The sequence below is a fragment of the Mycobacterium sp. E2462 genome, from assembly GCF_001672685.1.
In the GTDB taxonomy this organism is placed as follows: Bacteria; Actinomycetota; Actinomycetes; order Mycobacteriales; family Mycobacteriaceae; genus Mycobacterium.
In genome coordinates, this window is the sequence record NZ_LZKC01000282.1 from 1 (window position 1) to 42,042 (window position 42,042).

A 42,042-nucleotide genomic window follows, 5' to 3' on the forward strand; every position below is an offset into this window, starting at 1 on the left:
CGGTCTGAGCAAATAGGTGTCCATGATCCAGCCGCGCCGCGCCCGCGCCTGCGCTCGGAGCGCGATGATGCGCGGCCCCTCGTCGCCGACCGTGCCCGCCATCAGCAGCTCCTCCGGGGTGCCCAGGTAGGCGCCCCACCAGATGCGGGTGTCCGAGGGGCACGCCTGAAACGAACACTCGGCGTCGAGCATCACCACGGCGGAGCCGGACAACCCGTCCTTGCGCAGTTGCCGACCGGTGGTGATCAGGACGGGCTCACCGACGTCGTTGAGCGGGATGCGGTGCCGCGCCGTCAGCGCCTGGACCGCCGTGATGCCGGGGATCACGTCGAAGGTGAAGTCGACCTGCGCGGCGACCGCCTCGAGGATGCGCAGCGTGCTGTCGTACAGCGACGGATCACCCCACGCCAGAAAGGCGCCCACGCCGTCGGGACCCAGCTCGGTGGCGATGGCGCGCGCCCACAGGCGCGCTCGCGCGGCGTGCCAATCCCCCACCGCCGCACGGTAATCCGTGTCCGTGGCGCGTTCGGGGTCGGGCAATTCGACGAAGCGGTACCGGGGCTCGCGGATGAACCGGGCGCAGATCTGCCGGCGCAAGGCCGTGAGGTCGCGCTTGTCCTGCCCCTTGTCCATGGCGAAGAACACCTGCGTGTTGTTGAGCGCCTCGATCGCCTGCACCGTCACATGCTCGGGATCCCCGGCGCCGATGCCGATGACGTGAATATGCCGGCCCACCGCTGCCTCCCTTCACCGACAGATTGCCGAATCGCTACCGAAAGGACCTATGCGGGACCTGAAGTACCCGATACCATGGGTACCGTCTGTAGCACCCAATGGAGGGACGCCGGCGCCATGACCACTGCGATGCGGCCAGGTGGGCCGAGTCGGGAAGAGTTCTCCGACCGATTGCTGAAGGGCTCGGTCAAGAAGTCCTACGAACCGGTCGTCGACATCGACTGGGACGCCCCGCTGGACCCGGACAAGTTCTACCTGCCCCCGCGGCTGGTCTCCCTGTACGGCACGCCGATGTGGGACGAGATGAGCCGCGCGCAGCAGATCGAGCTGTCGCGCCAGGAGCTCGTCAACACGCTCTCGGCGGGGATCTGGTTCGAGAACATGCTCAACCAGGCGTTGCTGCGCACGATCCTGCACGAGGACCCGACCAGCAGGTCGACCCACTACAAGCTGACCGAACTGGGCGACGAGACCCGGCACATGGTCATGTTCGGCAAGGCCATCGAACGCATCGGTGCCAAACCGGTACGCCCGCGACGCCTGCACCGGATGATCATCAACGCGCTGCCGCTGGCGTTCCAGCGCGGCTCCATGCTGTGGGTGGCCGCCCTGATCGGCGAAGAGATCTTCGACTCGCTGCAGCGGCAGATGATGGATGACCCGGAGTTGCAACCGATCATCCAGCGGCTCATGCGGATTCACGTTACCGAGGAGGCGCGGCACATCCAGTTCGCGCGCGATGGCGCACGCAAGCGCGTCGCCGAGATGCCGCGGCGCAACCGCTGGTTCATGGCCAACATCAACGGGCTGGGCGGATATTTCTTCAACTATCTGTTCAGCAATCCGGTTCCGTACGCGCGCACGGGCCTGGACCCGCGGCGCGCCCGCAAGGTCGCACGCACCAGCGCGCACCGCCGCGAGGTCCAACAAATCGGCTTCGCGCCGCTGGCCGCGTTCCTGACCGAGGTGGGGCTGCTGGGGCCGATCGCGCGCCGCGCCTGGCGGCGCAGCAGGTTTCTGTGACACGGCGCGACCCCGCGCCGGCTCCCGGCCGCGCCGCGATCTTCGGCACGGACACCGAGCGTGCCCGGGCGGCCTTGGTGGCGGCCGGGGTGTTCGACGTCGCGGGTGACGCGGTCACGCGTGCGGCGTTCGACGACGACACCGCCACCTGGGCGTGGACGGCCGCGGGGGGCCAGACGCACCGCAGCGCCGTGCTGATCGTCGCACCCCGGTCGATCGAGTCGCCGTGGACGCCCGAAATTTCCGGTGGCGCAACGTTTCTCGGTGATTCCTGGCACGCGGCGGAGATTCCGTCGAGCGTCGACTTCTCCGACAAGCGCGTCGCGGTGATCGGCGGCGACTCCGCGGCCGCCCACCTGATCGGCCGCCTCATCGGTGCCGGCGCCTCGGTCACGGTGTTCGCCCATTCCCCGCGCCGGGTGGTCGCCGAGATTCCGCTGTGGTCGGACCGGGCCCGAGCCTGGGTGCGCGGCCGCGCCCGACCCGGCACCGCTCGTCGCGCTCCCGTGGTGGCGTCGTCGGCCATCGACGCGGTGACGGTGACGGGCATCCGCACCACCGACGGGCGAGAGCGGCCCTTCGACACCCTCGTCTACGGCACCGGATTCGCGGTCGCCGAGCGGGTGCCCGACGACGCTCTGGTCGGCTCGGGGGGCGTCACCCTGCGGCAGGCCTGGCCCGCGGGCCTGGAACCCCTCTGCGGTGTGGCCGTGCGCGGCTTCCCCAACTGTTTCTTCCTCACCGGGCCGGACCTCGCCGCGCAGGCACGCTATATCGCGTCTTGCCTGCGCGTGATGCGGCGCACCCGCAGCGGGCGCATCGAGGTGCGGGGCAGCAGCCAGCAGGTGTTCAACGAGCGCGCCCAGCTCAAGCCGCCCCCGCCCCCGCCGCCGGCGTCGGCGTTCGACCTCTCGGGCAACGCGCCCAAGAGCGACGACACCTTCGAGGGCCCGGCCACACTGCGGGTCGCCGACGCCGAGCATCCGGTGCGGGTGCGGTTGACCGGCCATCTGGACCCGATCGACGGCCGCTACCACTGGCAGGGCACGGTGTTCGCTTCGCCGGAGCGGCCGTTGTCGCCCGCGGCGCTGCGGCAGGCGCGTACGGCCACGCTGACGGTGGGTGAGCGCAGCGCCCCGGCCCGCATCGTCGAGCAAACCCCGTGGGGCACCCACTCGGTGGCCGGGGTGGGCGCGCCGCCGTACGCGGTGGCCGGATCGTGAACGTGGACCGGCGTCGACGCCCCGCCCACTGACCGACGTATCCGCTGGTCAAGCCGCATCTCCGGCCGTCGCGGGCACGTTTGACCCCGCCCCCGACGTGGTAACCACCGTGCGTGCGCGTGCTGCGCAGGGGGTCATCAGGTCAGGTCCGGGGCGGTGCCGCCAGGCACCCCGGCCGATCCAGCCGGCATGCACCGGCGACCCCGCGCCGCGACCGGTGCGCGCCCTCCTCACTGTGCGGCCCGGTCGCCGGTGGCCGCGAGCCGCCCGCCGCTGCGGTGGACAATCAGCGGCGATGGCGGATACTCAAGCAGTTGGCTCGGCAAACATTCGAGGAGCAGCGTATGGAACCGGACGACAGGACCCGGCTGCGCAGCCGGGGTGCAACGTCTGCTCCGCTTCCGCCGTCCGCCGACGGTTTCGCGCCGAAGGGAAAGGCGTCGCACCGGTGAGCCCGGTAGCCGAATCCAGCTCACTGGCCGTGGCGACGCGCACCGACGATTCGGTGGCGGTGTTGTCGGTGGATGGGGTGCTGGACGCGTCCAACTCCGCCGCGCTTCGTGACGGCATCGTCGCGGCCACGGCCGACGAGCCGGCCGCGGTCGTCGTCGACATCTCCGGTCTCCAGGTTCACGCCGACGCGGCGTCGCGGGCCTTCATCGGCGCGCACTGGCAGCTCCCCGCCAAGCCCCATGTGCCAATCCTGTTGGCGTGCAATAGCCGAGCGACCCGCGAGACGATCACCCGCAGCGGGGTTGCGCACTTCCTGCCGGTGCACTCCAGCGACAAGGCGGCGATCAAGGCGCAGGCCCAGCGCAGCCGGCGCGCCGTGCGGCGCGCCGACGTCCGGTTGCCGGCGGACCTGACCAGCCTGCGCGAGTCCCGGCGACTGGTTCGCGAATGGCTCACCGCGTGGTCGCAGCCCACGCTCATTCCGGTCGCGCTGGTCGTGGTCAACGTGTTCGTCGAGAACGTCCTGGAGCACACAGCCAGCGTGCCGGTGATCCGGATCGAGGCGCACGGCGACACCGCGGCCGTCGCAGTCTCCGACGCCAACACCGCGCCCGCCGCCCAACTCCCCGCGCCGGCGACCGGCATCGACGTGTCCGGCCTGGCGATCGTCGACGCGCTGTCGCGCGCGTGGGGCAGCACGCCCACCGCCACGGGCAAGACGGTGTGGTCGGTCATCGGACCCGAGAACCAGCTCTAGGCGCCTTATTGTGCTGGGCCCGGGCCACGGGTAGAACTAGAACACGTTCTAATCTCGTGTGAGCACCCCGGGCAGGAAGGCGGAGGACGTGCGGTTTACCTATGCAGAGGCGATGACCGACTACAGGTATTACATCCCGCTGGCCAAGGCGGCCGAGGCCGCCGGCTACGACGCGATGACGATCGCCGACAGCATCGCCTATCCCTTCGAGTCCGACTCGAAGTACCCCTACACACCGGACGGCAACCGAGAGTTCCTCGACGGCAAGCCCTTCATCGAAACCTTCGTTCTCACATCAGCTTTGGGCGCGGTGACCTCAAAGTTGCGATTCAACTTCTTCGTCCTCAAGCTGCCCATCCGGCCACCGGCCTTGGTGGCCAAGCAGATTGGGTCGCTGGCCGCGATGACCGACAACCGGATCGGTTTCGGCGTCGGCACCAGCCCGTGGCCCGAGGATTACGAGTTGCTGGGTGTCCCGTTCGCCAGGCGCGGCAAGCGAATGGACGAATGCATCGAGATCATCCAGGGCCTCACCACCGGCGAGTACTTCGAATTCCACGGTGAGTTCTACGACATCCCGAAGACCAAGATGACGCCCGCGCCCACGAAGCCCGTCCCCATCTTGATCGGCGGCCACGCGGACGCGGCGTTGCGCCGGGCGGCGCGGCTGGACGGGTGGATGCACGGCGGTGGCGACCCGGAGGAACTCGACGGGCTGATCGCCAAGCTCAAGCGTTTCCGCGAGGAGGCGGGCAAGACGGGTCCGTTCGAAATTCACGTCATCTCGGTGGACGCCTACACGGTCGACGGCATCAAGCGGCTCGAGGACAAGGGCGTCACCGACGTCATCGTCGGATTCCGGATCCCCTACATCAAGGGCGACGACACCGAGCCGCTGGACACCAAGATCAAGAACCTGGAGATGTTCGCGGAGAACGTGATCGCCAAGCTTTAGCGGCGGTCGCAAGCGCGGCACAGCCGGGCGCAGCGGGCCGCCGCCATCAGACCCAGCGGCGGTCGCAAGCGCGGCACAGCCGGGCGCCAGGAAAGTCAGCTTTACAGCGGGTCCCAGTTCGCGGCGCGCTTCTCCCGGTGGGCCTTGGCGGCCTCGACGGGATTGTTGGTGAACCCGCTGAGGATCTGCGTGCGGTTCTCCAGTTCGATGGCGTGCCGCAGGCTCGGCGCGTCCAGCGCCGCGTTGAGGCCGATCTTGGTCTGCCACACGCCGTAGGCGTTGTTCGCGGCGATGGAACGGGCCAAGTCCAGCGCGGCCGGCAACAGGTCGTCGGGCGCCACCACCTGGTGCACCAGTTTGATGCGATACGCTTCGGCCGCGTCGATGATGCGGCCGGTCAGCATGAGCTCGCGCGCCACCCCGGCCCCGACGATCTTGGGCAGCAGGTAACTGGTCCCCATGTCCATCGACGAGAAGCCTGCCTTGATGAACGCCGACCCGAACCGGGCCTGCTCGGCGGCGATCCGGACGTCGCTGACCAACGCGAAGGCCAGCCCGCCGCCGACCGCAACCCCGTTGACCGCGGCGACCACCGGGACGTCGAGCTCGTAGATGCGGGTGAACAGCGTCGCCAGGCGGACCTGCGCGTCGTAGTTGACCTTGAACGCCGGCGTCGTCGGCTTCGGTCGGGTCCAGGGCTCGCCGGTACCGCTCAGGTCCGCTCCGGCGCAGAACCCACGCCCGGCGCCGGTCAGGATCGCGACCCTGACGTCACGCGCCGCGACCTCGTCCAGGGCGGCGTCGACGCCGTCGATCAGCGCGCCGTCGATGGCGTTGAGCCGGTCGGGCCGGTTGAGGGTGATCAAGGCGATGCCGTCGTCGAGCGTCGTCAATTCCACTGCGGGCATAGCAGTGACGTTAGGCGACGTGGGTACTCAGCCTCGAGGCCTACCGTGTTGCAGACGGGGACGGACACGACAAGAGGGAGACAGCATGGCACGAACCGAAGGTGACACCTGGGACCTGGCCAACAGCGTCGGCGCCACCGCCACCATGGTCGCGGCAGCGCGGGCCGCCGCCACCCGGCGCCCGCAGCCGGTCATCACCGACGACTTCGCCGAGCCGCTGGTGCGCGCCGTCGGCCTGGACGTGTTCACCAGGCTGGCCAGCGGCGAGCTGGACACCAACGACCTCGAGAACGGTGTCGGATTCGCCCGGATGGTCGACACGTTCGCGGCCCGCGGCCGCTTCTTCGACGATTACTTCGCGGCGGCCGGCAAGGCCGGACTGCAGCAAGTCGTGATCGTGGCGTCCGGCCTGGACGCGCGCCCCTACCGGCTGCGCTGGCCGGCGGGGACCACGGTGTACGAGATCGACCAGCCGGAGGTCATCGCGTTCAAGACGGCGACGCTGGCCGAGCTGGGCGCGGCCCCGACCGCCGAGCTGCGCACCGTGGGGATCGACCTGCGCGACGACTGGCCGGCCGCCTTGCAGGAGGCGGGTTTCGACCCGGCGCAGCCGACGGCGTGGCTGGCCGAGGGCGTGCTCATCGGCTGGCTGCCACCGGAGGCGGAGGTGCGCATCCTGGACTCCATCATCCCGCTGTCCGCGGAGGGCAGTCGATTCGCGGCCGACTACGGAACCGTCACCGGCACGTCGGAAACGGCGCAGCAGCAAGCTCAGCTGATGGCCGACGGCTGGCGGCGGCACGGCCTCGACCTGGATCTGCGCAACCTGGTGTATCCCGGCGAGCACACCGATGTGGCCGCGCACCTGCGCGACAACGGCTGGGAAGACACGGTGTTTCGGCTGGACGATCTGTTCACCGCGGCGGGGTTGCCCGGGCTCGGCGACGCCGCGCAGCAGGTGCCGTCCACCACGATCCGCTTCGTGCGCGCGCTGCGCATCTAGGGCGCAGCCCGGTCATTCCCGGATGACGTCGCCGGGTTCCTTATCGGGCCGCAAGCCCCGCCAACTCGATTGCCGCAACCGGTTTTCCGGTGTCCACTCGCTGTAGCGCACCTCCCCGACCAGCACCGGCTCGACGTACGTGACGCCGCGGGCTTCGGCGCGGGGCAGCGGCGGGTTGAACGGTGAGGACTCCGTGCGCAGCGGCGCGAGGGTCTTTTTCAGGTTGGCCAGCTCGTGTTCAGTGAAGCCGGTGCCGACCCGGCCGGCGAACTGCAGACCGCCGCCACCGGGGATGCCCAGCACCAGCGAGCCGATCCCGCTGCTGCGGCCGCCCTCACCGGCCCGCCATCCGCCGATCACCACTTCCTGTGTGTTCCAATGCTTGTCCTTGATCCACGACGACGAACGCCGGCCCGGCTGGTAGGTCGAGTCACGCCGCTTGGCGATGACGCCCTCCCAGCCGCGCTCGGCCGAGTACTCGAGCGCCTGACCGCCGTCGCCGGGCAGCAGCTCGGGAACGATGAGGCTGCTGTCGGTGGCCAACATTTCCAACACTTTCCGCCGGTCGGAGTAGCGGGCGCGTAGCAGGGACCGGCCGTCCAGGTACAGCACGTCGTAGGCCCAGAACTGCACACGGGTACCGCGGCCCCGGTTCTGCATGGCGTGGAAGCTGGGCACGCCGTTGGCGTCGAGGACGACGGCCTCCCCGTCGAGCACCACCTGGTGATCGGCGAGATCGGCTGCCAGCGAGCGCAATTGGGCGTATTCGCCGGTGACCTCGCGGCCTCGTCGGGAGCGTACCCGCAAGTCGCCGTGGTCGGCTTCGATCAGCAGCCGGTAGCCGTCCCACTTCCCTTCGAAGGCCCACTGCCCCGCCTTCAGCTTGGCGACCGAGCCATGGGTGGCGAGCATCGGCGCGATGGAGTCGAACTCGAAGGTGTTCTGGTCCTTCATGCGGTGCGCCAGCCACTGGTCCCCGTTGGTCTGGATCAGCGCGTAGCGACCCGAGACCTTGCTGCCGTGCAGGTTGACGATGACCTCGCCCTTCTCGGCGGGGTCGTTGAACTTCTCGGCCTCGTAGGTGCCCGAGTCCCAGATCACCACCTTGCCGGCGCCGTACTCGCCCTTGGGGATGTTGCCTTCGAAGCCGCCGTATTCCAGGGGATGATCCTCGGTGTGCACCGCGAGATGGTTCACCGCGGTGGTCTCGGGCAGGTTCTTCGGAATGGCCCACGAGACCAGCACGCCGTCGCGCTCGAGCCGGAAGTCGTAGTGCAGGCGCCGCGCGTGGTGCTCCTGAATGACGAAGGTATTGCCCTGCCCGATGGTGGGTTTCTTCGCCGGCACCGGCTCCGGGGTCTTCGCTGCATCGCGCATGCTGCGGTACTTGCTCAGCCGGTCCGGGACGGGTGCGTCCTCATCCAACGGTGACAGCAGGTCGCCGTCACGCGAAACACGTTGCAGGACTTCGTCGTAACGCAATTGACGCAGCGTGGGCTCGTCGAGTTCGGCCCACGTGCGCGGGGCGGCGACGGTGGGCTGGTCGCGGCCGCGCAACGAGTACGGCGCGATGGTGGTCTTCGATCCGTTGTTCTGGCTCCAGTCGAGGAACACCTTGCCGGCCCGCAGGCTCTTCGTCATCGTCGACGTGACGAGCGTGGGCATGGTCTTTTCCAGTTGCTGTGCCACCCGTTTGGCCAGGACGGTCGCGCCGGTGCTGCTCACCGGCTCGGCCAGCGGCGCGTAGAGGTGCAGGCCTTTGCTGCCGCTGGTCAGCGGGTAGGTGGTCAGGCCGATGTCGGCGATCAGCTCCCGGACGACGTGGGCGACCTCGGCCAATTGGGCCATGGTGACGCCCTCGCCCGGGTCGAGATCGAACACCAGTCGGGTCGCCGGGCCGGGCACAAGTTCCTCAGCCTTGCTGCGCGTCCACTGCGCGACGAATCGCCACTGCGGAACGTGCACCTCCAGCGCGGCCTGCTGGGCGATCCAGGCCAGTCCCTCGGCGCTGTCGATGATCGGGTAGGTGGTGGTCCCGGAGCGGTGCGTGACGCTGGCGCGGGGCAACCAGTCAGGTGCCGATGCGGCCAGCTGCTTTTCGAAGAACGAGTCCTGTTCGACGCCGTTGGGCCAGCGTTTGCGCGTCGCGGCCCGCCCGGCGATGTGCGGGATCATCACCTCCGCAATGCGCGTGTAGTAGTCGAAGATGTCCTGCTTGGTGGTTCCGGTGGCGGGGTACAACACCTTGTCGGCGTTGGTCAGCTTCACCCTCGGTGCCATAGTGCCAACCTACTTGTTTCGAGGCTGTTAACCGCTGTGACCACCGCTTATTGCGAAGTCCGTCAACCTATTCTGTGACATGACCCACGGGCGCGTATACAGGCGATCAATGAGGGGCACAGAAAAATATGTTTGACGTGATCCCCTCCCCCTGGCGCCCAAGCAACAGTGTCCCGCTAAGCGATGCGACGCTGCGGCTGCACTCGCAGCGCGTCGACGTCCCGACGTACGACCGCTCGGCCCTCGGCCGCGGCGTCGTGCACATCGGCGCCGGCAACTTCCACCGTGCCCACCAGGCCGTTTACTTCGACGACCTGGCACGCAAGGGTATCTCGGACGACTGGGGTCTGACCGGCGTCAGCCTGCACTCCCCCGACGTCAAGAATCTGCTGACGGCTCAGGACGGCCTGTACACCGTGGTGCAGCGCGGCCATGACCGCCAGAACGCCCGCGTGGTGGGATCCATCGGGTCCGTGCACTACGCGCCCAGCGACGGTGCCGCGGTGCGCGCCGCGCTGGCCGACCCCCAAACTCGCATCGTGAGCCTGACCATCACCAACAACGGCTACTTCCTGAACCCGGTCACCGACGAGTTCGACGCCGACCACCCCGACGTGCGCGCCGACGTCGTCGCCAGCGATGGTTACGCCACCGCGTGGGGATACCTCGCCGAAGCGCTCGACCGGCGTCGCCGCGCGGGCATCGCGCCGTTCACGGTGCTGTGCTGCGACAACATCCCCGGCGACACCCATCCGGCGCGGACCGCCCTGGTGTCGTTCGCCGCGTTGAAGGACCCCGCGCTGGCGCGCTGGATCGACACCTACGTCGCGTTCCCGTCGACCATGGTCGACCGCATCACGCCGCAGACGTCGACGTCAGAGCGCAAATTCGTCGAGCAGACCTTCGGCGTGGCCGACAAGTGGCCGGTGGTGACCGAACCGTTCTGCCAGTGGGTGATCGAGGACTCCTTCAGCAACGGGCGGCCCCCGCTTGACGAGGTGGGCGCCGAGTTCGTCGCCGACGTCAGCGACCACAAGCTGATCAAGACCCGGCTTCTCAACGGGACCCACATCGCGCTCGCCTGCCTGGCCATTCTGGCCGGATATCAGCGCACCGACGAGGCCATGCGCGACCGTGTCATCTTCGACTACGTGGAGCGGCTGTTGCGCGACGAGATCCAGCCGCTGCTGCCCGCCGTCCCCGGCATGAACACCCCGGAATACCGGCGCATCCTGCTGGATCGGCTCAGCAATCCGCGGATGAGCGACCAGCTGCCCCGGCTGGCTCGTCGCGGCACCAGCAAGATCGCGCAGTTCGTGATGCCGTCGCTGGAGCAGGCGATCACCCAGGGCAGGCCGCACACGCTGCTGATGCTGGCGGTGGCCGGCTGGGCCCGCTACATGCGCGGCCACGACCTGAAGGGGCGCAAGTTCAGCCTCGAGGATTCGCAAGCCATTCCGGTCGTGAAGTTGGCCACCGTGGCCGGCAGCGACCCGGACCCGTTGCTGGGCCATGAGATGTTCGCCGGGGTGCGGGCGGTTCCAGGCTTCGCGGAGCGCCTGCGCGCCATGATCTCCGACATCGACGAGCGCGGTGTCGTGCCCACGCTGTGCGCAGCGATGCGCAACGACGAGCGGGAGTTGATTGCCCGATGACCGAGGGGCTGACCTTTGTGCGGGCGTTTGCCCCGGCGCCGATCACGACTCTGCTGTGCGACGCCGACGACAACCTATTTCCTTCGGAGAGACCGGCTTTCGACGCCTCGACGGAGGTGACGAACCGTTTCCTGGCGCGCTTCGGCGTGACCGCTCCGCTGAGCGCGGAGGAGTTGCGCAAGCGGGCGGTGGGGAAGAATTTCCGCAACACCGCGCTCGACCTGGCCGTGCAATGCGAGGTGCCGCTGCAGGAAACCCTGGCGCAGGGCCGCCCGGCGGCCACCATCGCCTCGGCCGAGGACCTGGCGAACGGTACGGCGCTGTCCGCCGACGAACTCGAGCGCTGGGTGCTCGAGGAACGCGAACGGGTCACCGCCCACCTGGCCGTTACCTTGAAACCGGATCCCGAGGTGCTCGAGCCGCTGCGCGCCCTCGCGGCGCGCTACGCCCTGGCGGCCGTCAGCTCCAGCGCCACCAAGCGCCTGCGTGCCTGTTTCGCCGCCACCGGCATCGACTCGTTGATCTCCGGCGAGGTCACGTTCAGCGCCGAGGACTCGCTGGCGGTGCCGACCAGCAAGCCCAACCCCGCCGTGTACCTGCACGCCGGCCAGGTGCTCGGCGTCGCGGCCGAACAAGGCCTGGCCATCGAGGATTCCGTGGCCGGCGTGTCGTCCGCGGTTGCCGCCGGCTACGCCACGGTCGGTAACGTGATGTTCGTGCTGCCCGAGGAACGGGATTCGCGCCGTTCGGAATTGATCGATGCGGGTGCCGTCGCGATCACCGATTCGTGGCGTGCCCTGGCCGATGTCCTGTTGTCGTCGGGCGTACCGGCGGGCGGTTCCTCGCTGGCGTAGGGCACCCGCTCGTCCACGCCGGTGGGCACTGCCCCGCCGTCGTACCGTCGAGGTGCTGGCGGCCCGCCACGAGCCGGGCCGCGGCGCCGGGAGGAGTTGGCCAATGGAGCCTGATGGAATCACCTTGAACAACGCCGCGCTGGCGCACCTGCCGATCGACGCGCCGACCTACGATCGCGACGGCGTGACCGTCGGCATCGCGCACATCGGTGCCGGCCACTTTCACCGCGCGCACCAGGCCGCGTACCTGAATCTGCTGTTGCAGCAGGGCCTGGCCCGCGAGTGGGGCATCTGTGGCGTGGGAGTGATGCCCGCCGACTGGACGATGCGCGACGTGCTCGACGGCCAGGACGGGCTCTACACGCTGATCCTGGAGAACCCCGACGGCACCCGCGACGCCCATGTGATCGGGTCGATCGTCGATTACCGGTATGCGCCCGACGACGAAGAAGCCGCGCTGGACGTGCTTGCCGCGCCGAGCACCCGGATCATCTCGCTGACCATCACCGAGGGCGGCTACCGCGACCCCGCCGGGCCGGCCTTCGCGTTGATCGTCGAGGCGCTGGCGCGACGCCGCAGCCGCGGCATCGCCGCACCGACGATCGTGTCGTGCGACAACATCGAGAACAACGGCGAGATCGCCCGGCGCGCCGTCCTCGCCAACGCCGAGAACCGCGATCCGCAGCTGGCCGAGTGGATCGCCGCGCGGGTGCGGTTCCCCAGCTCGATGGTCGACCGGATCACCCCGGCCACCACCTTGCAGATGGCCGCCGAGGTACGGCGCGACTTCGGCATCGACGATCGCTGGCCGGTGGTGGCCGAACCGTTCACCGCCTGGGTGCTCGAGGACGACTTCGCCGACGGCAGGCCACCATTGGAGAAGGCGGGCGTGTTGCTGGTCGACGATGTCGCCCCGTACGAGTTGATGAAGCTGCGGTTGCTCAACGCCGGTCATCAGTGCCTGGCGTACTTCGGACGGCTGTGCGGTTACAAGTACGTGCACGACGCGGCGCGCGACCCGTTGTTCGCCGAATTGCTGCTCGCCTACTTCGACACCGAGGCGATCCCGACGCTGCCGCCGGTGCCAGGCATCGACCTGCACGACTACACCCGCACCCTGATCGAGCGGTTCTCCAATCCGGGAGTGCGCGACACCATCGAGCGGTTGTGCGCGTACTCCTCGGACCGCATCCCGAAATGGTTGCTCCCGGTGATCTGCGACAACCTCGCCAGCGACGGCTCGGTCCGGGTGGCGGCCGCCGTGGTGGCCAGTTGGGCCCGCTACGCGGAGGGCACCGACGAGTGGGGGCAACCCTACGAAGTGGTCGATCAGCTCGCCGATTCCCTGATCCCGATCGCACGGTCACAGTACGAGAATCCGACCGCGTTCATCGAGCTCGCCGCGGTCTTCGGCGACCTGGCTCATCAGCCGCGTTTCGTCCAGGCGTACTGCTGGGGGCTGGAGTCGTTGCACCACAAGGGCGCTCGAGCGACGCTGGAGGCGTTGGTGCGATGACCCGCGGACTGGTGATCGGCGAGTCGCTGATCGACATCGTCGGCGGCGACGAGCACGTGGGCGGCAGCCCGCTGAACGTTGCCGTCGGCCTGGGCCGGCTGGGCCGCGAGGTCGACTTCTTGACCTCGATCGGCGACGACGCGTATGGCCGACGCATCGTCGACTATGTCGAAGGCGCAGGGGTGCAACTCATTTCGGAAGGCCGAGGCGACGAGCGCACAGCGACCGCGCGGTCGACGCTCGCCGCCGATGGGTCCGCCGACTACGCCTTCGACCTGGACTGGCGGCTGTCGGGCACCCCGCCGGTCGAGCCGCCGCTGTTCGTGCACACCGGATCGATTGCCGCCGTACAGGATCCGGGCTGTCTGGCGGTCGCAGCCCTCATCGACACCTACCGGGTCTCGGCCACCGTCAGCTTCGACCCCAACGTCCGGCCGTCGCTGACGGAAGACCGCGAACTGGCCGTCGCGCGCATCGAGCACCTCGTCGAGCGCAGCGACATCGTGAAGGTCAGCGAGGAGGACCTGCGCTGGATCGACCCCGACCACGAGCCGGAACGCACGGCCCGCACCTGGTTGGCGCTCGGGCCGGCCGTCGTCGCCGTGACCCTGGGCGAGCGGGGTTCGCTGGCCTTTTGCGCGGCCGGCGAGGCACGCGCCGATGCGGTGCCGACCAGGGTGGTCGACACCATCGGGGCCGGGGACGCGTTCATGGCCGGCCTGCTCGACGCGCTGTGGGAATCGGACCTGTTGGGCGGTGACCGGCGCGCCGCGCTCGCCCGCATTCAGCCCGACCAGTTGACCGCCGCGTTACGGGCGGCGGGGTTGGTGTCGGCGCTGACCGTCGGCCGCGCCGGCGCTGATTTGCCCGACCGGGCCACCGTCCGCGCTCAATCGACCTCGGCCCCGCAACATTTCGCCTAGGACACGCGCCGCTGGTCCGACCGGCCACGGCGCCGTTCGCGGTGGCACCGCTAGATTGACTGCCCAGGCGGTGACGGGGTTTGTCGGGAGGTAGGGGCCGGTGGTCAAGCAGGCAGACCAGTTCGACTGGATCAGCGCCTACCTGGATACGCACGGACTGCTGACCCCGTGGCGCAGGATCTCCGCGGTGTTCATCGCCGCGTTCGCGGCCGACCCGCTCATCATGTTGTGGAGCCCGGTGGGGCCGCAGCACCCGGTGACCCGGGCGGTGACCATGGTGGCGTCCGGGTTGGGAATCCTGGGCGCCGCCCTGCGATTCAAGCGCTGGCCGACCCGGCGCCAGTCGAACGCCTGGCTGCTGATCGCGATCGGGGCCATCGCGGCGGCCCTGCTGTCGCTCTCGGACCCCTACGTCGGGCTGATGGGCTGCACCACCTTCGCGATCCTGGGCGGGTACATCGCCTATTTCCACCCCGCCGGGTACGTGCGCGCCAACCTGGCCGTGGCCGCGGCCTGCGTGGCGGTGCTGTCCTACCGGCTCGTCGCGGCCACCGGTGACGTCGCCCTGACCGCCGGCTCCCTCATCGTCGTGGTGGGCCTCAACATCGGGGTGCCGTTCGGCATGCAGTCGCTGGTGCAGACGCTGCGCACGGATCTGCAGACATCCGACCGCGATCCCCTGACCGGCCTGCACAACCGCCGCTCCTTCAACAACTCGGCCTACGAACTGGTCCGGGTGCACCGCGGCACGCCGGGGGCGCACCTGGTGGTTCTGGTCATCGACCTCGACGAGTTCAAGCGGCTCAACGACACGCAGGGCCACGCCGCCGGAGACCAGGCGTTGGTGGCCGTCGCCGCGGCGCTGCGGCACAGTTGCCGCGCCACCGCCGTGATCGGCCGGGCCGGCGGGGAGGAATTCGTCGTCGCCGACGTCGACACCGCGCCCGAGCCCACCGCCATGGCCGACCGGATCTGCCACGCGATCGCCGAGATACCCCTGGCCATCACCGCGAGCATCGGCGCCTCGAGCGCCCCGCTGAGCGACGCGGCCGCCCCATCCACGGACGTCATCGACGATCTGATCAGGACGTCGGATGCCGCCATGTACGAGGCCAAACGCGCCGGGGGCAACCAGGTTCGCCACTATCGCGAATAGCGTCGGAAAGCCGCACTGTGTGACGCTTGTAGCCCCGTCGTGCTGTTTTGCCACCGGCGCTGCGGGCATACTGACAACCATGCGCTCCATCTGGAAGGGTTCCATCGCCTTCGGGCTGGTCAACGTCCCGGTCAAGGTGTACAGCGCCACCCAAGACCACGACATCAAGTTCCACCAGGTGCACGCCAAGGACAACGGCCGCATTCGCTACCAGCGCATCTGCGAGGTGGACGGTGAAGTCGTCGAATACCGGGACATCGCCAGGGCTTACGAATCCGACGACGGCCAGATGGTCATCATCACCGACGACGACATCGCCACCTTGCCCGAGGAACGCAGCCGGGAGATCGAGGTGCTGGAATTCGTTCCCGCCGAACAGGTCGACCCGATGCTGTTCGACCGCAGCTATTTCCTGGAGCCGGACTCCAAGTCGTCGAAATCCTATGTCTTGCTTGCCAAGACGCTGGCCGAGACCGATCGCATGGCGATCGTGCACTTCACATTGCGCAACAAGACCCGGCTGGCGGCGTTGCGGGTCAAGGACTTCGGCAAGCGCGACGTGATGATGGTGCACACGCTGCTGTGGCCCGACGAGATCCGTGATCCCGACTTCCCGGTCCTGGACAAGGAAGTCGACATCAAGCCCGCTGAACTGAAGATGGCGGGGCAGGTGGTCGAGTCGATGGCCGAGGAGTTCAACCCCGACCGCTACCACGACACGTATCAGGAGCAGCTCCAAGAGCTGGTCGACGCCAAACTCGAAGGCGGAGAGGCGTTCACCACCGAGGAGCAGCCGAAGGAGCTCGACGAGACCGAGGACGTCTCGGACCTGTTGGCCAAGTTGGAGGCCAGCGTGCGGGCCCGGTCCGGAGGCGGTTCGACGGACGGCTCGGGTGGGACGTCGGCGAAGAAGGCTCCCGCCAAGAAAGCCGCCGCGAAGAAGGCGCCGGCGAAGAAGTCGGCCGCCGCCAAGAAGGCACCGGCCAAGAAGGCGCCCGCGAAGAAGGCCGCGGCGAAGTCCTAGACCGGTTCGCTCAGCGCCGGCGGGTCGCGAGGAAGCGCGTCGCCCCCGCGACGACGTTGATCACGCCGACGATGATGATCAGGCTCAGCGCGGCACCCCAGATTCGCAGGAATCCCGCGTGTTCGGGATTGGTGAGCTCGGTGTAGATCAGCAGGGGCAGCGACGCCATGTTGCCGTGGAAGATGTCGGGGTTGATCGATCGGCTGTAGCCGACCAGGACCAGCACCGGCGCGGTCTCGCCGATCACCCGCGCGACGGCGAGCAGGACACCCGAGACGATGCCGGGCATCGCGATCGGGAAGACGATGCGCAGCACGGTCTTCCACTTCGGCACGCCGAGCGCGTAGCTGGCCTCGCGCAGGTCGTCGGGCACCAGGCGCAGCATCTCCTCGGCGCTGCGCACCACCACCGGCAGCATCAGCAGGACCAGCGCCAGCGATACCGCGAACGCGCTCTGCTGGAATCCCAGGGTGGCGATCCACAGGCTGAACACGAACAGCGCGGCCACGATCGAGGGCACCCCGGCCAGCACGTCGACCATGAACGTCGTCACGCGCACCAGGCGCCCGGTCCCGTACTCCACCAGGAACACCGCCGTCATCAGGCCCAGCGGAACCGCCAGGGCGGCGGCCACCCCGGCCTGCACCACCGTGCCGTACAGCGCGTGGTACACCCCACCGGCGAACTGCTCGGGCAACACCCCGTGCAGCGAGTGGGTCCACCAACCCGACCGGGTGACGGCGTACCAGCCGCGGCCCACGACGATGGACAGCACCCAGACCAGCGGGACCAGCGCGACGATGAAAGACCCGAAGAAAAACACGGTCGCGACGGCGTTGGTGAGCCGTCGCCGCAGGCCGAGGGGCCGGAACACCGGCACCTTGACCGGCCGGTCGAACGCGTCGACGGTCACGGCCGCCGCTCCTGACGGGTCATGCGTTGACCTTGCCGCCGGCGATCGCCCGCGCCAGCGCGTTGACGACGAAGGTGAGCACGAACAGCGCGAACCCCGCGGAGATGTAGGCGCCGGTGGGCAGCGGCGCGCTGAACTCGGCGGCGGCTGAGGCGATCTTGGAGGCGAAGGTGTAGCCGCCGTCGAACAGTGACCAGTTCCCCGGGCGGGCCGACGACCTCAAGATGATCAGCACCGCCACGGTTTCGCCCAGTGCGCGCCCCAGCCCCAGCATCGACGCCGCGATCACCCCGCTGCGGCCGAAGGGCAGCACGGTCATCCGCACCACCTCCCACTTGGTGGCGCCCAGCGCCTGCGCGGCCTCCATCTGGATGCGTGGGGTCTGGCGGAACACCTCGCGCGACACCGAGGTGACGATCGGCAGGATCATGACCGACAGCACCACACTGGCGGTGAAGATGGTGCCGCCGCCCGCCAGCGAGACGTTGCCCTCCTTGAACAGGAACAGCCAGCCCAGGTGGCGGTTGAGGAAGGCCGCGATCGGCTCGATCTTGGGCGCCAGGACGAAGATCCCCCACAGGCCGAAGATGATCGACGGCACCGCGGCCAGCAGGTCCACGATCGCGCCGAACGGGCGGGCCAGGCGCGGCGGCGCGTACTGCGTGAGGAACACCGCGATCCCGACGGCGACCGGCACGGCCAGGATCAGCGCGGTCAACGAGCTGAGCACCGTCACCATGGCCAGGTCGCGGATGCCGAACGCCAGCCTGCCCGGGTCCGTGGTGTCGAACTGCGCGCTGGTGAAGAAGTTGGCGTGGTTGACGCGCAGCGACGGCACCGCGCGGACCAGCAGGAACACCGCGATCAGCCCGATCGCGGTCACGATGGTCATCCCGGCGGCCGAGGCGACCAGCTTGAACACCCGGTCACCCCGACGCGCCGCGCCGGCGTTGAGCGCCGGCAGTTGGGGCCGCTGCGCGGTCGACGGGCTGGTTACCGTTCCGTGTGCCACGACCACCTCAGATCATGTGATGGCGTTGATCGAAGCCGCCAGTCTCGACTTGAACGAGTCCGGGATAGGAATATATCCGTTGTCGGCCAGCCCGTTTTGCCCAGCGCCGACGGTGCTCTGCAGGAACGCCTTGACCGCCGTCCCCACCTGCGGGTCCGGGTATTTCGAGCAGACGATCTCGTAGGTCGCCAGCACGATCGGATACGAGCCGGGCTGGGTGGGCTTGTAGAAGGAAAGCGTGTCGAGCACCAGGTCGTTGCCCTGCCCGGCGATGGTCGCGCCGGCAATCGTCTTGCCGACCGAGTCGGCGCTGATCGACACCGCGTCCGGGCCGGCCGAGGTCACGATCTTCGCCATGTTGAGCTTCTGCGCCTGGGCGAAGGACCATTCGTTGTAGGTGATCGAGCCCTCGGTGGCCTTGATCGCCGCGGAGGTGCCGTCGTTGCCCTTGGCGCCCTCGCCGACGCCGCCCTTGAACGCCTTGCCGGCGCCCTTGCCCCACGCGCCGTTGGAGGCGGCGTCGAGGTACTTCTGGAAGTTGTCGGTGGTGCCGGACTCGTCGTTGCGGAACACGACGTGGATCGGCTCGGCGGGCAGGGTGACCCCCGGGTTCAGCGCCTGGATCGCCGGGTCGTTCCAGGCGGTGATCGCGCCGTTGAAGATCTTGGCCGCGGTGGCACCGTCGAGGCTCAACGAGTTCACGCCGGCCACGTTGTAGGTGACGGCGATCGGCCCGAACACCACGGGCAGGTTCCATGCCGGTGCGCCGCAGCGCTGTTGGGCCGCCGCGTATTCCTTTGCCGCCAGGGGCGAGTCGGAACCGCCGAAATCCGTTTGATTGCCGGTGAATTCGTTGATTCCGGCGCCTGAGCCGTTGGCCGTGTAGTTCAAAGTCTGTCCGGGGCAGGCCTGCTCGAAGGCGTTGACGAAGCGGGTCATCGCGTTGGCCTGGGCGGTGGAGCCGCTGGCCTTCAGGCTCTTCTTGCCGCCGCAGCTGACCTTGGCCGCCGGCGCGCCGCTGCTCGCACTACCGCCGCCGGCGTTGTTGTCGCTGCCACACCCCGACAAGATCAGCGCGCCGGCGGTCAACGCACTCAGCGCAGCGCCAGATCGGTTTATTCTCAAGTCATTTCCTTACGGTAGGGATGAACGGGACCGCCGCCGTTTCGTCTCACCGCCACGCGCCGATCCGCCGTCTCGCAGAGACGAAGCTAACCGTAACAAGGTGAACATGGGGCAAATTTGCGCCGTCCACTGTGCCGCACCTGTTGCCCCGATCGGGGTGTCAGGAGATGGCGTTGATCGCCGTGGACAGCCGGGGCTTGAAGGGCGCCGGCACGGGGATATAGCCGTTGTCGGTCAAGCCGCTCTGCCCGGCACCGATGGTGCTTTGCAGGAATGCTTTCACCGCGGCTCCGACCTGCGCGTCGGGGTAGTGCGAGCACACGATCTCGTAGGTGGCCAGAACGATGGGGTACGAGCCGGGGCGGGTCGGCTTGTAGAAGGAGTAGGTGTCCACCACCAGGTCGTTGCCCTGGCCCGAGATCGTGGCTCCCGCAATGGCTTCGCCAACCGATTCCACGCTCAGCGCCACCGGATCCGGGCCAGCCGACGTGACGATCTTGGCGATGCCCAATTTCTGCGCCTGGGCGAACGACCACTCGGTGTAGGTGATCGAGCCGTCGGTGGTCTTCACGGCGGCCGCCGCGCCGGCGTTGCCGTCGGCCCCCTCGCCCACGCCGCCGTTGAAGGTCTTGCCGATGCCCTTGTCCCACACACCGTCGGACGCGGAGTCGAGATACTTCTGGAAGTTGTCGGTGGTGCCGGATTGTTCGCTGCGGAAGATGACCCGGATCGGCTCGGCGGGCAGCGCGATCCCGGGGTTGAGGCCCTTGATCGCCGCGTCGTCCCACGTCGTGATCGCGCCCTTGAAGATTCGCGCGGCGGTGCGACCGTCCAGGGCCAGCGAGGCGACGCCCCGCACGTTGTAGCTGATGGCGATCGGGCCGAACACCACCGGCAGATTCCAGGCCGGCGAGCCGCATCGCTGCCGCGCCGCGAAATACTCGATCGGCGCCAGCGGTGAATCGGAGCCGGCGAAATCGGTTTGGCCGCCGGTGAATTCGCCGATACCGGCGCCGGATCCGTTGGGGGTGTAGTTCAGCGTCTGCCCCCCGCAGGCCTTCTCGAACGCGTTGACGAAGCGGGTCATCGCGTTCGCCTGCGCCGTCGAGCCGCTCGCCTTCAGCGTCTTGGTGCCGCCGCAGGCAACGGAGGCGTCCCCACCCTGCCCCTGGGCGCTGGCGTTGTCCCGGCCGGCACACCCCGACAACGCCAGCGCGACGACGGCCAGCACGCTCAACGTCAGGCGGTGCAATCTGGTGGCCGCGGCTGGACGCGACGGCGCCCACGAAGCGGTCACAGTGCTCAAAATATCTGCGATCGGCGCTGCGCGCGCGTCGACCCTGGCGCTACCGCGGCCGGCCACCGTGAGAACCGAACTAGAACCTGTTCCAGAAACGCCTCGTTCGGGCCACGCCGACTTGCTACGGTGTCGGCTGACAATCGAGGCGAGGAGAGGCCGTCATGATCCTGGACAGATTTCGGTTGGACGATCAGGTCGCCGTCATCACCGGCGCGGGCCGCGGCCTCGGGGCCGCCATCGCGCTCGCGTTCGCCGAGGCCGGTGCCGACGTTGTGATCGCGTCGCGCACCCAGAGCCAGCTCGAAGAGGTCGCCGAACAGGTCCGCGCCGCGGGGCGGCGGGCGCACGTCGTCGCCGCCGACCTGGCCCACCCCGACACGACCGCGCAGCTGGCGGGTCAGGCCGTCGAGGCGTTCGGCAAACTAGACATCGTCGTCAACAACGTCGGCGGGACCATGCCGAACACGTTGCTGACCACGTCTACCAAGGACCTCAAGGACGCGTTCACCTTCAACGTCGCCACCGCCCACGCGCTGACCGTCGCGGCGGTGCCGTTGATGCTGGAGCACTCCGGCGGCGGCAGCATCATCAACATCACCTCGACGATGGGCCGCCTGGCCGGGCGCGGCTTCGCGGCGTATGCCACCGCCAAGGCTGCGCTGGCCCACTACACCCGGTCGGCCGCGCTGGACCTGTGCCCGCGCATCCGGGTCAACGCCATCGCGCCGGGGTCCATCCTCACCTCCGCGCTGGACGTGGTCGCCTCCAACGACGACTTGCGCGCGCCGATGGAGAAGGCGACCCCGATGCGCCGCCTCGGCGATCCCGTCGACATCGCCGCCGCGGCCGTCTATCTGGCGTCCCCGGCCGGCAACTTCCTCACCGGCAAGACCCTGGAGGTCGACGGTGGCCTGACCTACCCCAATCTGGACATCCCGGTTCCGGACCTGTGAGCAACGACCGCTAGGAGCGCGACATGGCTATCCCCGTCGTCCAACTGGGCACCGGCAACGTCGGCATCCACGCCTTGCGGGCGCTCATCACCAACCCCGATTTCGAGCTGACCGGGGTGTGGGTGTCGTCGGACGCCAAGGCCGGCAAGGACGCGGCCGAGCTCGCCGGGCTGCCGGAGCCGACCGGCATCCTCGCCAGCACGGATCTGGACGCCGTCCTGGCCACCGGACCGCAGTGCGCGGTCTACAACGCGCTGGCCGACAACCGGCTGCCGGAGGCGCTGGAGGACTATCGGCGCGTCTTGGCCGCCGGCATCAACGTCGTGGGCAGCGGTCCGGTCTTCCTGCAATACCCCTGGCAGGTCATCCCGGAAGAGCTCATCAAGCCACTGGAAGACGCGGCGCGCGAAGGTAATTCGAGTCTGTACGTCAACGGCATCGATCCCGGATTCGCCAACGACCTGCTGCCGTTGGCCCTGGCCGGCACCTGCCAGTCCATCCAGCAGATCCGCTGCATGGAGATCGTCGACTACGCCACCTACGACAGCGCCGCGGTCATGTTCGACGTCATGGGGTTCGGCAAGCCGATGGACGACATCCCGATGTTGCTGCAGCCCGGCGTGTTGAGCCTGGCGTGGGGCTCGGTCATCCGGCAACTTGCTGCCGGCCTGGGCGTCTGCCTCGACGAGGTCACCCAGGAGTACGTGCGGGTGCCGGCGCCGGAGGACTTCGACATCGCGTCGGGACACATCGCGAAGGGCACCGCGGCGGCGTTGCGCTTCGAGGTGTTCGGCATGGTCGACGGCGAGCCCGCCGTGGTCCTCGAGCACGTCACCCGGCTGCGCGAGGACCTGTGCCCCGAATGGCCGCAGCCCGCCCAGGACGGCGGTTCGTATCGCATCGAGGTGACCGGCGAGCCGTCCTACGCCGTCGACGTGTGCTTGGGCAGCCCGAACGGCGACCACAACCACGCCGGGCTGGTCGCCACCGCGATGCGGGTGGTGAACGCCATTCCCGCGGTGGTCGCGGCCGCGCCGGGCATCGTGACGACGCTGGACCTGCCGTTGATCACCGGCAAGGGGCTCTACCGGCTGTGACCGGGCCGCGTCCCCGAGCGCGGTGCATGCTCAAACCGGCGCGGTCCACCACGCCGAGCGCTCGGTGCGCTGGATCAGCAGCCGACGGGGCCGCCGCCCGCGGGGCAGCTGGGAATGCTGACGATCGGCAAACAGCTCACCGACGTCGTCGACACCCCGACCGCGAGCACCAACGCAAGCAGGATTTTCTTCCCCCTGGTCATGCCTAGGAAGTCTACGATCGTCCGGGGCCGCCAGTGGCCGCTTTCGCGCCAGAGGCGGGACAGTGCCCGCGCGCCCGCAACGCCGCCGGTGACCGCCCGCATGACCGGCGACTGTCCGGGTAATAACAAGTGACGGCCGGGTTCCGGCCGGCTCCTTCGACCCTGCACTCGATGCGGGTTGCGGCGAGATATTCGGATAACCTCACTTCTCTATTCGGCGATGGGAAAACAAGGGGCGGCAGGGTGGCGCAGAGCACGCAGGGCTCGCTGAGGGGCAACTGGTACCTGCTCGGTCCGGCCTTCGTCGCGGCGATCGCCTACGTCGACCCGGGGAACGTCGCGGCCAACGTCAGCGCCGGCGCGAAGCTGGGCTACCTGCTGTTATGGGTCATCGTGGTGGCCAACGTCCTGGCCGGGCTGGTGCAGTACCTGTCGGCCAAGCTCGGGCTGGTGACCGGGCGCTCGCTGCCCGCCGCGATCGGCAAGCGGATGAGCCGCCCCGCCCGGCTGGTCTACTGGGCGCAGGCCGAGCTGGTGGCGATCGCCACCGATGCGGCCGAGATCGTGGGCGGCGCGATCGGCCTGCACATCTTGTTCGGGCTGCCACTGCTGCTGGGCGGCCTGATCACCGGCGTGGTGGCGCTGCTGCTGCTCGCGATCCAGGACCGCCGCGGCCAGATCATCTTCGAGCGCGTCATCACCGGCTTACTGCTGGTGATCGCTATCGGGTTCGCCGCCAGCTTCTTCGTCAAGACCCCTCCGTCGGACGCGGTGCTCGGCGGGCTGCTGCCCCGGTTCCGCGGCACCGAGAGCGTGCTGTTGGCCGCCGCCATCCTGGGCGCCACCGTGATGCCCCACGCCGTCTACATGCATTCCGGGCTGGTCCTCGACCGGCACGGGCATCCGCAGGAGGGGGCTCAGCGGCGGATGCTGCTGCGCATCACGCGCTGGGATGTGGTGCTGGCCATGGCGGTTGCGGGCACGGTGAACGCCGCCATGCTGCTCATCGCGGCGATCAACCTGCAGCATCACAGCGTCGACGCGACCATCGAGGGCGCCTACTCGGCGATTCACGGCACGCTCGGACCGACGATCGCGGTGCTGTTCGCGGTCGGCTTGCTGGCCTCGGGCCTGGCCTCGTCGTCGGTGGGCGCCTACGCCGGCGCCATGATCATGCAGGGATTGCTGCACCGGTCGATTCCGATGCTGTTGCGCCGCGTCGTCACCCTGTGCCCGGCCCTGGTGATTCTCGCGGTCGGCTTCGACCCGACGCGCGCCCTGGTGCTGTCCCAGGTGGTGTTGTCCTTCGGGATTCCGTTCGCGGTGCTCCCCCTGGTCAAGCTGACCAGCGACCGCGAGCTGATGGGCAACGACACCAACCACCGCGTCACGACGATTATTGGCTGGGCCGTGGGCGTCATGATTAGTCTGCTTAACGTGGTACTGATCTGGCTGACGGTGACTGGCTGAATGCCAGGCCGGCACCCCTACTTCGCCTACGGGTCGAACCTCTGCGTGCGCCAGATGGCGCAGCGCTGCCCGGGTGCCGCCGATCCACGACCGGCAATCCTTGCCGACCATGAGTGGCTGATCAATCAGCGCGGCGTGGCGACGGTGGAGCCGTTCGCCGGCACACAGGTGCACGGGGTGCTCTGGCACATCTCCGACGACGACCTGGCGACCCTGGACAGCGCCGAGGGCGTGCCGGTGCGCTACCGGCGGGACCGGCTGACCGTGCTCACCGCCACTGGTCCCGAGCCGGCGTGGGTCTACATCGACCACCGCGTGGAGCCCGGGCCGCCCCGCCCGGATTACCTGCCGAAGATCATCGACGGCGCCCGGCACCACGGACTCCCACAACGCTGGATCGACTTTCTGCACCGCTGGGATCCGGCGCGATGGCCAAGCCCAACGGTGGCGAATGGGCCTGCGCCACAGTCGTTTTCCGAGCTGCTACGCGAGCCCGGGATCATCGAGCAGAGCCGATTGCGTTCGCGTTTCGGCTTTCTCGCCATCCACGGCGGCGGGCTGGAGGAGATGACCGACGTGATCGCCGAGCGCGCCGCCGACGCCGCCGGCGCCTCGCTGTACGTGCTGCGCCACCCCGCCCGCTATCCGCACCACCTGCCGTCGGCGTCGTTCGATCCGGCCGCCTCCCCGCAACTCGCCGAGTTTCTCGCCCATGTCGACCTCGGGGTGTCGCTGCACGGTTACGGACGCATCGGCCGCAGCACGCACCTGCTGGCGGGCGGCCGCAACCGGGCGTTGGCCGAGCACCTGGCCACACACGTGGAGATCCCCGGGTATCACGTCGTCACCGACCTCGACGCCATTCCGCCGGAATTGCGGGGTCTGCATCCACGCAACCCGGTGAACCTGATGCGCGACGGCGGCGCCCAGCTGGAGCTGTCGGCGCGGGTTCGGGGCATCAGCCCGCGTAGCCCGCTGCCGGGCGACGACGGTCTGTCGCCGGTCACCAACGCACTGATCCGGGGATTGGCGAAAGCGGCACTGTGCTGGTAGTTGTCCTCATCTATTGAACGGAGTTGTTTGGTGGTTAAGGATTTTCGTTTCGGGCTGAGCATGAGGTTCGTCAAATCCCGTGCGGCGCTTGAGGATAAGGTTAAGCGCGCCGAGGACCTCGGCTTCGATGTGCTGTGTGTGCCGGACCATCTGGGTGCGGCCGCGCCATTTCCGACGCTGACCGCGGTCGCCATGGTCACCACCCGGCTGCGGTTGAGCATGTACGTGCTCAACGCCGCCTTCTACAAGCCGGCCCTGCTGAGCAGGGACCTCCTCGACCTGGAGAAGCTGAGCGACGGCCGGGTCGAGATCGGCCTGGGCACCGGCTACGTGCGCGAGGAATTCGACGCCGCCGAGTTGCCGTACCCGAGCGCGGGGGCCCGCGTGGACTACCTCGAGCACATGACGAAATACCTCAAGGAGCATCACCCGTCGTCGCCGATCATGATCGCCGGCAACGGTGATCGGGTGCTGACGCTGGCTGCGCGGCACGCCGACATCGTCGGGCTGACCGGCGCGAACGTCCGTGGCGCCGATGACCCGCTGACCGAACGCGTCGACTTCGTCCGCGCGGCGGCCGGTGATCGCTTCGACACGCTCGAGCTGAATTTGGCCATCACCGCGGTGCCGCCCGCGGGCGAGACCCAGCCGGACCTGACGATGACCCGCCGGTACGCGGCGGGGATGAGCGACGAGGAGATCTTGGCCATGCACTCGGTGTTGAGCGGATCGCCCCGCGACATCGCCGACACGCTCATCGAATACCGCGAGAAGTACGGGGTTTCGTTCTTCACCGTGCAGGACAACCACATGGACAACTTCTCGAAGGTGATCGCCGAGCTCCGTTGAGCAGCGTGGCCGGCGCGGGGCCGCACTGCCGGTAAGCTCAGGCCGGTCCGCCCCCGTAGCTCAGGGGATAGAGCACGGCTCTCCTAAAGCCGGTGTCGCAGGTTCGAATCCTGCCGGGGGCACGACGGGTAGGACGCTCCGCGCGGCACCGTCCGCCGCGGCGCCGCGGGAGAGGGTTCCGATGAGCGGCATGATCGCACTGCGGGCGCATCGGCGCGGTGGACCGGAGGTCCTGGTCGTGGAGCGAGCCCCCATGCCGGTGCCCGCGCCCGGCGAGGTTCTCGTCGAGGTGCACGCCGCCGCCATCACCTTCGACGAGTTGACCTGGGACGAGACGTGGGAACGAGGCGGGGTGGACCGCACCCCGACCATCCCGTCACACGAGGTGTCCGGCGTGGTCGCCGCCGTGGCGGACGGGGTCACCGAGGTGGCGTGCGGCGACGAGGTCTACGGGTTGATTCGGTTCGACCGTGACGGCGCGGCCGCCGAGTACGTCACCGTGCCGGCGGCCGACCTGGCGGGCCGACCCACGACGGTGTCGCACGTGACCGCGGCCGCACTCCCGCTCGCGGGCCTGACCGCGTGGCAGGCGCTCGTCGAGCACGCCGATGTCCGGCCCGGGGAGCGTGTCCTCGTCCACGGCGGCGCCGGCGGGGTCGGCGCGTTGACCGTTCAGCTCGCCACCGGCCTGGGCGCCGAGGTGAGCGCCACCGTGCGCAGTGACGCGCGCGACCTGCTCGTCGGGTTCGGCGCGGCACGGGTCATCGACACGCGCCGCGACCGTTTCGACGCGGCTGGACGGGCCTACGACGTCGTGATCGACACGATCGGCGGCCAGACCCTGCGGCGCAGTTTCGACGTCGTGCGGGGCGGCGGCCGGATTGTCACCCTGTCCGCCCCGCCACCGGCCGGCCTGGCCGATACCTACGGCGTGGTCGCGGACTTCTTCGTCGTCACCCCCGACCGAGAACAGCTGCGCCGCCTGACCGAACTGGTCGAAGGCGGCCGGCTGCGCGTACCCATCGCCGCCACGTTCCCGTTGCGCGAGGGCCGCTCGGCCTACGCGAGCCGCGGCCAACACCGGCCCGGCAAGACCGTGCTCGTCGTCCGCGACTAGGCCGGCGAACCCCCGATGTATGACCTGGAAGACACCATCCGCGGGCGCCGATCTGCCCGCCTGTTCCTTTGCGACAAACCCGTGCCGGCACAGCTGGTCACCGAGTCGCTGCAACTGGCCGTCCGGGCGCCGTCGAATTCCAACATCCAGCCCTGGCACGTCACCTTCGTCTCCGGCGCCGCCCGCGATCGTGTCGCCAAAGCCCTGCTGGCCCAGGCTAATACGGCCGCGCCCAAGGTTCCGTCGCTGCCCGCCGAGTTCGCGCCGGCGCGCCAGGCCCTCGGCGCTCTGGTCTACGGCGCGATGGGTGTCGCGCGGCACGATACCGAGGCCAGGCGACGGGCTGTGCTGCGAAATTGGGACTTCTTCGGCGCCCCCATGGCCGGCGTCGTCTGCATGCACCGCGACCTCGACTACGTCGACGCCGTGGGCGTCGGCGCGTTCCTGCAGACCTTTCTGCTCGCGCTGACCGCCCGCGGCGTGGGCAGCTGCGTGCAGGTATCGATCGCCGGCTACCCGGAAGTGCTGCGCGCCCAGCTCGGCATCGGCGAGCAGTACCGCATCCTGTGCGGCGTGTCGATCGGTTACCCCGACCCGGAGTTCGCAGCGAACCACCTCGACGTGCCGCGCAACCCGCTGGGCGACAACGTCACCTTCCTCGACCATTGAGTCGCTCGTCGCCCCGTAGAACCGTCGCGCAGTCGAATCCCGCGCACCGGTTCCCGCGCGTGCGCTAACCTTCGTGGCACACATCACAGGAGGCCGGGGTCATGCTGCATTCGCTCGTCTTGGCCGCGCAGGACAATCCGCAAGCGGCGGGTCTGATTCTGCGGGGTATCAAGGGCATTTTCGTCGCGATCGGCAGCCTCATCGCCGCCGTCATCTGCGCGGTCATCGCCGGGTTCAAGGGCCGCAACCCGTTGGGCTGGGGCATCCTCGGACTTTTCTTCAGCATCCTGACGCTGATCGTCATCTCGGTGATCCCGAGTAAAAAGAGCTAGCCAACGCCCCTGCGCCGCGGCGGGCGCGACCGCTGATGGCGGGCCCCCTGCGGCCCGCGCCGGCTTCGCGAGGTATATCGCGCGAGGGACTCGGGTACTCGTTGGCCACCATGTCCTTACACGCCGCCACCAATGACGACGCACGCCCGACGCTGACGAGATCCGCCCGCGCCGATCCGCGTGCGGTGACCGCTTTCCGCCGCGACCTGCGACGCTGGTTGGACGACGTCATCGAGTTGGACACGGACCGTAAAGCCGACGTCGTTTTAGCCACCGACGAGGCTTTGGCCAACTGCGCCGACCACGCGTACCGCGGGCGGGACACGCCGGGACTGATGACGCTGCAGGTCAGCTACGACCCTAAGCAGTTCACCTTGTCGGTGTGCGTGACCGACCACGGCGTCTGGGTGGAGCCCGACTTCGCGGCGAATCCCCTGCGGGGTCGGGGAATATTGCTGATGCGGGCCATTGCCGACGATGTCACGGTCCGGGGCACGGGCCGCGGCACGACCGTGTGCCTCGAGTTCCGCTTCACCGGTCAGTCCCAGGATTGGCCGGTCGCCTTTTCCGGGGCCAAGCGCCAGTCGGCGTGACTGCTCGTCGCGGCCCCGAGTTATTTCGATGCGCTGAAACGGCGCCCGCAACTCGTAATCCGCCGCGCTGATCGTCAAAGCGCCGCCGTGTCCTGCGGCGCGACGTAACATACGACCGTTCGCCCGCGCTGCTGGCAAACACCACGCGTGAACAGACCAGGGGGCGTCGGAGTGCACTGGATCGGCGTGTTGTGGCGGCAACCCGACCACTACGAGTGGCTGTCGGACTACTTGGCGGCGCGCCGACTCAAGCCCTTCGTCCGCTACCTGCTGGTCACGATTCTTCTCACCCTGGCCGCGGCCACGTCGTTGATGCTGACCAGCCCGTCGGGCCCGTCGACCAGGGTGGACCGCGCGGTCGCTATCGGCTTCGCCGTCGGCATGTCCGGCCTCGCGGCGGTGTGGTTGCTCCGGTGGCCGACACGAACGCAGTCGCGGGCGTTCTCGGTGGTGGGATCGCTGGGCATCGCGGCGGTGTGCCTGGTCGAGCATGATCCGCGCAGCGGCATGCTGGGCTGCGCGGCGTTCGGCGGGCTCGCGGGTTACGTCGCGTTCTTCCATTCGGCCCGGCTGCTGGTGTTCACCCTGGGCACCGCTTTGGGCACCGCCGCGGCGTGCGCCGTGCGGATCGCCGCCGCCGGCGACGCGTCGATGGCGGCGGCCAAGCTGATGTTGCTCAGCGCGGGCATCCTGGCCGTGCCGTTTTGCGGGCAGATACTCGTCCACTGGCTGTCCGTCGACGCCCTGAAGTCGTCGACGGATCCGTTGACCGGATTGCGCAACCGCCGCGGGTTCTATCGCTCGGCCTGCAAGTTGTTGGCCGTCGAACATCGCGTGCGGTGCCTGAGCGTCTTGATGCTCGACCTGGACGGCTTCAAGGGCATCAACGACACCTACGGCCACGCGACCGGCGACCGCATCCTGGTGGCCGTGGCAGACCAGCTCCGCAGCACCAGCGACGGTGGCATGGTGCTCGCCCGCGTCGGCGGTGAGGAGTTTCTGGTCGCCGCCGCGGTCGACACCCCGAAGGCCCTCGAGACCGCCGAGGCGATGCGCCGGGCGATCGCCGCCACACCGTGGGCCGTGACGGCCAGCTTCGGGGTCAGCAGCGTGCGGGTGCCGCCGGAGGCGGACGGCGCGGAGCGCACCATCGTCGAGCAGCTCGTCGAAGCGGCTGACGGGGCGATGTACGAGGCGAAGCGGGCCGGCGGCAACCGCGTCCGGCATGCCGGCAGCGCGCTCCCGCCGCGCCGCTGACCGGCAGCGCGCAGCGACGGCCTCACCCAGCGGGCACCGGCTGCCAGCGGCCTTCATACACCGTTCCCAGCACTTTGATGTCCTTGAGCCGCAACGGATTCACCGCGTACGGATCGTCGGCCAGCACGGTGAAGTTGGCCAGCTTGCCCGGCGTGATGCTGCCCAGCTCCGACTCGAGCCGCCAGGAATAGGCGGCTTCGATAGCGACGGTGCGCAGCGCGTCGTGCACCGAGATGCATTGCACCGGAACGGCAATGCGGCCGCTGCGGACACCGTTTGCCTGGCAGCGACCAGTCTTCGATGGCGATGACCTCGGTCGTCAGGGTGGCGGCGCCCAGCACCGGGTGCAGGTGCTGATCGATCAGCCCCGCGCAGAGCACCGCGCCAGCGAAGGTGTCGTCTGCCGCCCCGCGGCCGCGCAGCCGCTCGGAGGCGCCGACGGCGACCACCCGGCCGCCCGACACGGCAACGGCCGTGCCGTCGGGGACATCCGGATCGATGGTGATCACCCGGCGCGCGGTGAAAACCGTGGTGGGTTCTGGGCCATGAGGCGATCCTGCCCGCCGCGAGCCGCCCACGGGGGCAACTCGACCGATCACGGGTGCTTAGCCACACGCGGCCACGGCGCCCGGCGAGAAGGCCTGCGAATAGGATCGCGCGCGCAAACGTCTACTCGAAAGTGACCGACGAGCACGGCGGGCCAAGGGGGCGAGGGTGATTCCCTTGGTCACCGCCGCGGCGAGCGTCGTCGTCGGCGTCGCGCTGCTGGTTTCGGCCGCGCAGGCGTCGGCGACGCCGTCGCGCGAGATCCACGCGGTCGAGTTGAATCACAGATCGCTCGCCGACCACGACTACGTGATCCGGGAGATCACCATCGCCCCGGGCGGCAGCACGGGCTGGCATTGGCACGACGGTGAACTGATCGGCGTGGTGGAGCAGGGCACGCTGACCCACAACGCAGCGAATTGCGCGGTCGACGGCGTCTACGGCAGCGGCGACTCGGTCGTGGAGCCCGCGGGCGCGGACCACGTCCATATCGGCCGCAATCTGGGTTCCGTCCCGACGGTTCTCGAAGTCATCTACGTCCAACCACCGGGAAAACCGGCCGCCGAGGATGCGCCCAACCCGGGGTGTGACTTCGACTGACGCGCTCAGCGGCTCGGGCGTGACAGTCCGAGATGATCCCGCAGCGTCTCGCCTGCGTAGCCGTCACGGAAACGATTGCGCCGCTGCAGAATCGGCACCACGTGGTCGACGAACGCCGCCAGCTCGTAGGGCAGCGTAGAACCCATGAGCGTGAAGCCGTCGACGGCGCCCGCATCCTGCCAAGCGATGACATGGTCGGCCAGTTGCTCCGGAGTGCCGACGAAGTGGGCTCCGCCGGCGCCCGGGGCCGAGGCTCGGGTCAGCTCCCGCAGGGAAGCCTCCGGCCGCGCACGCGCGGCCGCAAAGAGTTGTTCGGCCCGGCTGGAGGGCGCCGACGGGCCGGCCCACAGCTCGGCGGGCAGTGGCGCGTCCGGGTCGAACCCGTCCGGGTCCAATCCGGCAATGTAAAGGGTGTTCTGCCAATGGAATTCGGGGCTGGCCAGCTCGTCGAGCCGGTCGGCACGCCGCCGGGCTTCGGCCTCCGTGCCGCCCAGCGTGACCATCAGCGCGGGCAGCACCAGGACCTGGTCGGGCTTGCGTCCGACGGCGGCCGCTTGGGCGTGCAGATCGGTCCGAAAGTTGACCGCGGCCTGCAGGGAGGGCGGCCCGGAGAACACCACCTCGGCGTAGCGCGCCGCCAGCGCGACACCGGCTGCCGACTGACCCGCTTGCACGAGAACCGGATGTCCTTGCGGCGAGCGGGGAAACGGCAACACGCCCTCGACGTCGTAGTATTCACCGTGGAACCGCGGGGCGTGCAGCTTGGCGCGGTCCGCCCACACCCCGTTGGCGCGGTCGCCCACCACCGCGTCGTCCTCCCAGCTGTCCCAGGATCGGGTGACGGCGTCGACGAATTCGTGCGCCCGCGCGTAGCGGTCGTCTCGCTCGGGGTGCGCCTGTTCTCCCAAGTTCGCGGCCGCCAACGGCGTGACGGTGGTGACGATGTTCCAGCCGGCCCGACCGGCGCTCAGGTGATCCAGGGTCGCGAACCGGCGTGCCAGCTCCCACGGCTTGTTGTAAGTCGTTGAGGCCGTGCCGATCAGGCCGATACGGCTGGTGACGGCCGCCAGCGCCGACAGAACGGAGATCGGGTCGAATTGCGTCTGGGGCAGGTAGGTCGCCCGATAGTCCGCGATGGCGATGTTGTCGGCCAGAAAGATGGAGTCGAGCAAGCCGCGTTCGGCGGTGCGGGCCACCTCGGCGTAGTAGGGCAGCCCGAGGACATCGCGGACGTCACCGTCGGTGAGACGCCAGGCCGCCTCGTGATACCCGTTGGGCCAGACGAAGGCGTTGAAGTGCAGTTGCGGCGTCGCGTCGGCCATGCGCAGCACCAACGCGGTGCCGGCGCGAATTAGTCCCAGGCCGGCGCCGGCGTCAGCGTCACTTGACCAACGTGAACTGGCACACGTTCGTGTAGCCGTCCCGGAACAGGTCGGAGCAGCCGCGCAGATACTTCATGTAAATGTCGTAGGTGTCCTGCCCTTTGAGGGCAATCGCCTCGTCCTTGCGCGCCTCGAGGGCGTCCGCCCAGGCGTTGAGCGTCGGCACGTAATTCTCGCCGATCAAGTGGTGGCGTTCGATCTCGAAGCCGGCCTCGGTTGCGTAGCGGTCGATCTGCTTGATCTGCGGCAACTTACCGCCCGGGAAGATCTCCTTGAGGATGAAGCTGATGAAACGCAGCAAGGTCATCGTGGTCTTGAGGCCCAGCGCGTTCACTTCCTCAGTGGTGGGCACCACGATGGTGTGCAGCAACATGCGGCCGCCGTCGGGCAGCACGTTGTAGTACTTCTTGAAAAAGACGCCATAGCGTTGATATCCGGCGTCTCCGGCGCCGTCGGCGAAATGCTCGAAGGCGCCCAACGAGACGATCCGGTCGATCGGCTCGTCGGGGTATTGCTCCCAACCCTGGACGCGCACCTCTTTGCGGCGCGGACTGTCCATCTTGTCGAACTCGGCCACGCAGTGGGCGTACTGGTTTTCGCTCAACGTCAGGCCGATCACGTTGACGTCGTATTCCGCGACCGCCTGGCGCATCGTCGCGCCCCAGCCGCTGCCGATGTCGAGCAGTGTCATGCCGGGTTCGAGGTTCAACTTGTCCAGGGACAGTTTCCGCTTGGCGTACTGCGCCTCTTCCAGCGTCTTGGTCAGGTGATGGGGGTCGGGGTTCTCGTCGAAGTAGGCGCAGCTGTACGTCATCGACGGGTCGAGCCACAACTTGAAGAACTCGTTGGACTTGTCATAGTGCGACCGAACCGCTTCCACCGGCGGCTTCAGCTGCGCGCTTCCCGTCTCCCCCTGTGCAGACATGGCCAAGCTCCTCCACTTCCCGCGATATCGATCGACTGCCGCGCGGCGGCATCACTCGCCCAATAGTGCGACGCTACCCGCGACGGCCGCTAGTGCGGGGCGACGATCGTTTCGCCGTCGATTTCGCGGCCAGGGTTGCCGACGGAACCGCGCACCGCGGCAACCTCGGCGATAACCGCCTCCGGCGGGCAGCGCAGGAATAGGGTGGCGCATGCCGGCGTGAGGCTGGCGCGTTGCCTCGAGCGGGGGGCTGGCTACCAGATCGCTTGGCTGGGCGCCGATCGACAGGGAGCCGGGGCCGTGGAAGACGAATCAAGTTCTTTGGACGTGATTCGAACCCTGTTGGGACTGTTGCGGCGACGCCTGGGCCTCGACGCGGCATGGTTATCGTCTTTCAGCGACGGAATGCAGACCTTCGAGGTGCTCGACGGGGACGCCGACGCGGTGGGACTGTCCCCAGGTGATCAGCTGAGCCTGTCCGGTTCCTACGGTGTCCGGGTCGTCGACGGTCGGCTACCGGCCGTCATTCCCGACACGTCGGCCAACAAGTCGGCCACCGTCCTTCCCATGACGCGCCAACTGGGGGTCGGCGCCTACGTGGGCGTGCCGGTGGTCGGCGCGGACGGTGTCACGGTGGGCATGGTGTCAGCGGTGAGCCAAGAGGCCAAGCCCCATCTCGCGGACGTCGACCTGCGGATCGCACACAAGGTCGCCGACCTCATCGGCGCCTTGATGGAGTCGCCGGTCGACCCGGTGCCGGTTCGGGTGAACCAGCACGAGATCCGGCGGATGGTGGCCGAGCAGGACTTCGAAGTCGTCTTCCAGCCGATCCACGACGTCACGACGACCAAGGTCATGGGTGTCGAAGCGCTGGCCCGGTTTCCGTGTGAACCGTATCGACCCGACATGGTCTTCGGCCGGGCCGCGTTGCTGGGCTTGGAGATCGAGCTCGAAACCTTGGTGATAGCCCGCACCCTGTCGTTGGTGCCGCAGCTGCCCGACGACGCGTTCGTCGCCGTCAACATCTCCCCGGCAGCGGTGCTGCAGACTCGCTGGGGCGAGCTGCTCACCGATGTCGACCCGACGCGACTCGTGTTGGAGATCACCGAGCACGACGCCGTCGAGAACTACGCCGCCCTCGACGAAGCGCTGGAAACGTGTCGGGCGCACGGCATCCGGGTGGCGGTTGACGACGTCGGCGCCGGTTTCTCCTCGTTCTCTCACGTGCTGGAGCTGGCACCGGATTTCGTCAAGGTCGACCAATCCATCACCCGCAGAATCGACATCGACGACGCCCGACGCCGGTTGGCCCAATCCATCGCCGAGCTGGCCGCGCAGATCGGCGCGACCGTCATCGCGGAAGGGGTGGAGACGCAGGGGGAACTCGACGCCGTGTGCGCGGCGGGCGTTCCGTGGGCGCAGGGCTTCTACCTCGGCCGGCCCCGCTCACATACCGAGGGATTCGCGGACTCCGGCGTCGTCGCCGACCCGATCGATCAGTCCTTCGCCGCGCTCGACCCGCGCGGGGAGCGCCCCTTCGAGCTGGCGCTGGCCCATTCACCCATCGGCATGGCCGTCGTGGGCCTCGACGGAGCGTTTCAGCGCACCAACAGGGCGCTGCGCAACATGCTCGGCTATGGCCGACGAGAGTTGGCGGATCTCACCTTTCAGGAGATCACCCACCCCGACGACCTCGGCTCCGACCTGGCCTTGTTCGCCGAGTGCCTCGCCGGTCGCCGCCGCACTTACCGCATCGACAAGCGCTTCATCGCCGCCGACGGGCGCGTGGTCTGGTGTGACCTGACGGCCGTGGTCATCCAGGGCCCGCACAACCGGCCGCGGTGCTTCGTCTCGCAGATCATGGACGTGACCGTCGAGCGAAGCCGCGAAGCCGACTTGGCCCGCCAGGTCAACACCGACAGGCTCACCGCGATAGCCAACCGCTCCGCGGCGGGGCGGGTGTTGGAACAACTGGACGCCGCCGACGCCGGCTATGGCGTGTTGTTCTGTGACGTTGCGCAATTCAAGTCGGTCAACGACCGGTTCGGCCATCGAGCCGGCGACGAGTTGCTGGTGCAGGTCGCGGATCGGCTGCGGACCGCCGCCACGGGCGACGACTTCGTCGCCCGCTGGGGTGGGGACGAGTTCCTGGTCGTCACCGACACCGTGGTGGACCATGAGCTCGCCCAGCTCGCCGAGCGGATCGCGGACCACGTGCACAGGCCGCCGATCGTGTTGGCCAGTGGCGTACAGGTCGATGTCGTCTTGACGATCGGCACTGCCGTGCGCCTGCCCGGTGACGATCAAACCCACGAAGCCGTCCTCGACCGCGCCGATAAAGCCATGTACCGCAAACGGCGCGGCCGGTGGTGAGTGCGCCGCCTCTTTCCGAACGCGTTCTCCCCTATTGCATTCGGGACGGCGCACCCGCCGACCTACCCGCGGACGGCGAGCTCCAGGCCCTTGTCGAGAGGCAGGGCTGTGCTGATGTAGCCGTTCTCCGGCGCGTGAATGTAGTTGAGATACGCCCGTTCCGGGTCCAGGTTGACGTTGTCGCCGAGGATGAGAGCGCCGGGCGCCAGCACGGGCTCGAGGATCTTGATCACCTCGAGGTCGAGATCCGGCCAGCCGTCGAGATGCACGAATTGCACTGGGCCCGAGACCGTCTTGAGGGTAGTGCGGGCGTCGCCTTCCAGGATCGTGATCAGGTCCGCGACTCCGGCTTCGGCGAAGGTCGCGCGGGCCGCCGCCAACTTGTGGGAGCTCATCTCGGTGGTGATGATGCGCCCGGTGCCGTTGTCGCGGACGGCCGCGGCGAGGTGCAGCGTGGAGATTCCGTAGGACATGCCGTATTCCACGATGACCTCCGGCTTGACCGCGCGAACCAGGCTGTACAACAGCCGGCCGGATTCGGGCGCCACGGACAGGTAGTAGTCCTGGCAGGCGTCCGCGCGCTCCTCGACCGCGAAGTCCCGCGGTGAGATGCCGTGTCGCCGTTCGTCGTCCAGCTGCGCATCGGCGAACAGGCGGTCGATGATCGCGGCGTACTGGGGAGTGTTCAGGGTTGCAGTCATGATTTGTAGAGTAGACGCGTCGTTGCGTCTAGTCTAGGGCGGGATAGTGTTAAGTAGAGCCGTGGCCGATTTCTCACCGCATCGCGGCAACCGGCATGGTCGCAGTGACGCCGCGCGACTGGCCGTCTTACGCGCCGCCGACGACTTGCTCGTCGAGAAGGGTTTCGCCGGGGTCACCATCGAGGGCATCGCGAAGGCCGCAGGAGTGGCGAAACAAACGGTCTACCGCTGGTGGAACTCCAAGACCGACGTCCTGATGGACGCCTTCCTCGAAGATGCGGCCGCGGACCTGGAACCACCCGACACCGGTGACCTGGACACCGATCTGCGTGCGCACCTGCGCTCGACGGCCCGGTTCCTCACCGTCGACGACGCCGGGGCCGTGTTCCGCGCGCTCGTCGGACAGGCGCAACACGATCCGGAACTCGCCAACACCTTTCGGGCCCGCTACCTCGAGGCTCAACGCGCCAGGGACCGAAAAGCCTTTGAGCGTGCTATTTCTCGTGGCGAACTGGCACCCGACGCCGACGTCGCCGCGCTGGCCGAAGGGCTGATCGGGCCGGTTCACTACCGGGTGATCGTGACGGGGGAACCCGTCGACGACGGCTTCCTCGACGCTGTCGTCGACGACGTCCTGTCCCGCTGCGATATGCGGCCGGGACGGGCGGCCTCGCCACCGCCGAAGCGGCGTCGCGGTTCGCCCGCGCGTTGAGGGAGCCGCCTGCCGGTGTTCGCCACGCCGAACGTGTCGGACCCCGCTGGCATCATCTGGCTATGACCCCGACCCCGCCCGCGTCGTGCGCCTCCGAGGCCACACCTGCCGGTGCGCGGCTGGACGGACTATTCGACGAGTTGGCCGAGTTGGCCGGTCAACGCAACGCCATTGACTCGCGCATCGTGGACATCGTCGCGGAGTTGGAACGCGACGAACTCTGCGGGTCCACCGGAGCACGGTCGGTCGCGGCGCTGGTGGCCTGGAAGCTGGGCCTGTCCTCGACGAACGCCCACACGATCACCACCGTCGCCCGCCGGCTCGAAGCGTTCCCGAGGTGCGCGCAGGCCATGCGGGAGGGTCAGCTGTCGCTGGATCAGGTCGGCGTCATCGCCGCGCGCGCCGCGGAGGGATCCGACGACCACTACGCGGAGTTGGCGCGCTACGCCACGGTCAACCAGTTGCGGACCGCGGTCAGCCTGGAACCGCGACCCGAACCCGAACCCTCGCCTGACCGACCGGCCTCGATCACCAAGACCTCCGGCGAGGCCTACACGTCCTGGCGAATCAAACTTCCCCACGCGGACGCGGCCAGGTTCGACGCGGCGCTGGCGTCTCATCACGATGCGCTGGTCGCCGAGTGGAAGCGCGACAGGGATGCCGTGGAACATCCGTCACCCACCGCGCCACCGTTGCCGGACACCGTCGAGGCGTTTATGCGCTTGGTCGACGCCGGGTGGGATGCCGAAGCGACCCGCCGACCACACGGACAACGCACCACTGTGGTGGTACACGTCGACGTCGAGCGGCGCGCTGGCACACTGCATCTCGGCCCCCTACTCACCAAGGCTGAACGCCAATACCTCACGTGTGATGCCACTTACGAGGTCTGGTTCGAGCGCGACGGCGAGGTGATCGGCGCCGGCCGAGCGACTCGCCAGATCAGCCGGCGCCTTCGACGCGCGCTCGAGCATCGCCATCCGACGTGCGCCGTCCCCGGCTGCGCCGCCACCCGCGGTCTGCACGCCCACCACATCCGGCACTGGGACGACGGCGGCCCCACGGAATTGGCCAACCTGGTGCTCGTCTGCCCGTACCATCACCGCCTGCACCATCGCGGCGTCATCACCATCACCGGACCCGCAACGGAGTTGGTCGTCTCCGACAGCTCCGAGCGGACGCTCAGCGCGGCCTCCCTGGCGCGGCCGCCCACGACCCGCCCGCCGGCCGTCGCACCCTGTAACGGACCCACCGGCGAACGCGCCGACTGGTGGTGGTACGAGCCGTTCCAGCCGCAGCCACCCCCCGCCCCGAACTAGACGCTCTCGCGGCAGAACGAAATACGCTGCCGCACAGAGCTTCTCGTGCGGTCGCCCCGATACGCCGTCAACCCAAGAAGAGCCGCTTTTGCTCCGTGACCTGTTCGGCGCTGAGCGCGCCGGCCTCGGCCAGCTTGGTCAGCAGAGACTGCGCCCGAACGGCGAGTTCCTGCAGTTCGGTGGCGATCGAGGCCACCGCCTCGGTCGGCGGCTGCGGCGGCTGCGCGGGAGCCGACCGCGGCGCGATCCGCACGCGCTCGTTGCCGCGCCCGACGGACGCGGTGGTGCCGACCGCGCCGCCCGCCGCCCCGGCCAGACCCATGCTGCTGAACAGATTGCCGAGGCCGCCGACCTCCGGCGCCGCCGCGGCGTCGGAGAGGGGCAGCGCGAACGCGGACAGGCGAATCCCGGGTGCGGCGGCGGACCATCCCGACGGGACCGACAGCCGCCCGACCTTGCTCGCCTGGCCCAGTCGAGCCGACCCTTCGACGTCGGGTACCGCGTCCGACGGTGCGCCGACGCCGCCCACACCGTTGAGGATCCACTGCGGCAACATGGTCCCGCCGGGGCCGTTGCCGGTGAACGGCCCCTTCCCGTTGTCGTAGTCGCGGTCGGCGTTGATCAGCAAGCCCCGGTACGTGGTGCCGAACGACGTGAACGACGACGAGATGCCGACCGTTCCGACGGCGACGGCGGCGGTGGTCAACGGCACCGTCACCAGGGGCAGCAACGACGTCGGATCGATGGCGGCCGGATCGACCGCGGCGGCCTGCAGCGCCTGGGGGATGAGGCTCATCGATCGAGAGCCGTTCGACACCAGCGACTGCGCGACCGCGGCCTGCTGATCACGGGCGGTGGGGTTGGTCGTCGGCGGCGGCTCCGCGAACGGTGTGAGCACCGATGCCGACGCGGCGGCACCGGCGTAGCTGTACATCGCCGCGGCGTCCTGGGCCCACATCTCCCCGTATTGGACTTCGGTGGCCGCGATCGCGGCCGCATTCTGGCCGACGACGTTGGTGGCGATCAGGGCCGCCAGCAGAGCCCGGTTGGTCGCCACCACCGCCGGGGGCACCGTCAGCGCGAACGCGGCCTCGTAGGCCGCGACGGCCGCCCGGGCCTGGGTCGCGGCCTGCTCGGCCTGCCCGGCCGACATGGTCAGCCAGTCCAGATAGGGCGTGATCGCGGCGGTCATCTCCGCCGCCGACGCACCCAACCACGGGCCTGCGGTCAACTCCGCGGTCACGAATCGGTACGCCGTGGCTGCGGACAGCAATTCGGCGGCCAACGCGTCCCAGCCTGCGGCCGCGGCCAACATCGGGCCCGCTCCGGGACCGGCATACATCCGCGCCGAATTGACCTCGGGCGGGAGCGTCATGAATTCCATTGCGGCACCGCGGCTTAACGACTGCCGACGGTACACGATAGCGCGTGGTGGCCGAGGGCGTTCACCGACCGCGGGTGAACACCGACGCTCGCGGCCGGGGGCTCAGTGGCGAAGTGCAACATCGGACTTCCTTTCGGTAGGCGGCGGGCGCGAATGAGCAGACGCCTATCCCGCGCGATATCGGATGAGTTCGGCGGCAAGACCGCGACAGGGCGAAACGTCGGCTCGTCGATACCACCCCGCTTCTCACCACCCTCGGCAAGAAGCCCCAGCCCCGAGGAAGCTCAAGGCGAGCTTTCATCGCCTGAACGCGATGTTAACCCCGGATGAACGGCAAACCAATGGCCCCGGGCGTACGGGGGCCACCATGGAGCCTGCCCGCGCGCGGGCCCGTTTCGCCGAGCGGACCGAGGCGCTCCGTTTGAGGATGCTTCGCCCAACGCCTGGCCTGACCGGCTGCGACAGCTTCGCCGCAGAACCATGCCATTGACCAATGTCACCATTTGGTGTTGACTGCGTGGCATGACGGACGGTGTTCCGGCGCGCGGGTCATTGCGGTCCCGCGGCGCGGCGACGGTCAGTGCCTACACCCTGCGGCCCATCGCCACCGCAATCCCGCCCGAGCGGGCCTGGGGCCTGTGGGCGTCGCGGCGGATCATCGCCGGGATCATGGGAACCTTCGGCCCCTCGCTCGCCGGCACCCGCGTCGAAATCGTCGACACCAGGCTCGCCGACGGTCGTCGCGTCAAGGGCGAGTGGGTCTACGGGCCCCGCACACCCACCAGCGGAAGCCATTGCCCAGCAACGCGTCTCGGCGCGATCTACTACGTGCACGGCAGCGGCTACGCGGTCTGCTCACCCAAGACCCACCGCCGCCTGACCTCCTGGTTGTCCGCGCTCACCGGCCTCCCGGTGTTCTGCGTCGATTACCGCCTGGCGCCACGTCACCGCTTTCCGACGGCGGCCGACGACGTGCGGGCAGGCTGGGACTATCTCCAGACGTCCTGCGCCGTCCCGATGAATCAGCTTGTCGTCGCGGGCGATTCGGCGGGCGGTCACCTCTCGGTCGACCTGCTGCTGCAACCCGAGGTCGCGCCGCCCGCCGCGCTGGTGTTGTTCTCCCCCTTGTACGACCTCACCTTCGCGCTGTCGCGGGCCCGCGAGCGGATCCGCCGCGATCCCGCGACCCGCGCGACCAGTGCGGCGCGCCTGGTCGGCCTGTATCACTGCGGGGTCGACGCCGACCATCGTCGCCTCAGACTCGACGTGGCCGGCGGCTCCGCGTTGCCGCCCACCCTGATCCAGGCCGGTGGGGCCGAAATGCTGCAGGATGACGCCCGGCAACTGGCCGCCGACATCCGGACCGCCGGTGGCAGATGCGAACTGCAGATCTGGCCGCACCAAGTCCACGTCTTCCAGGCGCTGCCCCGCATGACGCCCGAGGCCGCGAAGGCCATGGCGTACGTCGCGCGGTTCGTTGCCCATGCCCTGCAGGACACCCGAAGCCTCACCGAGGAGGTGCACTGACATGCTGGACAGGCTGTTAGGCGGCAAGTCAAAGGCCAGCCGTGACGCGGCGGCGGTCGTGACCGGCGCCGGTAGCGGGATCGGGGCCGCCTTCGCGGTCGAACTCGGCCGCCGTGGCGGTGCGCTGGGCGGCGAGGAGGTCGATGTCGCTGCACACGACGGCAC

General features: G+C 68.8%; 39 protein-coding genes, 1 tRNA gene and 1 pseudogene. 28 read left to right on the forward strand and 13 right to left on the reverse strand.

Annotation, left to right across the window (positions count from 1 at the left end; genetic code table 11):
- Positions 1 to 735 (reverse strand): precorrin-6A synthase (deacetylating) (gene cobF / locus A5714_RS13945; RefSeq protein ID WP_068285941.1); only part of this gene is annotated, 735 nt, incomplete at its 3' end.
- Between the two features lie 117 nt (positions 736 to 852).
- On the opposite strand from cobF, the gene A5714_RS13950 reads away from it, so the two are divergent.
- The 4 genes from A5714_RS13950 to A5714_RS13965 all read left to right on the forward strand — a co-directional run bounded on the left by A5714_RS13950 (position 853) and on the right by A5714_RS13965 (position 5,146).
- A complete protein-coding gene (locus tag A5714_RS13950) occupies positions 853 to 1,758 on the forward strand; it encodes a diiron oxygenase (protein ID WP_068065469.1) in 906 nt (301 codons plus the stop codon).
- Between the two features lie 287 nt (positions 1,759 to 2,045).
- Positions 2,046 to 2,981: a DUF4873 domain-containing protein gene (locus A5714_RS13955; RefSeq protein ID WP_231975891.1), complete on the forward strand. Its 936-nt coding sequence runs from the start codon at positions 2,046 to 2,048 to the stop codon at positions 2,979 to 2,981.
- Between the two features lie 448 nt (positions 2,982 to 3,429).
- Positions 3,430 to 4,191, forward strand: a complete 762-nt coding sequence (locus A5714_RS13960) for an STAS domain-containing protein (protein ID WP_068285943.1) — start codon at positions 3,430 to 3,432, stop codon at positions 4,189 to 4,191.
- 88 nt (positions 4,192 to 4,279) lie between these two features.
- On the forward strand, positions 4,280 to 5,146 hold the full coding sequence (locus tag A5714_RS13965; protein WP_068285996.1) for an LLM class flavin-dependent oxidoreductase: 867 nt from the start codon (positions 4,280 to 4,282) through the stop codon (positions 5,144 to 5,146).
- Between the two features lie 101 nt (positions 5,147 to 5,247).
- On the opposite strand, the gene A5714_RS13970 is transcribed toward A5714_RS13965, so the two are convergent.
- Complete coding sequence (locus A5714_RS13970) at positions 5,248 to 6,045, reverse strand: enoyl-CoA hydratase/isomerase family protein (protein ID WP_197513705.1); 798 nt, start codon at positions 6,043 to 6,045, stop codon at positions 5,248 to 5,250.
- Positions 6,046 to 6,139: 94 nt separating this feature from the next.
- On the opposite strand from A5714_RS13970, the gene A5714_RS13975 reads away from it, so the two are divergent.
- A complete protein-coding gene (locus A5714_RS13975; protein WP_068285947.1) occupies positions 6,140 to 7,057 on the forward strand; it encodes a class I SAM-dependent methyltransferase in 918 nt (305 codons plus the stop codon).
- 12 nt (positions 7,058 to 7,069) lie between these two features.
- Here A5714_RS13975 and A5714_RS13980 read toward each other — a convergent pair whose 3' ends face one another.
- Complete coding sequence (locus tag A5714_RS13980) at positions 7,070 to 9,337, reverse strand: ATP-dependent DNA ligase (protein WP_068285950.1); 2,268 nt, start codon at positions 9,335 to 9,337, stop codon at positions 7,070 to 7,072.
- A 128-nt stretch (positions 9,338 to 9,465) separates the two neighbouring features.
- On the opposite strand from A5714_RS13980, the gene A5714_RS13985 reads away from it, so the two are divergent.
- From A5714_RS13985 to A5714_RS14010, 6 genes are all read left to right on the forward strand, one after another.
- Positions 9,466 to 10,992, forward strand: coding sequence for a mannitol dehydrogenase family protein (locus A5714_RS13985; protein ID WP_068285952.1), 1,527 nt, complete (start codon positions 9,466 to 9,468; stop codon positions 10,990 to 10,992).
- Entirely contained in the window at positions 10,989 to 11,846 is an 858-nt protein-coding gene (locus A5714_RS13990; protein WP_068285954.1) for an HAD family phosphatase, read from the forward strand. The genes A5714_RS13985 and A5714_RS13990 overlap by 4 nt, the downstream gene beginning before the upstream one ends.
- A gap of 103 nt (positions 11,847 to 11,949) precedes the next feature.
- Entirely contained in the window at positions 11,950 to 13,362 is a 1,413-nt protein-coding gene (locus A5714_RS13995; protein ID WP_068285956.1) for a mannitol dehydrogenase family protein, read from the forward strand.
- Positions 13,359 to 14,285: a carbohydrate kinase gene (locus tag A5714_RS14000; RefSeq protein ID WP_068285958.1), complete on the forward strand. Its 927-nt coding sequence runs from the start codon at positions 13,359 to 13,361 to the stop codon at positions 14,283 to 14,285. Before A5714_RS13995 ends, A5714_RS14000 begins: the two co-directional genes overlap by 4 nt.
- 100 nt (positions 14,286 to 14,385) lie before the next feature.
- Positions 14,386 to 15,441, forward strand: coding sequence for a GGDEF domain-containing protein (locus A5714_RS14005; RefSeq protein WP_068285960.1), 1,056 nt, complete (start codon positions 14,386 to 14,388; stop codon positions 15,439 to 15,441).
- Between the two features lie 79 nt (positions 15,442 to 15,520).
- Complete coding sequence (locus A5714_RS14010; RefSeq protein ID WP_068285962.1) at positions 15,521 to 16,465, forward strand: Ku protein; 945 nt, start codon at positions 15,521 to 15,523, stop codon at positions 16,463 to 16,465.
- Positions 16,466 to 16,475: 10 nt separating this feature from the next.
- Here the strand turns inward: A5714_RS14010 and pstA are convergent, their stop codons facing one another.
- From pstA to pstS (A5714_RS14030), 4 genes are all read right to left on the reverse strand, one after another.
- Positions 16,476 to 17,378 carry a phosphate ABC transporter permease PstA gene (pstA, locus tag A5714_RS14015; RefSeq protein WP_068285964.1) on the reverse strand — a complete coding sequence of 301 codons (903 nt, stop codon included), beginning with the start codon at positions 17,376 to 17,378 and terminating at the stop codon, positions 16,476 to 16,478.
- 19 nt (positions 17,379 to 17,397) lie between these two features.
- On the reverse strand, positions 17,398 to 18,342 hold the full coding sequence (pstC, locus tag A5714_RS14020) for a phosphate ABC transporter permease subunit PstC (protein ID WP_369828286.1): 945 nt from the start codon (positions 18,340 to 18,342) through the stop codon (positions 17,398 to 17,400).
- A gap of 60 nt (positions 18,343 to 18,402) precedes the next feature.
- A complete protein-coding gene (gene pstS / locus A5714_RS14025; protein WP_068285966.1) occupies positions 18,403 to 19,515 on the reverse strand; it encodes a phosphate ABC transporter substrate-binding protein PstS in 1,113 nt (370 codons plus the stop codon).
- A gap of 160 nt (positions 19,516 to 19,675) precedes the next feature.
- Positions 19,676 to 20,767, reverse strand: a complete 1,092-nt coding sequence (pstS, locus tag A5714_RS14030) for a phosphate ABC transporter substrate-binding protein PstS (RefSeq protein ID WP_369829444.1) — start codon at positions 20,765 to 20,767, stop codon at positions 19,676 to 19,678.
- A gap of 209 nt (positions 20,768 to 20,976) precedes the next feature.
- On the opposite strand from pstS (A5714_RS14030), the gene A5714_RS14035 reads away from it, so the two are divergent.
- Both A5714_RS14035 and A5714_RS14040 read left to right on the forward strand, forming a co-directional pair.
- A complete protein-coding gene (locus A5714_RS14035) occupies positions 20,977 to 21,768 on the forward strand; it encodes an SDR family oxidoreductase (protein ID WP_068065510.1) in 792 nt (263 codons plus the stop codon).
- Positions 21,769 to 21,791: 23 nt separating this feature from the next.
- Complete coding sequence (locus tag A5714_RS14040) at positions 21,792 to 22,865, forward strand: diacylglycerol kinase (protein WP_068065512.1); 1,074 nt, start codon at positions 21,792 to 21,794, stop codon at positions 22,863 to 22,865.
- Between the two features lie 74 nt (positions 22,866 to 22,939).
- Here the strand turns inward: A5714_RS14040 and A5714_RS27445 are convergent, their stop codons facing one another.
- Positions 22,940 to 23,068 (reverse strand): hypothetical protein, encoded by a 129-nt coding sequence (locus A5714_RS27445; RefSeq protein ID WP_255377966.1) that lies wholly within the window; start codon positions 23,066 to 23,068, stop codon positions 22,940 to 22,942.
- Between the two features lie 243 nt (positions 23,069 to 23,311).
- Here A5714_RS27445 and A5714_RS14050 point away from each other — a divergent pair, with 243 nt between their 5' ends.
- The 9 genes from A5714_RS14050 to A5714_RS14090 all read left to right on the forward strand — a co-directional run bounded on the left by A5714_RS14050 (position 23,312) and on the right by A5714_RS14090 (position 30,408).
- On the forward strand, positions 23,312 to 24,538 hold the full coding sequence (locus tag A5714_RS14050; protein ID WP_068065529.1) for an Nramp family divalent metal transporter: 1,227 nt from the start codon (positions 23,312 to 23,314) through the stop codon (positions 24,536 to 24,538).
- Complete coding sequence (locus A5714_RS14055; RefSeq protein WP_068285972.1) at positions 24,539 to 25,591, forward strand: poly-gamma-glutamate hydrolase family protein; 1,053 nt, start codon at positions 24,539 to 24,541, stop codon at positions 25,589 to 25,591.
- Between the two features lie 30 nt (positions 25,592 to 25,621).
- Entirely contained in the window at positions 25,622 to 26,440 is an 819-nt protein-coding gene (locus A5714_RS14060; protein WP_068285974.1) for an LLM class F420-dependent oxidoreductase, read from the forward strand.
- A gap of 49 nt (positions 26,441 to 26,489) precedes the next feature.
- A tRNA-Arg gene (locus tag A5714_RS14065) sits at positions 26,490 to 26,562 on the forward strand.
- 59 nt (positions 26,563 to 26,621) lie between these two features.
- On the forward strand, positions 26,622 to 27,557 hold the full coding sequence (locus A5714_RS14070) for an NADP-dependent oxidoreductase (protein WP_082959737.1): 936 nt from the start codon (positions 26,622 to 26,624) through the stop codon (positions 27,555 to 27,557).
- A gap of 15 nt (positions 27,558 to 27,572) precedes the next feature.
- Entirely contained in the window at positions 27,573 to 28,226 is a 654-nt protein-coding gene (locus tag A5714_RS14075) for a nitroreductase (protein ID WP_068285976.1), read from the forward strand.
- 101 nt (positions 28,227 to 28,327) lie between these two features.
- The gene (locus A5714_RS14080) at positions 28,328 to 28,558 is read left to right on the forward strand and encodes a deoxyribodipyrimidine photolyase (RefSeq protein WP_068065550.1); all 231 of its coding nucleotides are present in this window, start codon (positions 28,328 to 28,330) and stop codon (positions 28,556 to 28,558) included.
- Positions 28,559 to 28,668: 110 nt separating this feature from the next.
- On the forward strand, positions 28,669 to 29,151 hold the full coding sequence (locus tag A5714_RS14085; RefSeq protein ID WP_068065553.1) for an ATP-binding protein: 483 nt from the start codon (positions 28,669 to 28,671) through the stop codon (positions 29,149 to 29,151).
- Positions 29,152 to 29,298: 147 nt separating this feature from the next.
- Positions 29,299 to 30,408 (forward strand): diguanylate cyclase, encoded by a 1,110-nt coding sequence (locus A5714_RS14090; RefSeq protein WP_231975889.1) that lies wholly within the window; start codon positions 29,299 to 29,301, stop codon positions 30,406 to 30,408.
- 22 nt (positions 30,409 to 30,430) lie between these two features.
- On the opposite strand, the gene A5714_RS14095 is transcribed toward A5714_RS14090, so the two are convergent.
- Positions 30,431 to 30,664, reverse strand: coding sequence for an amidohydrolase family protein (locus A5714_RS14095; RefSeq protein ID WP_082959738.1), 234 nt, complete (start codon positions 30,662 to 30,664; stop codon positions 30,431 to 30,433).
- 458 nt (positions 30,665 to 31,122) lie between these two features.
- Here A5714_RS14095 and A5714_RS14100 point away from each other — a divergent pair, with 458 nt between their 5' ends.
- The gene (locus tag A5714_RS14100; RefSeq protein ID WP_231975890.1) at positions 31,123 to 31,554 is read left to right on the forward strand and encodes a cupin domain-containing protein; all 432 of its coding nucleotides are present in this window, start codon (positions 31,123 to 31,125) and stop codon (positions 31,552 to 31,554) included.
- Between the two features lie 5 nt (positions 31,555 to 31,559).
- Here the strand turns inward: A5714_RS14100 and A5714_RS14105 are convergent, their stop codons facing one another.
- Positions 31,560 to 32,876, reverse strand: coding sequence for an NtaA/DmoA family FMN-dependent monooxygenase (locus tag A5714_RS14105; RefSeq protein ID WP_068286008.1), 1,317 nt, complete (start codon positions 32,874 to 32,876; stop codon positions 31,560 to 31,562).
- Between the two features lie 58 nt (positions 32,877 to 32,934).
- Positions 32,935 to 33,861 (reverse strand): cyclopropane mycolic acid synthase family methyltransferase, encoded by a 927-nt coding sequence (locus A5714_RS14110; RefSeq protein WP_068285983.1) that lies wholly within the window; start codon positions 33,859 to 33,861, stop codon positions 32,935 to 32,937.
- A 300-nt stretch (positions 33,862 to 34,161) separates the two neighbouring features.
- Here A5714_RS14110 and A5714_RS14115 point away from each other — a divergent pair, with 300 nt between their 5' ends.
- Positions 34,162 to 36,234: an EAL domain-containing protein gene (locus A5714_RS14115; RefSeq protein ID WP_068285985.1), complete on the forward strand. Its 2,073-nt coding sequence runs from the start codon at positions 34,162 to 34,164 to the stop codon at positions 36,232 to 36,234.
- A gap of 62 nt (positions 36,235 to 36,296) precedes the next feature.
- On the opposite strand, the gene A5714_RS14120 is transcribed toward A5714_RS14115, so the two are convergent.
- Positions 36,297 to 36,935 carry an O-methyltransferase gene (locus tag A5714_RS14120; RefSeq protein ID WP_068285987.1) on the reverse strand — a complete coding sequence of 213 codons (639 nt, stop codon included), beginning with the start codon at positions 36,933 to 36,935 and terminating at the stop codon, positions 36,297 to 36,299.
- A 61-nt stretch (positions 36,936 to 36,996) separates the two neighbouring features.
- On the opposite strand from A5714_RS14120, the gene A5714_RS14125 reads away from it, so the two are divergent.
- Both A5714_RS14125 and A5714_RS14130 read left to right on the forward strand, forming a co-directional pair.
- Entirely contained in the window at positions 36,997 to 37,647 is a 651-nt protein-coding gene (locus tag A5714_RS14125) for a TetR/AcrR family transcriptional regulator (RefSeq protein ID WP_068285989.1), read from the forward strand.
- Between the two features lie 56 nt (positions 37,648 to 37,703).
- Complete coding sequence (locus tag A5714_RS14130) at positions 37,704 to 38,966, forward strand: HNH endonuclease signature motif containing protein (protein ID WP_068286010.1); 1,263 nt, start codon at positions 37,704 to 37,706, stop codon at positions 38,964 to 38,966.
- A gap of 67 nt (positions 38,967 to 39,033) precedes the next feature.
- On the opposite strand, the gene A5714_RS27490 is transcribed toward A5714_RS14130, so the two are convergent.
- A complete protein-coding gene (locus A5714_RS27490; protein WP_304528508.1) occupies positions 39,034 to 40,341 on the reverse strand; it encodes a PPE family protein in 1,308 nt (435 codons plus the stop codon).
- A 531-nt stretch (positions 40,342 to 40,872) separates the two neighbouring features.
- Between A5714_RS27490 and A5714_RS14140 the strand changes: the two genes are divergently transcribed.
- The gene (locus A5714_RS14140; protein WP_068285993.1) at positions 40,873 to 41,877 is read left to right on the forward strand and encodes an alpha/beta hydrolase; all 1,005 of its coding nucleotides are present in this window, start codon (positions 40,873 to 40,875) and stop codon (positions 41,875 to 41,877) included.
- A gap of 1 nt (position 41,878) precedes the next feature.
- Positions 41,879 to 42,042 (forward strand): annotated as a pseudogene (locus tag A5714_RS14145) (short-chain dehydrogenase); the annotation flags it as partial.

What these genes read in the sequence shown, in the direction of transcription:
- A5714_RS14000 (WP_068285958.1), top strand. Translation starts at nt 13,359, where the DNA reads ATGACCCGCGGACTGGTGATCGGCGAGTCGCTGATCGACATCGTCGGC.
- A5714_RS14075 (WP_068285976.1), top strand. Translation starts at nt 27,573, where the DNA reads ATGTATGACCTGGAAGACACCATCCGCGGGCGCCGATCTGCCCGCCTG.
- A5714_RS27490 (WP_304528508.1), bottom strand. Translation starts at nt 40,341, where the DNA reads ATGACGCTCCCGCCCGAGGTCAATTCGGCGCGGATGTATGCCGGTCCC.
- A5714_RS13990 (WP_068285954.1), top strand. Translation starts at nt 10,989, where the DNA reads ATGACCGAGGGGCTGACCTTTGTGCGGGCGTTTGCCCCGGCGCCGATC.
- A5714_RS14040 (WP_068065512.1), top strand. Translation starts at nt 21,792, where the DNA reads ATGGCTATCCCCGTCGTCCAACTGGGCACCGGCAACGTCGGCATCCAC.
- A5714_RS14080 (WP_068065550.1), top strand. Translation starts at nt 28,328, where the DNA reads ATGCTGCATTCGCTCGTCTTGGCCGCGCAGGACAATCCGCAAGCGGCG.
- A5714_RS13985 (WP_068285952.1), top strand. Translation starts at nt 9,466, where the DNA reads ATGTTTGACGTGATCCCCTCCCCCTGGCGCCCAAGCAACAGTGTCCCG.
- A5714_RS14120 (WP_068285987.1), bottom strand. Translation starts at nt 36,935, where the DNA reads ATGACTGCAACCCTGAACACTCCCCAGTACGCCGCGATCATCGACCGC.
- A5714_RS13995 (WP_068285956.1), top strand. Translation starts at nt 11,950, where the DNA reads ATGGAGCCTGATGGAATCACCTTGAACAACGCCGCGCTGGCGCACCTG.
- A5714_RS14010 (WP_068285962.1), top strand. Translation starts at nt 15,521, where the DNA reads ATGCGCTCCATCTGGAAGGGTTCCATCGCCTTCGGGCTGGTCAACGTC.
- A5714_RS27445 (WP_255377966.1), bottom strand. Translation starts at nt 23,068, where the DNA reads ATGACCAGGGGGAAGAAAATCCTGCTTGCGTTGGTGCTCGCGGTCGGG.
- A5714_RS14110 (WP_068285983.1), bottom strand. Translation starts at nt 33,861, where the DNA reads ATGTCTGCACAGGGGGAGACGGGAAGCGCGCAGCTGAAGCCGCCGGTG.
- A5714_RS13950 (WP_068065469.1), top strand. Translation starts at nt 853, where the DNA reads ATGACCACTGCGATGCGGCCAGGTGGGCCGAGTCGGGAAGAGTTCTCC.
- A5714_RS14070 (WP_082959737.1), top strand. Translation starts at nt 26,622, where the DNA reads ATGAGCGGCATGATCGCACTGCGGGCGCATCGGCGCGGTGGACCGGAG.
- A5714_RS13980 (WP_068285950.1), bottom strand. Translation starts at nt 9,337, where the DNA reads ATGGCACCGAGGGTGAAGCTGACCAACGCCGACAAGGTGTTGTACCCC.
- A5714_RS14105 (WP_068286008.1), bottom strand. Translation starts at nt 32,876, where the DNA reads ATGGCCGACGCGACGCCGCAACTGCACTTCAACGCCTTCGTCTGGCCC.
- A5714_RS14140 (WP_068285993.1), top strand. Translation starts at nt 40,873, where the DNA reads ATGACGGACGGTGTTCCGGCGCGCGGGTCATTGCGGTCCCGCGGCGCG.
- A5714_RS14055 (WP_068285972.1), top strand. Translation starts at nt 24,539, where the DNA reads ATGCCAGGCCGGCACCCCTACTTCGCCTACGGGTCGAACCTCTGCGTG.
- A5714_RS14085 (WP_068065553.1), top strand. Translation starts at nt 28,669, where the DNA reads ATGTCCTTACACGCCGCCACCAATGACGACGCACGCCCGACGCTGACG.
- A5714_RS13975 (WP_068285947.1), top strand. Translation starts at nt 6,140, where the DNA reads ATGGCACGAACCGAAGGTGACACCTGGGACCTGGCCAACAGCGTCGGC.
- A5714_RS14035 (WP_068065510.1), top strand. Translation starts at nt 20,977, where the DNA reads ATGATCCTGGACAGATTTCGGTTGGACGATCAGGTCGCCGTCATCACC.